The organism is Sinomicrobium halophytocola (genome assembly GCF_052983395.1).
On the sequence record NZ_JBRKIT010000027.1, the window covers coordinates 1 to 57671 of the forward strand.

A 57671-nucleotide genomic window follows, 5' to 3' on the forward strand; every position below is an offset into this window, starting at 1 on the left:
TCCCTTTAGCGGTCCACATAACCCGGTTAGCCGCTTAAGCAATTGTGTATGAATTCACAAGCAACCCGGTTAGCGGTCAACGTAACTGTGTATGCCGCTAACTGAACCCCTTCCGGTGTCAAAGGGATTGCTTTAATGGCCGTTTTCCAGGCTCTAAAGCGGAAAGAAACAGAGAGTTTTTCTATGGGTCCCGGTACAGGAGTGTATGAAAAAAAATACGCTTATCATGAGTACCCTGGTCTTCTGAAGATAAGCAGGGCTTTCAGAACCTATCTGTATTCGGAGAGGCCGGCAAGCGAAGTTCCATTCATACAATTCAAATCGTCACGTCCTAAAACAGCGTGTAAAGCTATGGGGTATAAGGAGTTCAAAGAGCGTAGATTCATTTTTAGCGGACATTAGTGAAATTAAAAAAGATATCAGAAGATATTTTGCGGTTTATCGTAATTGTGCCGGGAACACCCCCCTGGAGGTTATTAGTTACGACTTTTATCTTTGGAGTTACAATTTTCCTTTTCAAATTTCTCATCTTTATATTTTGGGAAAATCACAAACAGGGAATGTTATATACGAATTAAATGCGCTATAACTAAACATACTTAACTTCCTGCTTTGCATGCCCGGTAATTTAAAGGGTTCCAGGCTATTTAAAAATTGGTTTTGACAACAATAGATCTCCCTTTCTCAAATTTTTTTCAAATTTTTTTGGGACATACAACCTATTCCGGTGTATTACTTATAAAGCACATGGGAAAACCCTGAACAACACTAATTAGAATCTAAAACTTTGTTCTCATAAATTTGAATTAGCGGGATATTTTTCATGTGTCTGGCACGGGATGACCAAAGTCCCGTGCTTTTTTTAAAGAATTAAAAGGGCTTTTACTTGAGGTGTATCACCTTATCAATAGGGGAGTGTATCCGGAACGTTTTTTTAGATAAATCGTTGACAAAAAAACGTATGTTATTATTTATTGTGATTTATTATGCCTTACCGGATGCACTCCCTCTTTATTCCCTTATTTAACTACCGTATAAAGGTTTAAAGTGGAAGATGATAGTGTAGAAAAAATTATAGATATCGTAGCGCTTATACTTATCCTGTTAATTATTTATGTCCTGGCGACAAAACTCTCGGGGCAGTAAGGGAGCAGGGGGTGATTAAAGCGTGTAATAATAAAAAAAGCCGTGAGCCGAAAAAGGGATTATGATTATAGCTTACCTTACCTACTTAATCACGATATTTATTAAGTTAGTTTAGAATGGCTCACGGCTTTAGACACAACCAAAAAGAGTAAAATTTGTAATAAGAGACGAATATGCGTTCTAAATGGTTATGTTTTTTATAATAGCTATTTCTTTATAAAAGAAAAATCTTCCTGATTTAGGGGGGATTTCCTTGTCCTATAGGGTAACACACCTTTATCCTATAGGGTGAGACTCCTTTATGCTATAGGGTGCAACACTTTTACCCTATAGGGTATGGTTTTCCCGGATTTCTGACAGGTCTGTCAGACAATTAAGGTCATATTCAGGCTCCCGGAACGGATTTCCGAGATGTTTCCCGGTTTGTTCCTTACTTCTATGATGTATTCCCCGCTTTCCAAAGTGTCCGGGATCATAAAGATGAGGTTTGCGGGCTTGTTACGTACCAGGGTTTCAGCTTTGGTGGCCGTACCATCGGCAGCAATAAGAAAGATACCTTGTTCCGCATCTTCCGGGTCAATTTTCAGAAGACTGCCAAAGAGCTCTCCTACCGCTCCCGGGGTTAGAGTTTCGTTTATGGTATCGGAGGCCACGTCCTTGAATCGCTGTAATATAGGCTGCCGTTCGGTAGCCGGTACTTTTTCTACGGGGAGTTCTTCGGCGATCTGTCCGATACGGGGACCGGGATGGATGTTGAGGCGTACATGATGCCGCGAACGGTCAAAACGATCGTCTATACTGGTAAACACCCCGGGAACAGAAGCGCTGATACGGAATATGGGAGTACTTACATTATCGCCGTTTGCAAGAATTTGGGCAATAGCAGCCTCGTATTCTTCAATGACAGACAAAGCTTCGGCCTTGGTAACGGTACTTCCCCTGCCTATCATAATATTGATAATATCTTCTATAGTACGGGAGACCTGGTTCTGTACTACAGCCATATAGTCGTTGGGGTCTTCGGTGAGTTGATTGGGAAATAATGCATATCTCACAGGCATGATGATTAGGTTTTTTAGGGCTCCTTACTTGGTGAGAAACGGACCCCTCGGTTAACAAAACCTAAAATTATAGCATTAAACCCGCTATGGCTTATCCCTCGGGGAGAAATACTTATCTATCAGGAAGTATTTTTACTACAAGCTTTCTATTACAGCCCGTTCCTTATAGCTTTGAAGTAAGAAAAGCCGGGAAATCAGGCTCTCTTTAGGGTTGGGGTCAACCTGATTTCCCTTGATTTGCCCCTAAAGGGGAATGTCATTTAATTAATGTTATAGTGGCCCCGAAAAAGACAGGTGTTCTATGTTTTATAAACCTCTAAAGGCTCCTCCCTTGTGATGAAGGGAGGTACCCGAGCGTAGCGAAGGGGGGAGGGTTTTGAAAGCCCAAACCATCGGGATAACCCCAAACGTTAAGGTAAACACGCCAAAGTTTGGGCTTGTCAAAACTCCCCCTCCCGCAGGCAGGTTCATCTGAAGAGGGAGTCGAAAAAAGGTTATGATAATGGAATTTTTGTCATATACTAAAAAAAGAATATAAAAGTTCTTTGAATTCTTAATAAGAGTATAAAAGTTAAGACTCCGGGCAGGCTGAACTACATAGAATCAACCATATTAAAACCAACGGGTGAAAACCTTGTGAACCTCGCGTAATCCCTGGTGCCCGTTGCGGTTAATCCCTCAATTACGCATTCCCTATTTGGGACATTCATCCTCCTGCGGTGTACTATTTATAAACGGGGTAACTCCAGGCTCCTGAAAATAATACACGGAAGCCATCGATCACTCCCCGAATCCCGATAATTATCGGGACTAAAGGGCAATATTAACGTAAATTTTGTTAGTTGTTAGGGATCAATATCCCTTAAGAGAAGTGTACCCGGATGGATTTTTAAAAGTTTTGGTTTACAAAAGTCCGTTTATTGTGGCTAATATGATCCTGATTATGGGTTAGTTGCCGGGTGCACTCTTTTTAATATAGAAATAAGCTACAAATCATAATACCTCATATTTTGATACATTCTGTCACCCGTTTTTTTATTTTATGCTGTATGTCTATGGCATTTTTTACTCCCTCAGATCTTTATGCACAAAGGACGGGAACCCTTATCGGGAGTGTGTTGGATTCCCTGCACAAAGAACCGGTGCCCGGGGCTACGGTTATTGTAAGCCGCGTAGCTAACCAGGCCAGGGTAGGGGCGGTGGTTACGGACATGGAAGGGCAATTTACCGTAGAAAACCTTCCGCAACAGGATACGCTGTTGGTAGACATCCGCTATCTTGGCTATAAACCCTACCAGGGACTACTTTATTTAAAGGAACCTCGTTTTGTAATGGGCCCGGTACGGTTACAAGAAGGAGCTATAGCATTGGAAGACGTGGAAGTAAAGGGCGTACAATTGCCTATGATTATCCGTGGAGATACCCTGGAATATAATGTAAGTGCCTTTACCACCCGTCCCTATAGTGAAATCAAGGAACTGTTTAAAAAGCTGCCGGGCCTGGAAGTGAGTTCGGATGGGACGATGACCTATAACGGGCAACGGGTATCCAAAATATTGGTAGACGGGCGGGAATACTTTGGTACGGATGGCAAAATGGCATTAAGCACCCTGCCAGCAGATATTGTGGAAAAGATACAGTTGACGGATACTGAAGAAGCGGAAGATGTAAGAACAGGAAATACTACAGAAAGGAGCAAAACGCTGAATATACAGCTAAAAGAAGGGTTGAAAGACTTTGGGAATTTTACCGTAGGCGGGGGAACGGACGACCGTTATGAACTTATGGGGAAGTTTAACCGTTTCCGGGGCGAAAGCCGCCTTACCGTACTCGGCATGCTGAATAATGTCAATGCTGTGGATTATGCCGAAGAAGAGGTAATTACCGTACTCAATGCCGGTAATGGTATCACAAAAACCCTGAGAGGGGGCATCAATTACAGCGATCGCTGGAAAAGTGGGGTGGAACTTTCTGCGGGTTATAATTACACCCATCCGAATACATTCCAGGAATCCCTGAAAGAACGGGTACAGTTTATCGTCCCGGATTCTTCTTTCGCTACTACCTCCAATTCCACAGCGACCCGGAGTAGCGATGAACACCAGGTAAATGTCAATACATCCATACCGCTGGATTCCACATCTACGTTACAAATACAAATACCGCAACTTTCGTATAGCAAGATTGATAATCAAACCATAACCCATACCACGACTGCGGATGGAGCGGAAAACCCGGTTAACGAACAGCAAAATACCTATTATAGCAATGGGAAAAACACTTCGATCCCTTTAATGTTGGGGTGGCAAAAACACTATTCCAAAGAAGCATATCTTAATATTACACTTTCCGGTATGTTTTCCCACCAGAACAACGAAGACCTGAACCTGGGGGAAACCACTTTTTACAGGGAAGGGACGGATTCTATTGCCCGGTTCAGGCAACAGATCCTTACAGACAATCGCTCGGATAATTATACGGCTAGTATAAGCCACAGGTTTCCCATATCCGGGAACTTTAGTGGTTCATGGTATAGTACCGCCTCTTATACCAGGGCTACCAACGACCGGGAAACCTGGCTGCTGGACGAAAACAACCAAAGAGAAACCCTGGATAGCCTGTCTACCAATGCCTTTCGTTCGGAGACACTAAACAATAACACTAATGTTTCCTTGCGTTATAAATTAAAAAAGGTGGAGTTTTCTGCCGGGCTTACCTTAAATTACAACTGGCTGAGTCCCTATAACAAAACCTTGCAAACCGGGATTACACGTGATTTTGTGAATGTTACGCCTTCACTACATGTTGACTATAGGGTAACAGATAAAAAACGATTGACTTTTTCCTATAATGCCTATACTTCCCCGCCATCGGCAGAGCAGTTGCAACCTGTGGCAGACAATACCAACCCCTTGTTTATCCGGGAAGGTAACCCGGACCTGGAGCCTATGCTTTACCAAATGTATAATCTAAGTTATAACACTTTAAACAATAAGGGAAATTCCTTTTTTGCCAATATCACCTATTCGCCGATAAGTGATCAGATCATCAACACGATTATGTACGACAACCTTGGTAGGCAGGTATCTTCCTATATCAATATAGACGGGGTACGTCGTTTATATGGGTATTTCGGTTTTTCTGCCCGCAAACCTTTAAAGACCGGGACACTGGATATAAAGTTGTCAGGGAATACGGGCTATAACCGGGACAGGAATTTTATTAACCAGGAACTGGTAAGCAGTGATCGTTGGACCCTGGCTCCCGGTATCCAATTAGGATATACCATAGAAAAAATACTGGATGTAGATATTTTCTATACCCCACAATATAACAAAATACAATACGACAAAGCCTCCGGGCAGGACCAGGATTTTACCATACACAATCTCAGCGGCTCCCTGGACCTCTACCCAGTTAAAAACCTGATATGGGGCAATAAAGTGGGCTTTATCCGCAACAACAGCTTCCCCGATGGTTTTGAAAAGACTTCGCTGTTATGGAACATGGACATCTCCTGGTTGTTCCTGGAAGACAGACGCGCGGAACTAAAATTCCGCGTATTCGATCTCCTCAAACAAAACCGCAACATCAACCGCATTGCCACCCAGAACTACATAGAAGACACTCAAAGCAACAACCTGCAGCAATACTTTATGCTGAGTTTCGGGTATCATATCCGGTAGAGAAGGGTTGCCACGGATACACGGATATTTTTTGGCTGCCCTTTCGCAGTTCATTGGCAATAACCCCTTCACGTCCCTTTCAAGGGACACCCAAACAATTGTCCCCTTGAGGCGGTGTACTGAGCTAAGTCGAAGTGGGACTTTAGGGGTGATGAGCCTTACCCTTTAATTCTATCACCAGTCCACACCCTTAAAAAACAATCCCTTTGCGGTTAATCCCCTTTTCCTAAATATTCCTCTCCCGTTCCCTCAAATAATACCTATATACACTTTTCCTCACCTCTATGCCCGATACAGGATATAATATATAATCCAGGAATCCATATTTAATAGCCTGATACGCCAAATCCTTAGTCCCGGACAATGCAATAAAACCCGGCAGGGTATCAAGATGCCGGTATAATTCCAAAACCACCCCAAAAGGATCTTCTATAACATCGTCCATACCTATAAGAACCAAGTCCGGTTGTTCCATGAGTAGCATATCCAAAGCAGCCTCCCTATCAGTTGTACACCCCAAAAACTGAAATCCTCCCACCTCCTGTAAAGTGTCTTTTATGGTCCGGATAGATCGGTTATCCTTTTCTATGATAAAATAATTTCTCAACATGAGTTCTGTTTATTACAATAAAAATAGCGTTGGTTTTTAAAAGACCAGTATACCTTTTGCATAAAAAAAGTATGGTTTTCCTTTACCCGAAATTCAATATTTCTATTAAAGTCAAAACAGGGGTGGCTTCGATACAACAACCTTCGGCTGTCACTCAGCCACCTCGTTTTGGCTGAGCGGCAACTGTAACTTGAAACTTGTAACCTGTAACCAAAAAAATCCGTGTATCCGTGGCTGGTTAATAATTATATATAACCAACCCCTTGCAGTTAAAAATTTTCAACATCATAAAAGTCACAATGACAGTACATTAAATGTCAAACTCTCAAAAACCCCAAAATATTTAAAATTCCTTTTGGGACATACGCCGTCTTATGGTGTATTACTTATAAAGGATTATGAATAATAAGGAGGAAAAAAGCCCCTGCTTAAAAATGAACAATAATGGAAAAGGATTTATATCTGAAAGCGTTGCTTGAAAAATTCCGAGAAGGGAGTATGACCAGGCATGAATATGATCTACTGACCAGGTATATGGGAAAACCGGGAACGGAAGAAAAGGTAAAGCAATTTATGGAAACACACTGGGAAGAATTGGACGAAACCGGCATATGCCAAAACCCCGGTGAATATCAAGACGATGAATTCGATAAAATATGGGAAGCCATAAAAAGAACACCAGGTAAAACGGTACACCAAGGCAGGGTACGCGGAATAGAGGGAACCCGCGTCAAGGCCGGTCCGGGCTGGTATAAAATAGCGGCGGTTATTGTAGTGCTCCTGGCTTCGGCCGCAATACTGTACTACAGCAATCCAAACATGGAACAAGCCCCCGTTATTGCCCAGCAGGTAGCTTCCGGACAAAAAGCCACTATTACCCTGCCTGATGGTACCGTGGTAAAACTGAATTCTGATAGTAAACTATCGTTTCCCGAAGAATTCCGGGGCGATACCAGGGAGGTCACCCTGGAAGGGGAAGCTTTTTTTGAAGTACAACGGAACGAAAAAATGCCTTTCCTGGTAAAGACAGGAGCGTTGACCACCAGGGTTCTGGGAACGTCCTTTAATATCAAAGCTTATAAAGACGAAGGAGAAATAGCGGTTTCTGTGGCTACCGGGAAAGTGGAAGTAAGCCGTAAAGAAGCCGGGAAAAAAGAAAAGGATCTATTGGTATTAACGCCTAATGAACAGGCATTATACAAAGCAAAAGAAAAAAGCCTGGTAAAACAGGAAGTGAATACCGCGGATATTGCCGGCTGGAAAGACGGGGTACTGTTCTTTGAAAGACCCCTCGGTGAAGTAGTGAAGATACTGGAACGCTGGTACGGCGTAGAGATACAGATCAATAACCCGGAACTGGCAAACTGTATCATACGCGGCAAGCATAAAAAGGAAACCTTGCTCAATGTATTGAAAACATACCATTACTCTCTGGGGATCACCTATAAAATAAATCCTAGTGGTGACGTAGAGATAGATGGTAAAGGATGTAAGGATTAGTAATAGAAAGTTCTTTTAAAAATGAGTAAAACTTTGCGCCCCTTGCGCCTTCTTAGCGCCCTTTGCGGTTAAAATTTTTACCACAAGGGATGCAAAGCATGTAAAACTGAAACACTATGCTAAAACCGGTATGCGTGTATATGCTCAGATGTTCGGACGACACCTATTATACCAGTGTCTCCGCTGAAATAGAAAACAGGCTCCAGGAACACCAGGAAGGATTATACAGAGACTGTTACACATACCCCCGGAGACCGGTGGAACTGGTATTCTGTTGTGAGTTTACCGACCCGATAGAGGCCGATAAGCGGATGAAGCAACTCAAAAAATGGCCCGGCCCCCAAAAAGAAGCCGCCATAGAAAACGAGGTTGATGGTTTAAAAAACATGTTAAAATAAGTGCCCACACTTATACAAGCCACGGATTCACGAATAATTTTTTAGCTGCCTGCTTCTACGGCGAAAATAGAGCAGGCAGGTCCGTGGCAAATCTTAGACACCTGGAACTTGTAACCCGGTGGCTTCGGTACATTCCGGCGGAGCCGGAACACTCAGCCACCTCGTTTTAGCTGAGTAATAAACCAAACCTAGAACCTGTAACCAAAGAAATCCGTGTATCCGTGGCACCTTTAAAAACACATATCCATCGGAACAAAAAAAGAAACTAACACAATACTCAATTATACAATAATCATTAATACACACATGCCTATGACAAAATCACCGCACTTACCTTAAAAATACGATCCCAAAGTAGCTATGAGCTTTTTCTTCTGGTAAGTCTCTGCCTGCTCCCCGGAACATGCAGGCTACCCGGTACGCCCTGTCTATGCGCAAACCGCAGGGAGAGCGATTTATTGTCCCAAATAAACCCTGCATAACATAAACAGGGCTCCGGGTATTATCTCCCCAGGACAATAAAATCCCCTCTTGAGGGGGGCGTAGGGGGGTGACCCTAACCAACTAAAATCTCAAGACTAAAACAATAACTACATGAAAACATAGCTACTATAAAAAAAAGAAATAAAAAAGCCTCCTAAGTATAATGTTTGACCGCATCACTCAGAAGGCCTGGAGTCTAAATAAAAAATTTAAACATTGCAAAATTATGAAAAATAATTGGGTTAAAGCATGTATTATCATGACAGCGCGTAGCCTTATCCTCGCCATCTGGATGTTTTCTGTAGCCGCTTTTGCTTCCAAAAGTTCCGGCCAGAGTATCCACGAGGTCTATATCTCCGTAGACCTTAAAGAGGTTACCGTGGCTGCATCCCTGGAAGAGATAGAAAACAAAACTGATTTCACCTTCTTTTATAAAAAAGAACAAATTAACGATATAGCACAGAAGATCACCGTTACCGCCAATAACCAAAGTGTGGCGGACATCCTGGAACAGATCACCAAAACTACCGGCCTTATCTTCCGGCAGATCAATGGGACTATAGCGGTTAAAAAGGAAGATCCTCCCAAACCTAAGGAGCAACCAAAGAAAGAAACTCCCAAAGAAGTACAACAATACGAAGTAAGCGGTACGGTAACCGGTAAAGACGGGAACCCGCTTGCCGGAGTAAATATTGTGATAAAAGGGAGGAGTAACGGTACGATTTCAGACCCGGATGGGCGGTATACGATTACAGTAGAAGATACGGATATCCTGGTCTTTTCGCATATCGGTTATAAAACTGCGGAAGAAACTGTAAGTAGACGTTCTTTTATAAATATTCAATTGCTGGAAGGGTTTATGGAACTATTGGAGGTGGAGGTGCAGGCCGGGTATTGGACGGTAAAAGAAAGAGAGCGTACAGGAAATATCAGCAGGATTACTGCGGAGGAAATAGAAAAACAACCTGTAGTCAATCCTTTACAAGCTATGCAAGGGAGAATGGCAGGAGTAGAAATTGTACAAGAAAGTGGAGTTCCTGGAGCAGGAATGCAGATTCAAATAAGAGGACAAAATAGTTTAAGGCCAGACGGGAACTATCCTTTGTATATTATAGATGGTGTACCCGTTTCTTCAACACCATTAAGCTCGCAAGGAGGTCTTTTCGTAGATATAGGAGTTGATCCACTTAATAATTTTAATCTGGCCAATATAGAGAGCATAGAAGTCTTAAAAGATGCGGATGCTACGGCAATCTATGGTTCTCGTGGTGCTAATGGGGTTGTATTGATTACCACCAAAAGAGGAAAGGAAGGAAAGGTTAGTTATGAAATTAATATACAATCAGGGATAGGAAAGGTGTCTAATACCATGAAATTGCTGAATACAGAACAGTATCTGGAAATGCGTAATGAAGCCTTTATTAATGATGGAGTGATTCCGACTATGGCCAATGCAACTGATCTTTTATTCTGGGACCAAAATCGTTATACGGATTGGCAAAAGGAACTGATAGGGAAGTCGGCCTATATTACAGATTTACAAACTGCGGTATCTGGGGGGAATGCTCAAACCTCTTTTCGTATTGGAGGGGGCTTTAGGGACGAAACTACAGTTTTCCCGGGAGATTTCGGATATAAGAAGATCATGGGAAATTTTAATTTAAACCATACTTCTTTAGACAAGAGATTTCAAATGCAGCTTTCGGTAAATTATGGTGTGGATAAAAATCATTCGTTCGATGCCTCCAATATTGTATCAAATGCTTTACGATTATCTCCTAACGCCCCCGCTCTTTATGACGGAGAAGGAAATTTGAATTGGGAATTAGATATCAATGGAAATCCTACATTTGATAACCCTGTAGCTTCATTGAAAAACACACAGGACATCAAAAGTCATAACCTGGTAAGTAATGCGGTTATAAGCTATGAATTAGTCCAGGGATTAAACCTAAAAACGAGTTTTGGATATACAGATTTTCGGCAAGAAGAAACCGTAATTACTCCTAAGAGTGCTGCTAATCCTAGTAGGAGGCCTTTTACCCGTTCAAGTAATAGGTTTTTAGAGCACAAAAATAATTCCTGGATTATAGAACCGCAATTAATGTATGCTCAAAGCTTTGGAAACTCCAAATTAAATGCTTTAATAGGGATGACCTGGCAAAGTAATACTAGTACTATATTGGGAATTAATGGCGTAGGGTATCTTAGTGAAGAGTTATTAGGGAACCTTAATGCAGCAGCACAGACTTCAATTTTTCAAGACACTAAAAATGAGTATAAATACAATGCTATTTTTGGCCGTATAGGATATAGTTGGAAAGAGAAATATTTTTTAAACTTGACCGGTCGAAGAGATGGATCCTCACGATTTGGGCTGGGTAATCAGTTTGCCAATTTTGGTGCCATTGGAGGAGCCTGGATATTTTCGGAAGAGCCTTTTATAAGGAATGAAATCTCCTTTTTAAGTTTTGGCAAATTACGTGCCAGTTATGGTACCACAGGAAATGACCAGATTGGAGACTATGGTTATCTGGCGACCTATGGCCCTATTACTGATCCTATTGATTATCGGGGTGAAGGAGGATTATTTCCTACTGGATTGGCAAACCCGGACTATAAGTGGGAAGTCAATAAAAAATTGGAAGCTGCTATAGATCTAGGTTTTCTTAGAGACCGTTTGCTGTTTTCTGCAAGTTGGTATCATAACCGGTCTTCCAACCAGTTAGTAGGATTTCCTTTGCCATTTATAACAGGGTTTAATTCAGTACAGGCCAATCTACCGGCCACCGTACAAAATACAGGTTGGGAACTGGAAATGACGACAAGGAATATACAGTCTAATAATTTTAACTGGACTACTTCAATGAATTTGACCATTCCCAAGAATAAATTAGTGGAATATCCTAATATTGAAGGCTCTCCTTATGCCAATTTATATATAGTAGGGGAGCCGCTTTCAATCAGGAGATTCTATCAATTTGAGGGAGTGAACCCTGATACAGGGCTCTATCAGGTACTGGATGTTAATGAGGATGGTTTTTTTAACCAGGAGGATAGGATTGCAATCGAAAACTTAGGACGGCAATATTACGGAGGACTTCAAAATTCCTTTAAGTACAAGGGCTGGGATTTAGATTTTTTGCTGGAATTTGTTAAACAAAAAGGGAGAGACTACAATAATATAGGTGCATTTGGGATACCTGGCTTTAATCCGAACGGTGGATTTGGAGGGAATCAGCCTGTGGAAGTAATGGATCGTTGGCAAGAGACTGGAGATATTACAAATATTCAGAAATTTACACAATCCTTTTCCGGTTTAACACCATATTTTTTGATGGGGGATAGCGATTTAAATATCACAGATGCATCGTTTATCCGGTTAAAAAATATCTCCCTATCCTACCAATTCCCCCATGAATGGTTGGAAAAAACAAAACTTAAGGGGTGTAGATTATATCTCCAGGCGCAAAACCTGTTTACATGGACCAATTATATAGGCTTAGATCCTCAATCTCCAGGAACAGTAGGAAACTTGCCGGCTTTAAGAATGGTTACAGGTGGTGTACAACTTAACTTCTAAATAAAGAATTATGAAAAAAGCGGATATAGACATATTTAATCAATCAACAGAAAAAAACTCTTTTTATAAAGTATCAATACTGTTTTTGACTATAACTACTAGTTTAATGATATCCTGTAAGGATTTTGTAGAAATAGATCCCCCGGATTCAGAACTCGTTCAGGAAACGGTCTTTAAGAATGATGAAACAGCCATTGCAGCAATAACGGCTATTTATCACCAAATGCAATTAGGGGGATTTGCAAGCGGTAGTAACTCAAGTATCACAGTGTTAGGCGAAATATCAGCAGATATATTAACAGAATATTCTACAAATAATACAAGAATTGAGTTTTATCAAAACACTTTAATGGCTATAAATAATATAAACCAAGGTGTATGGAGTTCGTGCTATAATACCATTTATATGGCCAATGCAGTATTGGAAGGGATAGCCAATTCACCAGATATCTCTGTTGAAATTATAAGGCAATTGGAAGGAGAAGCAAAGTTTATCCGGGCTTTCTGTTATTTTTATTTGGTTAACTTCTATGGAGAAATACCGTTACTTACTACTACCGACTATAGACTAAATGCAGTAGCCCCCCGGGATCCAGCAGCAGACGTCTATCAACAGATACTGGTTGATTTGGAAGATGCTATAGAGTTATTAAAAGAGGATTACACCATCTCTGATGGAGAGAGAATCCGGCCGAACAAGGGGGCAGCCACAGCCGTATTATCCCGGGTATATTTATATATGGAAAACTGGGAAAATGCAGAAGCTAATGCAGCTACAGTAATTAATAATAGTTTATATAATCTTAAGGATATTGATCAAGTATTCCTTGCAAATAGTGAGGAAGCCATCTGGCAATTATTACCTGTACAACCTGACCGAAATACTTGGGAGGGGTTCTTTTTTATCCTTGAAAGTGACCCAACTGCTCCTTTTACGCAATCTTCCATGGCATTTACTAATGAATTAATAAATGCCTTTGAAACAGGAGATCAACGAAAGGATAAATGGGTAGAAAGTTTTGACAGTGGAAACGAAATATATTATTATCCTTTTAAGTATAAAATAAAAGCAGATACTGCTTTAACAGAATATTCAATGGTATTGCGCCTGGCAGAGCAATATTTGATTAGGGCAGAAGCCAGGACACATCAGGGTAATATTACCGGGGCCCAAGAAGATATAAATATTATTCGTAACCGTGCAGGTTTGGGAAATACTACAGCTACAACACAATCTGAACTATTGGACGTCATATTACAGGAAAGACAAGTGGAACTATTTACAGAATGGGGAAATCGTTGGCTGGATTTAAAACGAATGGAACGGATAAATATGGTCTTGGGAAATATCAAACCGAATTGGCAGCCTACAAGTGCTTTATTTCCCATTCCGGAACAGGAAATCCTGAATAATCCTAATTTGACGCAGAATGCGGGATATTAGAGCATTTTTTCTAGATCAAAATCCAAAGAAATAATATGGCAAGAACAAAGATAATTTTGTTGTTAAGTATCACCTGTATATTGATTTGTTGTCAATCGGGTAAGGAAATGATAAAAACATTTGACAAGAAGGATTCTACCCAAATTATAAGTTTCGAAACTTCTGAAATGACAGATCCTCATATAGATATTTCCCCAGATGGAAGTACTATTCTCTTTGATGTTTTAGGAGATTTATATACTGTGCCCATTCATGGAGGTAAAGCCGAACTATTAATCGGAGGAAAATCCTGGGATGTCCGGGGCAGATATTCTCCTGACGGAAAAAGAATCGCCTTTTTAAGTGATCGTGATGGAATGATCAATCTCTGGACTATTGATGCAGATGGAACTAACCCTATAAAATATGATGTGGGCCGGCATGACTGGGATTTTATCGTTCCGGCCTGGACTCCCAATGAAGGGCTGATAAATCTGTATAAAGATGATCTTGTAGCCATGGAATCGCCTGAACGGCAAATATCATTTGCAAGAAAGATAAACTCAAAAATGTACTCCAGTATTTATTACAACGGTTCATTCTCTGTAGATGATCGTTATGCTTATATTGGGGGTGCTGGGCTTAACCGTATAGACATGAGCACGGGAGAAACTATGGAACTGCCCACAAATATGGAGTTTGGATCCATAAAACTTCCACGAGTAGCTCCTGATGGTAAGGGGATTGCCTATATTGTTCAAAAGTATGTACAGGGAAAAGGTGAATATTGTACTTTGCATATTAAGGATATAGAAACAGGAAAGAGTAAGGAATTAGCCGATTCATTGTCCTGTGATATGACCCCGGATTATGCTTTCACTCCGGATGGTAATAACATTATCCTTGCCCGACTGGGTAAAATGGTACACGTGAATGTTGTCACCGGGGAGACTCATATCATTCCGGTAAAGGTCCCGATAAGGAAGGAAATAACTCCTCCTTTACATCATAAACAGAGAAAAATACCGGATAGTGGAGAAGTAAGAACAAAGATTATTCGATGGCCAACTTTTAATTCACAAAACAACCAATTGGTGTATAGCGCTTTTGGAAAACTTTATACAACAAATACCAGAAATAAAGATACACGCCGTCTAACTACGGATACTATTTTTGAATATGCCCCAGCCATATCTCCTGATGGTAAATGGATAGCCTATACTACATGGGGAGATGTTGCAATGGGACATATAATGATTGTTTCTGCCAAAGGAGGCATACCAAGGCAACTGACAAAGGTTGCTGGAAGATACACCAATCCTGTCTGGTCTTCTGATGGCACTAAGTTGGCATTTATTTCTGATGAAACAGAAGCCCGGATGGGCTTGCAAAGCCAGCACAGCGGGCCTAATTATACCGGTTGGAAGCTTTCCCTAAATTGGATCCCTGTCTTTGAAGGAGGTAAGTTATACGAAATGATAAATCATAACTTTGTGATGGAAATAACTCCCATAGATGTGCGTCCAGAGAGGTTTTATGCTATACCTACTTTTTCCCAAAATGGTAAACGGATTTTCATAAGTACTTATAAAGCTTCACAGGATGATCAGGAATTCGGTCCGGTACTGCTTTCGGTAAATTTGGATGGTAGTGGCATAAAATATCATGTACAATTGCCTCATGCAGATGAAGTGGTGATTTCTCCTGATAACCATCATGTAGCTATTGTAAAAGAAGACCAATTATGGGTTGCCGATATCTCTACCCGTTTTGATAAAGATAGCATATCACCGATAGATTTGACTTCGGACAATTTAGTTACTAAAGAGGCTCCTGTATATGTTTCCTGGCAAGATAAAGAAACTTTGATTTGGGCAAATACCAACAAAATATATCAGCAGAATATTATTGAAAAGGAAACCAAGTATCTCACAGATATTGATATCCGTAAACCAAGGAATATTCCTAAAGGAAGTTATGCTTTGGTAAATGCACGAATTATTACCATGAATAGCAATGAAATTATCGAATGTGGTATAATAATAATACGCGACAATCGTATTTCCAAGGTTGGGGAGGTAAAAGATATAGTAATTCCGAAAGATATTGATAGCATAATAAATCTTGATGGGAAAACGATAATTCCAGGACTAATAGATGTACATGCACATTTTCATCTCGCTAATTATGAACTATGGCCAAAACAGAACCGAAATTATGTAGGTAATCTTACATATGGAGTAACAACAATATATGACCCTTCAACTCCTACTTTAGATGTGTTCGGACAAGCCGAAATGACAACAATAGGAGAGATATTGGCCCCTCGGATTTATTCTTCAGGTACGCCTATTGAGGCACAGATCGGGTCTACAACATTCAGGGATATTAAATCTCAAGAAGATGCCCATAGAGTTATCCAACATAGTGCAAAATATGGTGCGACTCCTTTAAAGGAATATATTCAACCACATAGAAAACAACGACAATGGTTAAGGAATGCAGCTCAAAAATCAGGAGTATTATTAACTTCGCATTATACCGGTTCAGGTATTATTTATAATGGGCTGACTAGGGTAGCGGATGGTTTTACGGCTATCGAACACGAATTAAGGAAAGGATCTATATATGGAGATGTAATACAGTTTATAGCGACTAGCAGGATAAATTACACCCCGACTTTAATGGTTAGTCCGGGAATTGGGGGACGATATAGCAATCAGATAAATGTAAATGATAGTAAATTAAATCGTTTCACCCCCCCTTTTTTGATAGAGAAGGAGAAATCACGTTTTATGATGCCTGGACAAAAGCAAATGAAAGATTATTATAATAATGAATTAATACGGGCGAGTAAAACCCTTGCAAATATAGTTAAGTATGATGGTTTAATCAGTGTCGGAGGACATGGTAACGGCTTTCCTGGCCTAGGAACCCACTGGGAGATGTGGGCATTTACATTGGGAGGAATGCCTATACATGAAGCATTACGTGCAGCCACTCTCAATGGAGCAAAAAAAATGGATTTGGATACAGAATTAGGTTCTATAGAACCAGGTAAATTGGCAGATATAGTAGTATTAAATAGCAATCCTATAGAGGATATTTATAATTCAAAAGACGTTCTTTATGTGATAAAAAATGGGTTCATTTATGATAGTTCTACTATGACACAAATATGGCCTATGAGAAAAAGGAAAATAAATCCCTGGCCTTGGGAAGAGGCCAATTAGATCATGTCTGGTATAAAGTAATTATGAGAAATAGTTCAAAATTTATCACAATGTTAAAAGGGCGTCTTGAAATTAATTTCAAGACGCCCTTTATTATATACCTTCCTATTGAGGCAATAAAATATCAGATGTAGAATGCTGTTGTACTTGGACACAACCAGCATTCTTCCAAACAAATCTTACTCCCACAGGAGAAGCAACCCTACACTGTTGTATAGGAATATTATCACAAGCAACATTGATGGTTGTACAGCTGTTTGGATCGGCTTCAACTGTACGATAGTGTTTGCTATTTTGTAATGAAAAAGCATATACTCCAACAATTGCAAGGACAAAAGCGGATAGACTTAAAATTAAACGTTTTGTTTTCATGATTATCAAGATTTATATTAAACTAATTGTTATAGAAATTCTTTTTATTAGATATTAGCTCTTTATTGAGGTAATAAGATATCGTCAGTAGAATGTCTTGTTATTGAGCTACATTGAGAATTTTTATAAACAAGTCTCACCCCTTCGGGAGAAGCAACTCGACACTGAAAATTAGGCATATCATTACAACCGACTGAAATAGTTGTACAACTTTGCGGATCATTTTCGACTGTTCGATACCTAAAATTGTTTTGCAACGAAAAAGCATATACTCCAACAACGGCAAGAGCAAAAGCAGAAAGACTTAAAATTAAGCGTTTTGTTTTCATGGTGTTAAAATTTAAATTAATAATTATGCCTACTTTTTATACAGGTGTTCGGCTTTCTTTCCTGATTCATCCGGATAAATATTTTTATACAATGTTGTACTTTTACAATTCAAATTGGGATTAAAATGGAAGCAAAGCTTCTCCCGATGAATGAAAGGCAAAACGAGTTGTAGCTGTATCATTCCAAACTTTTCTTACGCCTATTTCGGTTATAACTCTGCATTGATAAGTCGGTATTTGATCACAGTCAACAGCAATTGGTTTGTTCATGGATGGGTTACTTTCAATAACCCGGTACCAATAACTATTATTTGATGAGTATGCAAAGGCCCCGCCAATTGCTATTGAAAAGACTAAGAGATTTAATATTTGATATTTAATTATCATAGCTTAAACAATTTTTTTGAACAGTTCGCTATTACCTTGGTAATAAAATCTCAGCTGTAGAATGCCATTTAATTATGGTACAAGTGGTATTGCTATAGACAAATCTTACTCCAAGAGGAGATGCTACTCGACAATGAAAGTTAGGAACACGATCGCAATTAACCGAAATTGCTGTACAACTACTTGGGTTTGTTTCATTTGTTCGATAGTAGCAAGTCTGTTGCAATGAATATGCATATATTCCAATGGAGGCTACCGCGAAAAGAAAAAGGGTTAGGATTAAACGTTTTGTTTTCATGATGACTAGAGTTTAGATTAGGCAGGTTTGTGTTTTTTTGTTCAATGCACTTCTAAAAGATGAAGTTGTAATTAATTGCTTTACTTCGGTAGTAAAATTTCAGCACCAGAATGGCCAACGAATTGGCTGCAAGTTGCATTATTCCAAACGAATCTTATTCCATATGATGTGGCAACTCTACATTGAAAAGCGGGAATCTGGTCACATTTAACATTTATAGGTGTGCAGCTAAATGGATTACTTTCCACTACGCGAAACCAATAATTAAAAGGTGACGACGAATACGCATATACTCCTGCAATTGTAATTGCAAATACCGCGAGACTTAAAATTAGACGTTTTGTTTTCATAATTGTTATTTATATAGTTTTTTGTTAAGGGGGGGGTGACGGCTTATTCAGGTAACAAAATATCCCTGGCGGTTTACTGAGGTAATAAAATATCCCATGATGAATGTCCTACTATTTGAGTACATCCAGCATTTCGCCAAACCAACCTTACTCCAACAGGGGAAGCCACTCGACATTGAGCTAGAGGAACAAAATCACAGGCGACCGAAATTTTTGTACAGCTAGCAGGATTGGCTTCAACCGTTCTATAGAAAAGACTTGTTTGTAACGAGAGAGCAAACGCACTTAATGTTGCTATAATAAAAAAAGTGGTACTAATAATTATTTGTTTCGTTTTCATGGTTGTTAGTTTAACTTAGATGGTATTTTATTTTGTTCTTCTGAATTTAATCCTTACATTTTTCTTTTAATTGCAATGAAAAAGCTGAAAGCCATAAAATTATACGTTTAGTTTTCATGATTGGTATGCTTTGTTTTGGATTGGATTTTTATTTTGATACGGTTTTTTATGTCCCCTTTTATTGTGGTTATAAAATCTCGTCAGTAGAATGCCAAACGGGAATAGAACAACTTGTGTTTAACCATACAAATCTTACTCCTTCCGGGGCCGCTACTCTGCATTGAAAATTCATTACATTGTCACAGTTAACTGAAATGGAAGTACATGTGTTCGGGTTTGTTTCAACTGTTCGATAATAAAGATTAGTTTGCACTGAAAATGCAAACGCTCCTAATGTTGCTATAGTAAAAATAGAGACACTAAGAATTATTCGTTTTGTTTTCATAGTTTTTGGATTTAGTTTTATTAGTGATTGTGTAAACCAGTTTTATATCTTCACCTTCTATATCCTGTACTGGAAAATATTCAGGATTTAGTTTATAACTTATGATATGCTGGTCATATAAAACAAGAAGGTAATTATCTATAATACACAATTCTCTTACCGCTTTCCTGTTATGTCCAGGGAGATAAAAACTAAATTGGTAACTTCGACCTTTTAAATTGTATACATCAATTACAGATGACCTTAGGTATAAATATTCATCATCATTTTTTCCCATAATATTGGAGTGTACCAATAAAAGATTACCTTTAGTACAACTAGCTTTGTTGACCAGTTTTGGTGGGGAAGCAAGTATTTTTGTATTTCCCTTACCGGTAGTAATACTAGCTGGTTTTATACGTACATGGCTAAAAGTGTCGATGGTATTACTCCGGTAGTGCAGATTTAGATCCGTATCCGCTACGAGATATTGATTACGATAATAATAGACATATATTAATTTATCTAGTTCTTTATTGTAATGTAACTTACCATCGACACAAAAGACGCCATCCAGTTGTTTTTCCAATAAAGGGGTAAGGGTAAGATATGGAGGTTCGGGTTCAATTTTCCCAAGCACATACTCTCCATTATCTGCTTGCATGGCTCTTATCACAAATTTAGAAGGAGAAACAGCTTCTGCATTTATAAAGAAGGCACTGTCTTTCATAAAACGATCGGCATGCCATTCTCCTATTTTCCCCCGGAAAAGGCCAGGCATCACCCCATCTGTCATATAAAAGTATGGGGCATTTATTTTAACATAAGGCGATTTAAATTCCAGTTGATCAAAGTCTTTTATCTTTAGTAATATATTGGAAGTATCGGTCAGCGTTGGATTTACTTTTAATAAACGAAGATAACCTCTTACATTACCCAAGTATAGTTGATCTTTAGTGGTTCCTGCCATATAATAAGAATTATATTCTATGTCCAGGGTATTACCCTTTTCAATAGGATCCTGTGGAAATATTCTGGAAAAGCTATTATTTCGTTCAGGAAGTCCGTCATCCGAAAAGCCATGTAAAGTAGCTATCAGGGCAATACTGAATAATAATATACCGGTTAATATGATGGTGGTTCTTTTCATTTTATTTCTTATTCTTTTGGTTAAGTCGCGGGTATTAGCTCATTGGATGTTTCCTGTTTGGGAGTTTCTTTTCTGGTCAATAGTATAATTCCTATTACAGCTAATATTATGAAGGCCATATTAAAGAAAATGTGTTCCGTCCATCCCATCTTTTCCAGTACACCGCCACATGAGCAAGGCACATGATAACTGAAATTCAATACAGTAATAATATAGGTGGTGAACAGCACCATGAGGGTATAGGAAGCATACAAAGCTATGAGTCGGAAACGTGGAATGGTCAGTAGAATTGAAATCAATAGTTCCGAAATAGGGACTATCCACGCAATCCATGCTGCAAAAGCTGTAAGCATAGGAGATTGGCCGAGTTGAGCTTTAAATGTTTCATGATCTACAAACTTACTCACGGATGCATACACAAAGAGAATGACAAAGAGGTAACAGATGATTTCTATAATAGTGTGTCTGTTTTTTTGTACTATATAGTTTAATGTGGAGACTATACGTTTCATGGTTATTTATAGTTCTTAGTTGTTTAGTTTTGTGGTTCTGAGTCCTGGAGTTTTTAGTTTTGGAGTTGATTAGTTGTTAGTTTTTTTGGTTATTTAATGATGTAAAATTAAGAAGCTAAAATTATAAGTACTTATCTATGAGGGAGAAAGAATTATCTTTTAGGAAGTTTTTTGGATAGTTCTTAGTTTTTTAGTTGGGGAGTTGTTAGTTGTAGAGGTTGCAGGTTTGCCACGGATACACGGATTTTTTTGTTATGGGTGTTGCAGTATACGGGTTGTGGGTATTTTGTTGTGGTTATTGGAATGGTGGGGTATAAAGTTTAAATGTTTGGGGTTTCTAACCTTCCGTTACACCGGAGGTGTGACACCTTCCTCCTCCTTTGATGGACAAGACTCATTGCATGGGAGAGCCTTTTATGTTTTATGTAGAAGGTTATATCTTTTATTGGAGTGTATCTCTAAAATGGTATGTTTTGTTTTTCTAGAGGTCTCTTAAAATAGCACACGAACATCAAAATTATTACAACATTGCGAGCCTAGCGCCCACTTTTGCGTCCCGATAATATCGGGATTGTGGTTAAACCATAAAAAATGCCCCGTGGCAAGAGGCAAGAAGTTGTTCACGGGGCACACACGGGCAATAGAGGTATTATAGATATTTTTGTTAGCACTGCCATGTTTCTGTATAAAGGATTTCCTTCTGTGGTAAATTCCAAATAGCAAAAGGTTCCTGGGTATTAAAGAAAGCCGCGAGCGCTATTGGAAAGCCTGGCTGCAAATCTACCCAGATACAGCGGGCTGCTCACGGCTTTGTATAAAATGGCTGAGAGAAAGGAAATATTTCTGTATTCCGGGGATGCTTCTAAAGAAAGCAAAAGGGATATGTAAATGGTATCGTTCATGGGGGTGGTTTTATAACGATAATTTATGGTCGTTTGTTCTGTTTAATACCCTGTAAAAGTAGCTATTACATTTTAAGATGGCTTATCTCTCGGGGAGAAATGCTTATCCGTTAGGAATTTTCCGAGGGGCGAAAGATGCCTAAAAAGAGATAACCGCAAAGTACGCAAAGGAGTGCGCTAGGGGCGCAAGGTATTTGCTTTTATGTTGCCTGGCGTTATTATTGTTCTTCTTCACGGGCACTTTGTTCTCTTAGCTCCGAGGGGGTATAGCCTAGTTTTTTCTTAAAGACCTTGGTAAAATGCGGGGCGGTTTTAAAGCCGGTCATTTCCGCAATTACCTTAATGGGTATTTGGGTATGCCGGAGCAGGGTTTGTGCGGTACGGAGGCGTTCGCGGATGAGGTAGCTAAACATGGTGGTGCCGTAGAGTTGTTTAAAACCTATTTTGAGTTTTTGCTGGTTGGTCCCCAGGGTGTGGCCCAGGTTCTTAAGAGAAAACGAGGGCTGGTCGATTTGGCGGGTAATATAGTCACGGGCCTCCTGGATGATCTCTATATCTGCACCGGAGAGTGTGGCATGCCCTTTTTTACCGGACTTCTTCTTTTTGTTGCTGTTCTTTATGGCATGCAGTAGTTTTCTTTCGGTTTCTTCGCTTTGCAGTACGGTTTCTATGGCGGTGACCAGTACAATGCCCCGGTTGTCGGCATTGAGGAGGGTGGAGACGGAACAGGTAACGGGGACAATGAAGAACTGCTGAGCTTTAAAGGAAAGGTCTACCGTATGGTGATATTCTTTATCCCCGAACATTTGAGGTTTTAATTTGTTCCATTCGGCCCTGGACTCTTCGGTGAGGAAACGGGCGAAAGGGCGGCCCACTATATCGTGATGTTTAAACAGCAGGATGTCGTAAACCTGGGGTGTAACGCCGCATATGTTGAGGTTTTCATCCAGGGTAAAGGTAAGTTGGGCAATGTGCTTGTAGGAGTCGGTGGGGTTTACATAGCCATAATGATGGAAAAACTCGCGGAGTTCTTCGGCCATCATGTTCAACAGCATGCCTGCCGTTTCCAGGTCGTCATTGCAGCTTATTCTCGGGATCTTATAGGCAAAATTCCCGTTGGCTATTTCTATAAGCATCTGGTTGATGCTCTTTATTCGTTCTTTGTTGGATTCGTTACTAAACATAATAGGTTGGTTTGAAAGTTAACAGCGTTATACAAAAACCTCTTGTGCCCTTTGCGGATTATTTGCGAACCTGGTGGATTTTACCACAAGGCTCGCAACGATTTCGCCGGTGAGTGCAGGGCATTGATACCTTTTGCCTGGTATGGCTGAAAATATTATGTATAACTCAAAAAATTAAATGTTCTCTGGCAATGATGGAGGGAACATATTGCCTTTGCTAATAAAACTTTTGTTTTATTTCAGATCTGTATGCCGGAATTACACGGCAGCGTCTAAAAGGTAAGTAGCTATGTTGCTAAGTTACATAATAATTGTTATTTAGACAATAAGGAGCTTTTGTTTTGGTATATGATAAGATCCAATTTAGATGGATTTTCCTTGATTTGCTCCCTTTAGAGAGCAATGTCATTTAGTTAAGTATTTGTCTATTTCCTTTTCAGTATTTCAAGGCTCCTCCTTTCATCCCGATAACCATCGGGATGAAAGGAGGAGCCCTTTGGACTTTAAATAAGATACAGAACATATGTTTTTTGAGGCTACTATAGCACTAAAAACCTATATCAAAGAAATCCCTGTAGAAATTCGAGTACTTTATCTTTCTCCGTAAACACACCGGTGGGAACGCGAGGTTTGCTTTTCCGGACGTAAAAGTCCACCATGGCTTTGGTAAGTGGTGGTTCGGTAAGTACGCCTACGGCTTTGGCCAGGGCAGAACCTTCCCAGGCGAGAAAGTCCCTGGCCTGTTTATCCACATCACCCACATACCGGATATCGCAAAACACCGGGTATGCTTTTTCCTGTTGAAATGTAATGCGGTCTCTTACAATCTTTTTTGCCGCTTCCAGGTGTATCACGGCATCACTCTTATAAATAAAAAATAGGATGTTGTCCTGTATCCACAGCCGGGCAAATTCGTTTTCCACAAAACGTGGATCATGTTCGTAATCTTGGTATGTTATCATAATTTTATTGGGGCATTTTTCACAGCAATTTAACAAACTTCTATATATAAAACCACAGGTTGAAATAACATTAACATGTATAGTAAGCGCAATCTTACATTCTCTTATCCATGGGGAAGTATTGCTTATCTATTAGGGAGAATTTTACATATGTAAGTAAAACCTGTAGCATTTACCGTGTGAATTTTTTTAGCTTGCCTTAGCTAAGCAGCACCAGAGAAGAAAACCGGGACGGTCGTTTGACCTTAGAAGTCCCGGTTTTTAGAGCTTTAATTATGCGCTTTTAGTGCAGGACTTTGAATTATTAACCATTCGGTTATAGAATTGTGGCCAAATAACTCAATCAACTTAATAACCCGGCAATTTCATTGCCTTTCTAAACCTCTGGTTGCTTATTTCGTTCTTTAAAATTTCCCGGTTTGTGGCGATGTTACTTATCTTGCGCTCCTCCGTGTTTGCGAAATTCACTTGGCGATTGGCCGTATTTTTCTTTGAACGCCCTGGAAAAGTGAGGAGCAGTTTTAAACCCTGTCATCTCCATAATGTTTTTTAGTGGTAGTTTGGAATGCTCAACAAGGAGACGTGCCTTACGCAGTCGCTCATTCTGTAAATAACGGAATATAGTAGTGTCATAGAGCTGTTTAAAACCATATTTCAGCTTAAATTCATTGGTGCCTAGTGTACGGGCCAGTTCCTTAATGGAAAAATCAGCGTTTTTCAGGTTATTGGCAATATATTCACGGACCTTCCCTATTTTTTGGAAGTCCGATTCGCTGAGAGAAATACGAAGCGTATTCCCGGAAACCTGGTCGTTGGCGTTTTTGTCTTGTTCAGCTTTGCGGCGAAGTTCATTTTCGGTCTCCTCACTCCTCAATATAGTTTCTATGGCCGTAACAAGTATACAACCCTTGTTGTTTGGATTGAGCAGTGTGGATATGGAACAGATAGCCGGAACAATAAAGAATTCTTTTGCTTTGAAAGAAAGTTCAAGGATATGGCTGCACTTTTCGTCTTGGGTTAAAGAAGACCGGAAATCTGCCCAGACAGGCTTGGATTCTTCCGTAAGAAAGCTGTCGAGGGGCCTGCCTTGCATTTCGCCCTGGTCAAACAGGAGAATATCTGATGCCAGGGGATTAAGACTGAAGATATGAAAATCACTGTCCAGCACAAAAGCCATTTGCGCGATGTGGTTATAGGACTCATTGTAGTTCATAAAGGATTGGTGGCGTACAGATTCGCGGAGTTCTTCGGTCATCATATTAGCCTGTACAACCAGTGCCTCCAGTTCGTCGTTGTGGTTAGACCTTTCAATGTGGTAGGAAAAATTACCACCGGCTACTTCAAGAAGCATCCGGTTAATGCGTTGTATTCTCTCTTTATGGTGATCCTCATGTATCATTAGGGGTGGGTTTAAAAAGTTATGAGAACGATAAGTCCGATAACTATGTCGGAAGCGTTACATAGTATCCCGGTATTTTCTATAGGTGATAATGGGCTATATCGTGTGATAGCCGGGTGATGAAGAAAGGGGTGAATTATAAATTGTATACTATAGGTTGTTTATGCAATTTTATCTCTCCTCTGTCCGCCGGGATCATGGCGATATAAAAGATTCCAGGAACTGCAGCGCCTTATCCTTATCGGTAAATGTTTTTGTTGGGACAAGGGGCCTGCTTACCTTGATATAGAATACAGATATGACACGGCTGACATACCAAGGCGCTAATATGGAAACCGCGTTGGCGAGTGCAGATCCTTCCTGGGCGAGGAAATCCCTGGCAGCTTTTCGGACCTCTTTGAGGCCGCTGGTGTCACAAAATACGGGGAAACTCTTCTCTTTTTGGAGTTTCAGCCTGTCTGCGACAATGGTTATAGCCGCATCCAGGTCGATTACAGTGTTGGGCTTATACACAAAATAAAGAATGTTCCGGTCTATCCAGTACCAGGCATACTTGTTTTCGAACCAGGGCACGCCCGGGTTATAATCTTTAAAATACATCATAATTGGTAGGGTATATTATTTGGCAATTTAACAAATTTTATCTATAGGGTGCAATTTACAAGTACCCGGGTTATTATAAACGGTGAATTATGAAACGATACTTATCTGAGAGGGATTTTTTATTATCTGAGAGGGATTATTTTAAGATATAGGCAAACAGGGTATGCTAAATAGGGGTAATTTTTATGGTTTGGAAATATGTGAGAAACGGACAGCCGGGATATCATTTTATGATGTTCCGGCAGAAAGGGAAAAGGGATGGCAAAAATAAAACATAATAACTTTTTGGATACGGTGGACGAGATATTCTCGGATGGCATCAAAGCAGGTGTGCTGCACCTTTATGCCCAGGGCGAGAGCTTTAACGGCAGGAACATTAAGGTAAACAACAGGGATTTGCTGCATTTTGGTACTACCGGGTATCTTGGCCTGGAACAGGATTCCCGTCTTAAGAATGCTGCTGCCCGGGCCATTTTTAAATTCGGCACACAGTTTCCCCTTTCCAAGACCTATATTTCCCACCCGCTGTACAGGGAGCTGGAAGACAAAGTCCGGGCCATGTACGGGTATCTGGCGATCATCACCAAAAACAGTACCCTGGGGCATATTGGGGTAATACCAACGGCAGTGAGAGATGAAGATGGCGTGATCCTGGACCACCAGGTGCACTGGAGTGTGCAGAATGCTACCCAACTTCTCAAAGTGCGCGGCGTGCCCGTAGAAATGATACGGCACAACAACCTGGATATGCTGGAAGATAAGATAAAGGAATTGTCCTCAAAATGCCGGAGAATATGGTATATGGCAGATGGGGTTTACTCTATGTACGGGGATTATGCACCGGTTACCGAACTCATGGTCCTTTGTAATAAATACCCGCAGTTGCACCTCTATTTTGACGATGTCCACGGAATGAGTTGGACAGGAAGGAATGGTACGGGCTATGTTTTGCATACGCTGGGTGAACTTCCGGAGAATGTCCTGTTATTTGGTACCCTCAGTAAAACTTTTGGAGCGAGTGGCGCCGTACTGGTCTGTCCGGATAAGAAAATGTATGAGAAAATAAGGAATTTTGGTGGACCTCTTACTTTTTCGGCACAGCTTGAACCGGCCTCTGTGGCTGCTGCTTCTGCGTCTGCAGATATTCATCTCTCCCCGGAAATTTACAGGTTACAGGATGAATTGTATCACAAGATCAGCTATTTTAATCAGCTCCTGGAAAAAACGGAACTTCCGTTAATAAAACATAATGATTCCCCGGTATTCTATATAGGTACCGGGATGCCTGTAACCGGTTATACAATGGTAAGGCGATTGATGGAGGAGGGGCTTTTTGTAAACCTGGGAATATTTCCGGCGGTGCCGGTAAAAAATACCGGGTTGCGGATCACCATATCCAGGCATAATAAAAAAGAAGATATGGAACGGCTTGTGGAAGCGATGGTATACCATTATCCCAAAGCCCTGGAGGAAACCCATACTACGATCGACAGGGTGAGAAGAGCATTTCGGATGCCGGTAACAAAGGCCATACCGGAAGAGGTGGAAACCGGACCCCTGACCTTACAAATGGAAAGTACCGTCCACCGGATAGATAGAGAAGAATGGAATACATGGTTTGGCGGTCACGGGGTCTTTGACTGGTATGGTCTTAAATTCCTGGAAAAAGCCTTTTGCGGTAATACGAGGCCAGAGCACAACTGGTCCTTCTATTATTTTGTAATCAGGGATAAAGACGGAATCCCTGTACTGGCCACCTTTTTTACCTTGGCGTTGTGGAAAGACGATATGCTGGCCCCCGCTTCGGTTTCCGTAAAGCTGGAAGAAAAGAGACAACAGGATCCGTATTACCTCACTTCCCTTGTGCTGGGTATGGGATCCCCGTTTACGGAGGGGCGGCATTGCTACCTGGACAGCACACATCTGCAATGGCGGGAAGCCGTAAGGATTCTTTTGGAAAAACTGGAAACCCTAGATGAAAAGAAGGACACCTCTATGACAGTATTACGGGATTTTGCGGATGAGGAGCATCTGACCCGTGTATTCCACAACCAGGGTTTTATAAAAATGGCAATGCCCGATTCCTGCGTGGTCGAAAACCTGTCCTGGCAGGGAGCTGAAAAGTATGTGGCATCGTTGTCTTCCCGCTCCAGGAAGCATTTCCGAAAAGAAGTTAAGCCTTACGAAAAGTTTTTTAACGTGGCTTTCAAAGAGACCGTTACTACCGAAGAAGCGGGAGTCTATATGCGGCTCTTCGAAAATGTGCGACATAATAATTATGCTCTGAATATGTTCTCCTTCCCGGAAAAATTGTTAAAGATCATGTCTGAGCATCCTTTTTGGGAATTCATGGAACTTTCCCTGAAGGAGGAATATAATGGGCCAGAAAATAACATACCCGTAGGGGTTATGTTTTGTTATAAGAACGGAAACCAAACCTATGTTCCCGCCTTTATTGGAATGGATTATAGGTATGCCCGGGAATACCAGCTATACCGCCAAATGTTGTACCAGACGGTAATAAGAGCGGGTAGCCTGGGGTTCCGGAGGGTAGATTTCGGACTGTCGGCCTCTTTTGAAAAAAAGAAAATAGGGGCGAAGGTCATCTCCAAAGTGGCTTATGTCCAGGCCATGGATAATTTTTCCATGGAACTGATGGGAGCCATAAGGGAAGGGTAAAAAGAGGAGTGTATTATTTGATTTTTAGAGAGGCACACATTTAAAATCCATTACTTACTACTTTGCAAAGGCTGCAGATTCTTAGCGTCTTTGCGGAAAAACTTAACCAAATCTAACTGCTGAGTCTGCGGGGCTGCCTGGTATACTAGGTTTTCGTAATGGGCTCTAGGTACAAGAAGTTGGTAGTTTTTTGGTGTACCCGGGAAAAATCAAATGGTAATCACTAAAGGTGAAGAAAGTAAATATAATAACATAATTGGTATAACCCATTGGGTTAAAAATTTCACGGGGAAATGAGAGAAGATGCAAGTAAACATTGGAGGCTGGAAAAATTGCTGAAAAAATTTCGAGAAAATACTATAACCCGCAATGAGTTTGAGCAACTGGCGAAAATGATAAACGATCCCAACCTGGAAGGAGAAGTAAAATACTGGATGGAAGAGCACTGGGAAGATATGGATCTGTCGTGTGATCGATCCCCGTCAGAAAATATGAAAAGTAAGGAACAGTTTGACGAACTTCGGAAAAAACTGGAAGACAGAGAGCGGAATTCGTAGAGAGAAACAGATAGTTTTAAACGGGCTTTATGACTTAGGGGTTCCTTTTTTACTGTTACCTCTACCTATGAGATCTAATGAAAAAACCGATGTTACTATCCATATTTCAACAATTTCACCTGAGGCCATCTCCAACTCAGTAAAGGTGTTTTTAGGCTCATTGTCTCTGCTGAGATGAATGATCTCCGGGGTTGATGCATCTTTTTGAACCCGGGATATATAGATTCCTTTTACTGAACTTACCAATACATAAATGCTACCGTTTTTAAGTGCGGAAGTATCTGCGTCCACAAATTCTCCGACTACGTAGTCACCTTCTTTTAAGACAGGGTGCATTGAGGAACCCACAACCTGGAAGGCCCTGATGTTTTGCCCGGAGATAAAAGGGAAGGAGAATTTGGGCAGGGAGTCTATATAGTCTTTTTTGCCCGACTCCGCAACATATTGGAAATGGTCGTCTGCAGTAACTATGCTGAAGGCATTTTTATCGCCAGTCATTCCGGCAGATGCCTCACTCTTTTGCTTATTAAAGAATATTTTATCTATGTCAATACTATATGTCTGGCATACGGACAATATACGAGGATAATCCAGGGTATTTCTTTTTTTCCAGGTAGAGATCGTATTAGGCTTTACCTCTAATATATCCGATAATTCCGTATTGGTCCGGATGTCCAGGTATTCTTTAAGCCTGTCCAGGACTTCCGGTACTTCAAAGGGGATACCTTCTCCTTCCGGAACTTTGGTCCGCGGTGTTCTTTTCATAGGGTAGTTTTATGTTAATATATTTAATTCAGCAGGCAAGAGATGTTACCTCTTTTATACTGCTGTGTAAGTTTCGGACTTTATAGCTTACCAGAGAAGATCCAAACAGTCTCAAATTTAATTATTTTTTAGCAAAGCAAGGATAATATAATGAATTTTGTGGCTGATTTAAGAAAATCATAAGTATTTTTTACTAAAGGAGCGGGTTAATGGAATATTGTACATCGATCTGGTCTCATGGACTCATGCCCCAGAAACATATTTACCCCATGGGCAGTAGAACAAGTTCTAGACGTGTTTCGAACTTGTTCTACTTCGGTTTTATTTCTAAAATCAGAATATGATCTAACTTCGCTTCATCTTTTGAAAGGTACCGGAAATAGTTTGCAAATTATAAGAATACTATGAAAACAGAGATTCTTCCCGGCGGAATAGAAAAGGATAATTCCGGAAAAACAAGAGAAAAACTGGTCATGCGCAAACGCAGAAATAAAAGATTACTTGCCGGTATACTGGCAATTCTTTTAGGAGCTTTTGGAGTACATAAATTTGTTTTAGGTTATATAAAGGAAGGAATCGTTCAATTGGTATTTACTATGATCACCTTCGGGTTCGGAGGTTTGATAAGTCTTGTAGAAGGGATACTTTACCTGGCTATGTCCGACGAAGAATTTTACAGGACTTACCAGGAGGATAAAAGGAGTTGGTTTTGAGTTTTTTGGCATCTCTATTCCCTTGAATTGTAGTACAAGGAATCGGATTTTTCCCGATTTAAAAAAATATGACGATTCTTTAGCCTTTCAGTCGGCCCCGGTTGGTTGTCGGAACAGGGTTGTAGCGGTATTTCCCTTGTTCCGCGCCTGTGGGGTTGATACGAAAAAAGAGATACTGCCTTGCAAAGATTGTTTTCTGTTCTTCCTGTCGAAAGAAGGGCGGGTGAAGGCAAGGCAGGAGATGTGAGTTTTGGATTAGCTTGCCAGTTTTCCGGAACATATAAACATGTCAAATTTGCCCAACCCCTTCTTTAACGTGTTCAGTGAACGTTTTTTTTAAGTATTTTATGATCTTCCGGAGGCGGGTATCTGTGGTGTTGTGTGACCCGCCCTGGAGATCTTTATAATGGCTTTCCCGGCTCCTTACTATCATATAATTTTAGTACATGACAAAATTAGATTTTGGCACTATTTGTCGGAAAATCAGTTTTACCCTGGCCCTAAAGGGAACCCGATTTTCCTCGATTTCTCCCTTTAGGGACGGGGTCAAAAATTGAGGTAAATCTTGCGGAATTGAATTTTGTCATGTACTAATGGCATTTTCAAACCCGATTTTTGAGGTCTGATCTCTAAGTTATGGACCAATATGAGGGTTACTAAAAGAATTTTATCTGCACAATTCCGAAGTTAAATATCCTTAACCTCCAATCTCGATATATTTTGAGAGTAATGATAGTATACTTGTATGTCTATGTAAATAAGTGTTTTATGTGAGTAATTAGAATAAGTTCTACAAACAACCTAGAATAAGTTCTACACTCTGTTAGAAGTAATTCTATATGAATTCCAGTGTAAACCTCAGGGGCTACCAATACTTTTACATCTGCCAAAAGACAACATGTTTCATCAGTTGTATTTTGTAGTAATAAGGGTTAATCAAGTTGTTGGTAACTTGCCCCGGTAGGTTCTTGTGTTGCTTTGGTTTACAGGTATGAATTTTCCAGACATAATAGGCCTACCGGGTTTTTTTCTCTTATTACATATGCGGACGGAGTGTGGTTTTGTTTACAGGGATGTGACAAAACATGCTGTCCGGAACAACCCAAATGATGCCTATGGATAAAAAATTACCACACCTTGTCAAAAAATACATGCTGTTTTTGTTGCTCTTCGTAGCCGGGGGGTGGTGTTTTTCATATGCACAGACCCTTTATAAGCCCGAGCCACAATTTGAAACTCCTTGCGCTTCTGCTGGTTTTAATACATACAGCGTGTCATTTTCCTGGGATCCGCCATTAGTGGATTCTTCGAACGAATTTATCCTGGAATTATCCGATGCCAACGGAGATTTTGCAAGTAGTACGGAATTAGCCAGGGTAAGTGATATGAATACTACATTTGATTTTGATTTTGAATTCGGTTTTCCGGACACCACTGCAGGAGATGAGTACCGTGTAAGGGTGCGAAGTACAAGTCCGCAAAAATTCAGTTCTTCAAGTGATAAGTTCCCTGCTTACTATAGGGAAGTAAATCAGTCTCTTACCATCAACGTCATAAACGGGTCCGTAGTCGGTGATGTGGAATTGTGTGACGGGGGAGCCTATGAACTTTCCGCCTATAATTACCCGGATGAAAGTTCTTATATATGGTACCGTAGTGGAATGGAGATTCCCGGAGAAAAAGGATCTTCTTTAATGGTATCTCAGGAAGGAACATATTATGCGATGGTAGATTATGGTGAGTACTGCTCTTCCGATACGGCCTCTAACATAGTTAACGTATCGGTTGGCGGCGCACTGGAAGTATCCATTAATAACGGAGAACCTACACTGGATATATGCCCGGAAGACGATGCTGTACTCGTTACGGATATCGATAACCCAAGCTATACTTACACCTGGTTTAAAGACGGGCAACAAGTTGGAAGCCCCGGATACTTACCGGAACTTTCCCTGGGCGGGCCTGACCCGTCAGGAGAATATCGGTTACGTCTGGAAAACCAGAGTGGGTGTGTGACAGAATCCAATACGGTACAGGTAACAGTTCCGTCCGTATCCGTAAGTACCGATGCTGCGAGTAATGTATTGTTATTCCCCGGAGAAAACATTATGATAACGGCATCTACTACGGCAATTAGTCCGGAGTATACCTGGTATAAGGATAACGTTCCGATATCCGGGAGTACTGCTGCTTCTATAACTATAGACGAAACGGGGATTTATAAAGTAAGAGTGAAACAAACTTCCGGGTGTGCCATAGAAGCGTTTTCACAAGAGATTAAAGTTGCTCATCCGCAGGGTTTTACAATTATTATAGCGCCGGATGGCAATTATGACCCCTGTATGGATGCTGAAGCTACACTCAGGTTGAGTGGCATTTTTGCAGAGACAGAAGACGGTGCCTCCCTTGATGTGTATGATACGTATAAAGATGTATTCAACTATCAATGGTACCGAAACGGCAGTTACCTCGACGGCAGGACCGGAACGGCGTTAACTGTAAATCAACCTTCGGATAACGGAGTCTATACGTTAAAAGCCACATTCGAAGATGACGATATTATATCCAATGCCGTAGACCTGAAACTGAGACTGGAGGAAACTGTGTCCATCGAAGCTTCTGACGATATCCTTTGTGGAGGATCAATAACCATTAATATTACTACAGGTACCGGAAATACCGATTATACCTACGCCTGGTATAAAGACGGGGAAAAAATATCCGAAAATACTACGGCACTCGATATAGAGGAAGAAGGGACCTACAGGCTCGGTATATCCGCTTACGGATGTACGGTATTCTCCAACGAATTGGTGATACATCCTTTTGACGAGTCGGTTATAGAAGTTGATGCTCCCGAAAGGATCATTATCCCCGAAGGTACTTCAAAGACCATTACCGCATCCGGGGGAGACGCTTATGCCTGGTACAATGGAGATGACGAGCTTCTGTCCGATACCGATTCCTTAACAATAGACCAGGAAGATGAAGTATTACTTTTCGCCTACCTGGGCAATTGCGAGGTGGTCCGTGAATTTACCGTAGAATACCAGGACAGTTATATCATACCCAATATAGTGAGCCCTAATAATGACGGAATAAATGACCATTGGGTATTACCTAATATATATGCATTTAACCCGGATGTAGAAGTCACCATTTATAGTCCCGAAGGAACGCTATTGCTTCAGACCACGGAATACCAGAATAACTGGCCGGAATCTACCATGACCTACCCCAGTAATAAACCGGTTTTCTACTACAGGATATTGAAAGAGGAAAAAGAAGTGGTTCGACAGGGGACCATAACTTTAATACACTGAAAATATGCTTAAAAAACTACCCCTTATATTTTTAGTGTTATTAAGTGTTCCCTGTTGTTTCAGCCAGGAGAACGAGCAGACCGGTCCCGTACTTTCTTTTGAGATCCCGTCTCAAAACCTGTTAAGGTATAATCGCTACCTGGTACATCCGGCCTTCTCCGCTCTTGGTCCCGTAAATACGTATATAGGTTTTCATCATCGAAACCAATGGGCGGAATACGATAATTCCCCCGAAGTATACCTGGCAAATTTCTCCGGAAAAATAAACGAGCGTACAGGCTTCGGGCTTGGCTTGTTTCAGCAGGGGCTGGGAGTTATAGATAATTTCGGTCTTCTGGCCAATTATGCTTATGGCATTCAGGTTGCGGACTACAGTACGCTTACTTTTGGTGTCAATGTCGCATATTACCGGAGCGGAATTAATTGGGGAAGTGTTTTTGCTTCCGACAACCAGGATCCGGCATTGCAAAATATGGAGAATAGTTCTCTTATAGCATTTCATCCCGGATTAAACCTCTCTTTCCACAGTTTTGATGTGGGGGTATATGCAGAAAATATAGTAAACTTCAATCTCACCAATTATGAGTCCTATATAAGTGGTAATTCCGGTAAAATATTTTCTGCACATGTGATGCATACCCTCAAAATGGAGACGCTTAGCGGTGTATTTGAGGATGGAGAAATGACTACGATGCTCAGGGGAAGAAAGACGGGAGAAGACTTTTTCCCCGGAGCAAGCCTTATTGTAAACTTCCCCCGGTTGGGATGGCTTCAGGCAGGATATGATGACCTCTACGGAGCTGCGGCAGGTGTAGGGTTTAATCTTACAAGCCATTTATCGCTGGGATATACGGTCGAAAAAGGGCTGAGCGAAAATATTGCGAATTTCGGCACCACCCACGAATTCAGTTTGTCCTATGCATTTAAGCCTTCCGAGACTCCACCCCGTCACATATATACAAAAAGGAAACGTCCCGCGGTCAGGCCCAGACTACAAAAGCCTGTGGTTTCCACAACGGCCGGAACTCCGGAAGAAAAGCGTGAAGAAAAAACTAAAAATCCATCCGGGGAAACTATAAGCCAAACAAAGGAGATCTCTGAAAAAGCTGTGGCCTCAACAGCACAACCGCCGGCGGTTCCGCAGGTTGTACAAACACAGGAAAAAGACAGTGTAAAACTACAGGAGCAGAAGAAAAGTGGTCTCGGACATCAGCAACTGGGAGACACCCGTCTTACGGCGGAACGCAGAAGGCAGATAAAGGACTCCATAGACCAGGCAGAAAAAGCGGAAGAGATACGTCTGGCCCTGGCCAAAGAAGAAGAGCCTGTAAAAGACACGTTGACAGAATCCAAGACTGTTGTGACCATGTCTGCCATACAAAATCAGGGACCGGATATCGAAGACCTTCTTTTCGAAGCAGCCGCAAAACAGGAGAATATCCGTACGCAAACCGCAACACTTATGGATGTGGAAGACGGGTATTACATCATAGCCAATGTATTTAAAAGTGAATCCAATCTTAATAAATATATCAATACCCTGAGAAATAAGGGATGGAAAGCCGGTTCCTTCAAAAATCCGGAAAACGATCTCAATTATGTATATGTGAAGCAATATGATACCTGGGAAGAGGCGATAAACCAGCGTAAAAAACATGCCCGGGAATTGAATAACAGCGGGGTGTGGGTCTTTCGCGTAAAAAATGCGAAGACCGTACTGGCTAAAATGGAAAGTCAGAAAATATTCGGTGAAATGTTGATGGACAGTATTAAAGTAGCGCAGATAACCCCGCAAATAAAAGGCAATACGAAAGATAGTGATGAAAAATCAGTCTTGAATTTACCTCTGGCTGGCGGAGAGATCAGGTCTGCCGTAAAGAATACTTATATACCGGTAGATATCATAGAATCTGTACCTGTTTTCCCCGGATGTGAAGACCTTAGAAATAACGAGGAGCGAAAAGCCTGTCTGGCAAATGGTATAGACAAAGTGATCCAGAGAAGGTTCAGGGCGTCTGTGGCTACAGGGCTTGGCTTGTCCGGAATACAAGGTGTCTACGTGGAATTTAAGGTGGGAACTGACGGTGAAGTTTCCGTGTTACGTATCCGTGCGCCCCACAAACGGTTAGAAGAAGAAGCGAGAAGAGTCATAAGCCACATCCCGAAAATGAGACCCGGCAGACAAGGCAATACACCTGTTGACGTGATGTATTCAAAAGCAATAATTATAAAAATAGAATAATACATGAAGCCCCGTACATCCATTGGAACAACTAACAGATGCTATATTTCAGATCTCTGTAAAAACAGTCCTGTCAGAAACAGAAAAAACCTGCTTATAATCCGGATAAATGAAAGCTAATGATTTCCGCACGTAGGTTTTCCATCAGAAAAAGAAACAGATTAAACTCAAATAATAAAAGTTATATGATGAAAAATAGTACAGCTTTCAGGTCATTAGTCCTTGTTGTGTATGTGCTGTTTGCCCCGATCATTGCAGTACATGCCCAGGTTTTTGAACCCTTTGGTGTGCGCTATGAACAAAGGGTAAGGGGAAACATGACCATGATCTCCAACAATATACTGAACAGGGATGATGGCCCGGGTGAGCGGCCTAATAATCCATACAATTATGATGGAGGAAATTGTGGTCGGAGGTGTAGTTGGGATGATGATGAGTATAATGACCGTTATGACATGCAATATATAAACATAGACGGAGATCCTTCTACGTTTAGTTCCAGTAGTGCTTCCCTGTCTATCACAGATAGTAACGGTTGTTATAAAATTATCTATGCTGCCCTGTACTGGTCGGGTACTTACCCTTATAATGGTAAAACCGATAATGGCAGAGAAGATATACGTGAGGTGAAATTAAAATTGCCGGGAGAAAGTGCTTATACGGATATCACCGGAGAAGTGGTATATGACGGGCTCGGCAATAGCGACAATGCTCCCTATGCCTGTTATGCCGATATCACCGAATATATAACGACTCTGAATAATGCCGAAGGGGAGTATACAGTTGCTAACGTCCGGGCGGCTGAAGGAACTTATGGAGGTACCGGCACCAATAATTTTACCGGGGGAAGTTCGGCAGGCTGGACGATTTTTTTGGTTTATGAGGATCTGGCACTTTCGGCTAAGTTTATCACGTCTTTTGACGGTTTTGCTGATGTCAGGGGAAATCAGAGTGTAGATGTACCTGTTTCCGGGTTCAGAACCCCTCCCACAATCCCTGTACGTGCTAACCTGATGACCCTGGCCCTGGAAGGAGACCGGGGATTGGATGGTGATCGCTTCCGGATGAGAGCCGGAAGTAATGGTAATTTTAATGCGATAGGAGATGCGTTGAATGGGAATGATAATTTCTTTAACAGCAGGATATCAATAAACAATACGGAATTTACGGATAGAGTGCCCAATAGTCGGAACACCCTGGGATATGATGCCACTATCATCAATATTACCGGTGAGCTTCCACCCGATGAAACACAGGCCACCATGCGTTTTGAAACATCGGGAGATGCATATTATCCGTTTTTCTGTGCTTTTAGTACTGAAGTCGTTGCACCAGATATACGGTTGGTAAAATATATTAGGGACGTCGAGGGAAATGATATATCCGATCAGGAGGTTGAGCTTGGCGAAACCATAATATACCGGATAGAATTTGAAAATATAGGTAATGATAATGCCCGTGATTTTACGATACGGGACCTGTTGCCTTTAAATGCAAGGGCTAACGTGAATATCGATGCCAGCACGGGGGTAGGATGGACCCATGATGTAGATGAAGGCGAAATACTTTTTACTATTCCCGATAATATGGTGGAAGCCGGCGATCCGAAGGGCTGGATAGATATACAGGTAAGTGTGGCCACGGATTGTGAGAGCTTCACAGCAGCCTGTTCTAATGTTATACGGAACCAGGCCTATGCCACTTATACAGGAGAAGAAAGTGGTGAAGTGATCACCGAAGACCCCAGTCTTGCCGGGGTGGACGATTGTTATGTCGGTGAGCAGGTGCCAGTGAATATCCTGGCCAATACGGCGACCTGTACTTTTGAAAGAAATGAAGTTCTTTGCTCCGGAGAGCTAACCCTTACTGCGGGTGGAGGTTTTGATACCTATACCTGGACAAATAGCGATGGAATCGAGGTAGGAAATACACAAAGTATTACCGTAAATTCTCCGGGAACATACACTGTTTTCAAGGAAACGGCAGACGGATCTACCTGCCCGGACCTCAATGAAGTGATCCATGTGGTACTTCACGGAGACATACAGAACAATCCGCTCCTCTCCGAAGCCGATGTGGTAGAAACCTGTACGGACGATGGAAGTAGTTTGCCTAAATTCTTTCTTTGCGGCGTTGGGGACAGAAGGCTTATAAACACGGGAATTGTGGACGTGGATGAGGTGCGTTGGGAAAAGCTGGATGAAAATGGCACTTGCGGCCCGGCCGACCGTGATGCGGTATGTGCCAACAAGAGTTCTGCCTGCACATGGAATACGATAGCCACAGGGTCTCAGTATGAAATAGGCTCCGACGGTAGCGGGCAATATCGTATGGTAATTTCCTATCAGGGAGGATGTTTTTCCCGCTTTTACTTTAATGTATACACTAACGATCTCGATCCGCAGGCCGTTCTGGAAAATATTATCTGTGGAAACCCGGGTAGTATTACTGTTGATAATGTACCTGCGGGATATGAATACAGATGGTTACGTGACGGAACAGAAATAGAGGCGTGGCAAAACGGGAATAATAGTATAGATGCCGATGTAGCCGGGATCTACGAAGTGGAGATCCGCCAGGCCGATGTAGTGGGAGGATGTGTGTTTAATCTTGACAATCTGGTAATTCAGCAACGGGACCTTACCGTTAACGTAGAAACAAAACCTGTTTCCGCCTGTGGCCCTGGAACGATAGATATTACGGTAGAAGAAGTAGGGCCCCAGTATTATTACCGGATTACCAACCAGGCAGGAAGTACGGTTTTTGCAACATACGGGCCTACAAACGATACCCGGTTTACCTATGACGAAATTAATGATCCTAATACCTATCATATAGAAGTGACTGCCGAAGACGGGAGTTGTTCTCTGGATTGGGACGACGGTTTTGTTACCATAGATAAGGTTGACGCGCTCGAGCTGACGGCTTCTGTTCAGCAACACATATTTTGTGATGATACCGGGATAATAGAAATGAATTCTGCTGGGGGCAGCACGCCGCACAGGTATGCTATACACAGGATAAACGGTACAGCGCAAAATCCTGTTTATCCTGACGATTATCAGACAGATCAGGAATTTCAAATTGATGCCGGGGGAAATTACATTTTTGTGATGATGGATGCGGACGGATGCCAGGCGTATTCCGGGACAGTGATTCTCGAAGACTACCCACCGCTGGATTATGAAGTTTCCGGAGAAAACATATCCTGTTTCGGAGAAAATGACGGAAGGATTATTGTGGATTATATTCCTGTCAACGGTTTCACTTTTACATATCTGCTGGAGGACGCCAATGGTAACGATATTACGGCAACGTACCAGGCAGGAGATAATTTTGAAAACCTGCCTCCCGGAAATTATACATTAACAGTTACGCAATCCCGCGGAAATAATACTTGTGAGGGAGAAACTCATGAAATAACCATTACACAACCAGATAGTCCGCTGACCGCAACATCCGGGGTAAGCGAAACTGTAGAATGTGATGTGAATGCCGGAGGACAAACCAGGGTAGTGAATGCCGAAGGAGGAACACCTCCCTATGAATACAGTTTTGACGGAGGAATAACCTATGGCAGTAATAATACCGGTTATCTTCCTTCGGGAGATCACAATGTTTATATAAGAGATGCCAACGGATGTACATTTACCATGACGGTAGAAGTGCCCGAACCACTCACCCCGCCAACTGCAACAGTAGATATAGGAGATTATGATTGCGAAGGTAACGCGGAGGCGACGATAAACCTGGACAATCAGAATCCGGGATACAATTATTGGTATGAGATAGACGGCATAGTAAACGCACCCGACAGTACTTCCGGTATATTCACCGGGATCCCCCCGGGTAATCATACGATCACGGTAAACTATGTAACACAAGATCCGCCCCCTCCAAGTACACTGATGGTAGAAACTTTTGGTTCGGGGTTAACCGTGTCAACACCTTATATAAGCAGTGCCTATTGTTTTGAACCCCAAACGGGGGCAGGCATCCATTGTCCGACCAATTCAAATCCGGAGATAAATGACGGGGAATATTCTGTCACCAATCATATAGAACATCCTTTCGGAACATGGCTTTCACCGACAGACCATACCGGAGATCCGGATGGGCGGATGCTGGTCATCAATGTGGGAGATGCCGTTGGTGTAGGTGGAATAGTGTACAGGAGAACGGCAAGGGATATCATCCCGAATAGGGATGTAACGGTCTCTCTGTGGGGGCTCAATCTTTTACGTGCCGGAACGGATACGAGCCTCGGGGACCCCAATGTTGTCATACAACTCGTAGATGACAGTGATAATGTTGTGGCAGAACATGTTACCGCAGATATCCCGAGGGACGATGACTGGCATAATTTTGAAATTCCTCTGAACCCGGGAAATAATATGGAACTGGATATTGTGGTCCGCACCAATTCTGCCATAATTAATGGTAATGATCTTGCCATAGATGATATTATAGTATACCAGGTGCCCCGACAATGTCCCGGTACTGTGGATATACCGGTTAATATTGAAAATGGCAGGGCTTTTGACGCCCGTGTCACTAATGTGGCCGATCTTTTCTGTAGTGATGAGAATCAAACAACCATTGCTTTTGCCGCGGAAAATTACAATACGGCTTACGGTTTTGATTATAGCCTTGACGGGGGGACAAGCTGGATAAATAGCACAACCTCTCCTGTATCGGTAACAGCACCGGTAGATCCGGTTACGCATGAAGTTACTTTAATGGTGCGTTATGCCGAAGACGAATGTGAAATGACTTTTGTGAGAAATGTGAATGTTCCGTCCCCTGTGACTGTTTCGGCTGTCCTTGGAGAAGAAGCTACATGTAGTACCGGAGCAGAGATCATTGTAGAAGGCGATGGGGGAGTACCCCCTTACCAGTTCAGTATAGACGGGGGGACAACCTGGAGCGATGAGGGAACAACTGCGGAATTTCACGATCTCGGTTCGGGGACCCATAATATAGAGGTACGCGATAGTAATCATTGTACTTCGGATACAAGTATAGATATAGAAGCCCCTACCCCCCTGGAATTTACAGCGGAATCTTCCAATTGTTATAACGGGGATAATAACGGTCAGATCATCGTTGACGTCAATAGCGGAAACGGAGAGTATCAATTCCGTATAAACGGTGGGGTGTGGCAGACTCCCAACCCACCAACAGCCGAGGGCTATTATTTTACACAACTGACTTCCGGTACTTATATTATTGAAGTAAAAGACTCCGCAGGTTGCACCGGAGACCCTCTGACCATAGTGATCCGCGAAGAACTGACAGCAGTTGTAACTCCTACGGATATCAGTTGCGAGTCAGGCACCATTGAAGTTGAGTCTTCAGGAGGCGCAGGAGATTATATTTATGCGTTTGTTCCGGCAGGATCAACCGTAACGCCTGTAGATTTTTCAGCTACGTCGACTTTTGAAGTAACCCCCGGGAATGAGGGTGATTACGATGTCCATGTCAGGGATAATGACGGAGATACGGGATATTGCGAATATCTCGAGACAGTGACCATTGACCAGGCCCCCGATCTGAATGTGGCAGTTACTCCCGAATCTCCACAATGTCATGGCGAAACCGGATCGGTTTCCGTAAATATAACTTCGGGAGAAGGGTTGTTTACAATTGAGATTGCTGATAACAACGGAGATGTTATTGATTCCGTTACAAATTTTGCAGGAACTGCAAAAGTGTTCACCAATCTGCAGGGAGGCTCGTATACTGTGACAGTCACCGATAGGTACGGATGCGAAGAAGAACATCCCCTGGATATAGAAGAACCGGCTGAACTTACGGCCGACCTCGAAGCCATACTCCCCGTGGATTGTGATGTTGTAGATCCTGCCGAATACGGAGTGTTGTTTACCAATTATCCCGCCTATCCGGGATTGACGGTAGAATTCAGTGTGGATAATGGTGTAACCTGGACGACAGACCCTGAGTTCAGGGGCTATCCGTCGGGAACACGCTTGTACCCGTCCATGCGTACCGTGGATACCAATGGTGACAGGGTATGTCGTATGGATTTCGAAAATCCCTTTGATGTGCCTTATCCCCCGGTCAGTCTTGTTGTTGATGCGGTGGCGGAAGCCGTAGGATGTGATTTTCAGGTAACAGTAGAAGGAACAGACGGCATACCACCATATAGTTTTGCCGTAGTAGAAGGTACCGGGAGTCCTGCACCCGGAGATTGGCTAAGCCCGAACACTCCTCCTGATACGCATGTGTTCACCGGGCTTTTGCCAGGAAGGACCTATTCCTTTTATGTAAGGGACGATACGGGGTGTGTGCGTGTGAATGATGTGGATATTTATGACGAATTCGATATTGTAGACACGGAAGTTGCCTATCAAAGTATACCCGCGTGTTTCGGGGAAGCTAACGGGGAAATCACGTTTACCGTAAGTGACAAGGACGGTATTTATGAAAACCAGGTCCGATGGGAGCTGATGGACAGTGACGATAACCCGGTGCAGGATAGTGGTGGAACAGTGGCCTATAATCCTCCGATGGATATACAGGTGGGCAATCTCGCTCCGGGAGAATATTATCTTGTAGTTACACAGGTAGATGCGGGAGGAACAGATGCATGTTATGGCGCCAGTCAGGATGTACTCATACAGGAAGCACGTCCTATTACCATTACAGGTACTGATGTTCAGGATATAACCTGTAATTCTCCCGGGTTTGTGCAGGTAATAGGCACCAGCGGCGGATGGGGAGGTTATACCTATACCCTTTCAGGGACTAATCTTACCGAAGATATAGTCAGTACGGAGAATCCGGTCCGGGTACCTTACGACAAGGTGGTCGATCCTGCTATACCCGTAGGGGTAAATATATCCGTAACAGACCAATATGGCTGCTCTGCGGATGTAGGATCGGAAGTACTGAATGTTTCACAGGCTCCCGAAATAACAGCAATAAATATAGACAACTGTTCTTCTCCTTTCTCCTTGGAAGTGATTGCCTCCGGAGGTTCCGGAACATATAGTTATTCCCTCAATGGCGGAGCTAATTATACCGATAACGGCGGATCATTCAATAATATCGTACCTGGAACCTATGAGATTATGGTCATGGACGATAACGGATGTACTGCCGGCCCGGAAACCGTAGAAGTATATCCGCTGTTTGAAGCTGGTGTACAGGTTACCAAATTGCTGGATTGTTCCCCCGTGTCTTCCGATGCCGAAATTACAATAATGGCCAGCGGAGGTTCCGGAAACTATGAATACGAAGTATCCGGAGATGTTACCGTACCGAGAGATACCATGAATGCCAATCCGTTTACATTTTCGGTTGCTGACGCGGGAGATTATACGGTTACCGTATATGATGTGGTGACCGGTAATGCCATATGGACCGGTTCGGAATGCGAAGTAGAAGCAACAGTGATAATTGAAGATCCCGTTGCACCTTCCTTTACGGTAAATACTGCAGATGTCAGTTGTAATGGCGCCAGTGACGGTATTATCAGGATGACCGGGGTAGATAACGGGATTCATCCGCTTACGTATACTTTGACCCCCATGCCGGCAGGAGTAACTTTAATGCCTGACGGCAACGGTTTTGAGAACCTCCCTCCCGGAAGCTATACCGTTACCGCTACCGGAACAAATTACTGTACTGCCGAAATTGAAGATATCATCATACAACAACCTAATGCTATTGCGGTACCTGTAGCTGCCATAACCGTTACGCAATTCGGTTGTACTACGGGGAATAGTCCGGATGAAGCTTCTGTAGTCATTGATCCTTCATTAATAACCGGAGGTTCCGGTACTTATGTTACTTATGAGTTTATAGAAAATACGTCCGGAACTGTTGTTCAGACCGGTTCATCTCCCGAATTGGTATGGGCAGATCCCAACGGGGGTGATTTTACCATAAATGTATATGATAATGAAGGATGCGAAGGAACTGCTTCGGCCCGGATCGACCCGTTTGACGCACTTCTGGAAGCGGAAGTAACGGCAACTGATGCAACCTGTGTAACCGGGGCAACTGCATCTGTCAGGGTAACCACAACTACGGGAAATACCAACAGAATACGATGGAGCCTGGATAATGGCGACGGAGATCCCGATACCAACAACTGGCAGCCTTATGGCACTACCATAGATGATCTGTCTCCCGGCTCATATGTGTTCCTGGTAAGGCATTTGGATACCGGATGTATGATTCCGGTAACATATACTGTTCCGGAACCTGAAAGTTTCAACATAACTGTAAATGTTCTGAATGACGTGATCTGTCCCGGTACGGAATCGGGAGCGGTAACGTTTGAAATGATAGCTACTTCATACGCCGGAATATTCGAATGGGAAATATTTAATGCGGCCGACAGTACTTCAACAGGAAGGACAGGGACACACAATGCTGTCAATGGTCCGACACCTGCAGTCAATCTCGGTGGAGGAAGTTACTATGTACAGATCCGCCAGATAGATATACCTGGTTGTACCCGTACGAGGGCCTTTGGTATAGCAGAACCGATAGGGGGAGATATAGAAGATGAAACGGAAGTCACAGTTACTCCCATTACATGCGAACAGGATACCGGAAGTATATATATCCTTGCATCCGGCGGATGGGGAGGTCATAAGTACTGTGTAGCTCCCATAACAGCACCTGCGCCTGCAGAAGATGACTTTATAGATACACGGAATTTTACCGGGCTTGCTCCGAATCTGTACCAGGTCTGGGTAAGCGATGCCCGAGGTTGTATGGTGCAACTGGATAATGTAAACCTGCAGGAACCGGACCCTATAAACGCGGCCATAGCTGCTGATCCCGGAACAGACCTGCAATGTATTGGGGATAACGATGTAGAGATATCCGCACAAAATGTTACCGGAGGTTCCGGCGATTACCAATACAGGCTTAACCGCTATGCGGCAGACGGTACAACAATAGAAAACACTACGGATACCTATAGTACACCGGCTTTCGGTGGTTTGGGAAAAGGAATTTATTCCATCACAATAGAGGATGACTGGGGTTGTACATTCACTACGGCTACAATAACCATTACGGAACCCGATCCTATAGTGCCCACACTGGAAATAGCAGATAACATAAGCTGTGAAGAAGATGCGGTTATCCGGATCTCGGCAATCGGCGGCACCGGCGGACCTTATACTTACAGTGCGGATATAAACGGACCTTACACGGGTACGGATACCTTCGATGTAGGGCCTGGTACATATTCTTTCTATGTAAAGGATGCCAATGACTGTGAACCGGTACTAAGCAATGAAGTAACGGTAAATGAAATAGAAGATATTGCCATAACCCTGGACCTTTCCGCTGCAAGTGTTAATTGTAGCGGTGACGCCACGGCCACCATAAGGGCTACGGCTACAGGCGGATTGGGAGATTATATCTATATCCTCCTTGATGAGAACCAGGACCCCATAGCCGGACGACAAAATGCTTCCGGCACATTTACGGGGCTTCTTGTAGGAACCTATTATGTCAGGGTGGAAAGTGAAGATTGCGAACAGGTATCTGCAGCCATACCTGTAACAGAACCCGACCCCCTGGTCATAGATGTGGAAACTATAGATGTTTTATGTCATGGAGACAGCAACGGAAGGATAACCCTTTCCGCAAGCGGGGGTACGGGGACAGTGAAGTATGCTATTTCACCCAATCTGAACCAGTTTCACGAAGAAGCGGAGTTTGATAATTTGACCGCAGGCATTTATACGATCGTTGCCCAGGATAGTGCCGGATGTTTTGAGCAATTTGAAGTTACGATCACCGAACCCGATGCCATTACTATTGATCTAAGCTATACGGAAGAGTTATGTAAAGAGGATGGCAACGCTACCGTTACCGCGGTCATTACCGGGGGGACAGCCCCGTATTCTACCAGTCTGGGCAACAGGAATGATTACCAGGAAGACAGGTTGGAGTTTACAGGCCTTACAGGAGGGGAAACCTATGTGGTTTTTGTAAAGGACAGTAATGATTGTGAAACCTACCAGACCATAACCGTTCCGGAAGGGGTTGACATTGTCCCGGAGGTAGAAATTATATATGGTTTTTGCCGTGATAGTTCTTTCGAAAACGAAGTTACCGTACAGATTGCAGATCCGGGAGAAGTTACCAGGGTCACCTATTCTCTTGACGGAGGTACCCCCCGTACCAGCAGGACCTTTGCAAATCTCACGCCGGGAACTCATACCATAGAAGCAATTCATACCAACGGATGTACAAAGAGCATATCTTTTGCTATCGAAGAGAAAGATCCGCTGGATCGGGTAGAGGCAACGAGTGTGGCCGATGTGGATTGTTATGGCGAAGAAACGGGCAGTATTACTGTTCAGGCTACAGGAGGAGAAGGTGCTATAACATATGCTATTCTCGGTATAGATGTTTACCAGTCTTCAGGAGTGTTTGATGATCTGGTTGCAGGGAACTATACAATTATAGCAAGGGATGAAGCAGGATGTACGGTAACCACATCGGTGGACATCGAAGAACCTTCACAACCCTTAAACGCACAGGTGGTAAACTTACAGGAAGAAGTATGTGAAGGTGACCGGGATGCTTATGTGGAAATAAGTGTGTCCGGGGGTACAGCGCCTTATGCTACCAGCCTGAACAACATGAACAATTTTGTGAATGACCGGTTCCTGTTTACAGATCTTCCCGGAGGAAGAACACATACGATCTATGTGAGGGATGCCAGGGGATGTGAATATATAGCTACCGTAGACTTCGATGATCCGGTGACCATTCAGCCGGAAGCGGAGATCGATTACGGATGTGAGGGAGCATTCTCTACAAATACAGCAACCATTAATGTCAATGAAAATGTAGCTGGGAATGTCATCTACAGATTGGATAGTGCAGCCGGACAAATAAGCAATATCTTCAGTGACCTTAGTCCGGGATTACATACAGTAGAAGTGATACATGCCAACGGTTGCTCCCGAAGTGTGTCCTTCACCGTGGATGATGTAGACCCGCTGGAATTGCGATTGGAAGTAAACAATCTGAACGAGATTACAGCCATAGCATCCGGAGGCGCCGGAGGATACCAATACTACATTGACGATATAAGTCTTAATGATAAAAATACCTTTTACATAAATCATACTGCGGTTTATACGGTGCGTGTAGTAGATGCCAATGGCTGTGTTGCAACAGCTTCCATAAGTATGGAATTCATAGATATAGAGATTCCCAATGTATTTACCCCCAACGGAGACGGACATGAAGACACCTGGAATATACGCAATTCCGAAGGATATCCGGACATGATAGTGATTATCTATGACCGTTACGGAAGGGAACTGGCCAAATTACCCCAGGGAATGGGCTGGGACGGAATTTATAAGGGAAGATTGTTGCCTACCGGAGATTACTGGTATACACTGAAACTCAACGGAGAAAATGATACCCGGGAGTTTGTAGGACATTTTACCCTTTACAGGTAAAACGGATATAGGAAAAAGTTGCCCGCTTACCGGAGATGACACCTCCTTTTCGCGCAGTTTTGGGAAGTCGGTTCCGGAAGCGGAGCAGCTTAAAAAGAAACGGAAAAGCGGCTTCGGGCCTAAAAATATGAGCAAATGAGAAAAAAACTATGTATACTGGCTGTTCTTTTTGTTGTGAAAATCTATGCCCAGGAACTTACCCTGCCCGTATATACGCAATATCTTGCAGACAGTGAATTTGTTATTTCCCCGACCTATGCAGGTATTGGCGAATACATAAGGATACGGGCCAATGGGGTCACCCAGTGGGTAGGCATCAAAGATTCACCGAATACACAATCCATTGCAGGCGATGTACGCCTGGGAATGCGGTCCGGCGTAGGGATTACCTTTTTTAACGATAAGAATGGTTATACCGGGCAATACGGGGGAAGACTGTCTTATGCCCATCACCTCACCATAGACGCCTATGAGAATAATTTTCTGTCTTTCGGAATTTCCTATAACTTCAACCAGTTCAAAATAGATGTTTCCGAGTTTCCCGCCGGGGACCCGGGAATAACGGATAACCGCCTGGTGAACAACCATAATTTCGACGTGGGGGTATTGTATCGCTACAGGAGGTTTTATATCAGCCTTAATGCAGCCAATCTCCTGAATAAACGCACGGACGATTTTACGGTGACGGAACCCAATATACTACGGAATTATTATGTCTATGCCGGGTACAGGTTCCGGAAACACAAAAGGAGTGAATTTGAGATCGAACCCTCCGTGTATTTCCAGATATTCGAAAGTGACGGACGTTCGAGTACCGACTTTAACATTAAATTCAGAAAGTACGATTTCGAAGATTATTACTGGGCCGGAATATCCTATCGTTTTCTCAATGACCAGATACTGGACCCGCTCAATATAGGACCTATGGCCGGTATCAAGATCAGTAATTTTTACGCCGCGTATTCCTATCAGGTGTCCCTCAATTCCATTTTCGGGTATAATAGCGGAACACATATGCTTACCCTGGGACTGGATATCTTCCAGGGAATAGGTGAATGTAAGTGTACGCTCAATACGGGAGGGTGGTAATGTTCTGAAAAATTATCCTGTAATCATCCGGGTTTGTTTTAATCGGTCAAACCTTACACTGTTTACAATACATTTTAAGCTCTAAACCCTAAAACTTATAATTTCCATGAAAAATATACTGTGTTTTGTTTTTATGATGTTTTCTGTCTTCGCTTTCGCGGACTGTTCCTCCCTGTATTCTGCGGTAACCTATGCCTTTTCACATAGCGGAAAATCGCTCAAGGCGAACAATTTCGATCATCAGCGGTATTATGCGAAAAGGTCTATGGAAGCGATCGAAAAAGCAGAAGAACAGCTGGGGAGTTGCGGGTGCACCAAAGCAGGCAACATCATCTATGATATCAAGGAAAACCTGGAAAAGGCTATGGACCCGGAAGACTGGGATATGGGAAGGTTCTATGTAAAAAAAGCCCGCACTTTTATCGACGAACTGATCACCACTCTGGATTTATGTACGGCCGATACGGACCCTGTTCCTGCCACAGTGCCGGATACGGCAAAAGAAGACGATTATAAAGATAAGAAAGTAAGGGGAGAGGACACAGCAACTCTGGCGGAAAAGCAAATGGCTTTAAAAAAAGAACAGGAAGCCCTTATTACCAGGCAAAAAGAACTGGAAAGACAGCTTAAAGAGCAGCGTTTACTCGAACAGCGACTGAAGGAAGAGAGAGAACTGGAGCTGGATACACAGAAAGAACTTATGGTAAAAGCGGAAATAGAGTTGTATAAAATGGAAAGTGCCGCAGTAGAACTCATCCGGACTTTTTCCTGTGAAAAGGAATTTTCTGCAGCCGGCGCATACAAAAGAAATGAAGAAGTACTGGAAAATGAAAGCCTGAAGGAAACAAGGGATTTTTATAAAGAAAAGTTCAGGGAAATAGCGGGAAAAATGTTGAAGGAACTCAATGCATGTACCAATAAATGATAACGTTCTTTAGAGGAGAATAACCAATAGGAGAGAACACTGAAGACCGCCTTGGAGAAAATCCGCGGCGGTTTTGTTTTTGGCATTCTACCAGCCCATATCTTTCTTTATATTGAATATTCTTTCCTGGACCATATCTTTGGTCAGAAAATCAATTTCCTTCATCAGGAAGGCTTTTTCGTAGGTCCTGAGGGCTTTCTTGGGATTACCGCTCTTTTCATAAAAATCGGCTTCGAAAAAATAACCCAGCATGGAATCTGAAAATTCTTTTTTTCCAAGCTTTCCGAGACTTTCGAGGGAGGCTAGGTCTTCTTTGGCAATACTGGCCGCGTAGATGGCCATAATGTCATTCAACCGGATCTTTTTTTGTATATGATAGGTTTCCCGGATACCATTGTACTTGTTCTCTAGGTATTCATACATGGGCCCTTTATCATAGGTAAGCACTTGCTGCTTGTATTGTTCGGGATCAATGGGACGGTAGAGATCAAAAATACGGTAGAGCGAGCGGGGAATGGCATAAGCGGCAACGGTATAACTATCCGAATCTTTAACAGTGTAGAAATGATATCGAAGCTTTTCATTTTCTACTGTTTCCAGTAGATGATGAAGTTCTGTGATACGTGAAGCAGTTTCTTCGTCGCGGTTTTTATCTGCAGCGATAAGATGATAGAATTTTTGTGAGGTAAGGGTAGATAACCTGCTGGAGAGGTAATTCTCCACATTGGGGGCAAAAGCAGGCTCTATATTGATATATGCGTCAAACAGGGGGTCGTCTTTAAACAAGTAATAATTTGTAAAATTGGCCGTAAGCCCATGACCTATAATGATGCTGAAATCGGCCAGATTGTATTTTTCTGCAAGGGAAGGGATAAGTTCCATACCTATAAATTCAAAGAAATCATTGCCCTTGTCTTTAGGGAATCCCGTATCGTCATTGTAATTACAGTCGCTGTTGCGATGCCCTTCCTGGCGTATGCCTACAATAATGCTTTCCGGCATTTCATCATTATAACGAAAAAAACGGGAAGCGGCCATAACAACATCAAAGAGGTAATCGGCGTCGAGTACTACAATAAGGGGGTATTTTTTCTTAGTATCATAGTTTTCGGGGATGTGAAATATCACATCTCTCGTCTCTCTTAGTTTTTTTGACGGATAAGACGTTTCCTTATATTGTGCTGACAAACTATAAGCGGCGAGGAGCAGGCCTGCACAGGTTAATATCAAACTTTTCATTCGGGTAAAAATTAAAATTAGGTGGTTTGTGTTTTATTGTTTGCCTACGGGGAGCTTGTTGATACATGGTTTTAGGAAGCTATAACCCGGAACCGGGATATCTTCTTCGCACTCTCTTCACCCCTTTAATACATAAAACAAGCACTACAAAAAGAGTAAATGCTTGTTTTATATTGTTACGGAAATCCCGGCCAGGGGTGAAAATAATCCCTTTGTGTTAATCAGTCTTCTATAATCCTATCGCGTTTCCCGTCTTTGTAAAGCGCGACGAAGACATCGTTGAATCCCATGTTAATAAGTTCCTTTTTCAGGATGCGAGCCTCATCGGGAGTGTCAAATATACCGATACAGAAAGCATAGAAAAGGTTTGGGTTTTGAGTGTAAATGAAATTGGTATTGGACTGAAGCGGGATCTGATCTGTCTCAAAAGCCTTTATCTGTACGGTATAGATAGAGTCTTTTGAAACAGGAAGCGGTGCGGTGTTCGCGTTGTCCAGATCCTTCCTTAGATTGCTGTTTTCACTTTCCAAACCGGATATTCTTTCCTTTAATACAGAAGTGCTGTCAATGCTCTGGAGCAATAGCGAATTCTTTTCATAGCAAGAAGCATAAGACGCTTCCATGACCGTGAGTTCCGAATTGAAATAATATGCAAAGCCGATTACGGCAAGGCAGAGTAAGGAAGTAATAACCCAGGCTGTGTTTCGCATTTTTATACTTTTGTCATAACTCTGGTTTTTTTCGCTGATCTGGTCCATCAGTTTTTTGTTACTTTCCTGTTCTCTTTCAATTTTACTGTGTAGTGCTACTAGGTCTTCTTCTTCTATATAAGGCATATTCAGTATGGTTTGGTTATATGGAAATATTATTTCTTTTGGCAATCTTTCGGAGATTTGTCAGGGCATAGCGCATTCTTCCCAGGGAAGTGTTGATGTTTACACCCATCTCTTCTGATATTTCCTTAAAGGTCATATCTCTGTATATACGCATGATAATGACATCTTGCTGATCCGGCGGAAGTTCCTGGATAAGCTTTTTTACCCTGGTCTCGGTTTGTTGTTTGATGAGATATTTTTCCGCATCAAGCGATCCGTCCTCTATGCCGGACAGAAAACTGAAGTCCTCGAAATTCCTGAAAATACGCTTTCTCTGGTTTTGCCTGAAATGATCTATAATGAGGTTATGCGCAATACGCATTACCCAGGACAAGAATTTCCCTTCCTCACTGTAATCTCCTTTTTTTAAAGTTTTGACAACTTTTATAAAGGTATCCTGGAAAATATCTTCGGTAATGTTCTTATCCAGGACTTTGGAGAAAATAAAATTGTATATTTTCTGAGAATGCCGGGTTATAAATGTTTCAATGATCTTATCGTTTTCAGATAGTACACTTTTTACTTCCATGCTGGGGCAATTTTCTGTCATTGGGGATCACAATAATTATTAATGGTCTCTTTTTACGATGTCAAGGGACAAGGTGCTGGTTACGCGCCATGCCTCGGTAATCTCTTCTACGGGCATAACAATATTGTTGGAAAAATTTTCATTGTCATTCAGGAGGTTCAGTATATATGGGTTATTAGCGTCTTTCATTACCCGGTTAATGTGAATCCCGCGAAGTTTGCTCACCAGTATGCATACACTATTATCCTCTATCTGGTTGCGGTCTTCGATTTTTTCTCCGATAACAAAAGCGCCTTCCCGTAGTGTGGGAGACATGGATATGCCGGCCATTTGAAAAGCCCTGGTATTAGCGTTCGTAAAAGAGAAAGGAAGGTTGCATTTGGGCATTTTGTCCAGGAATTCCTCTTTTTGATAATTAGATACATACTGGTAATGCGCCTCAATCGGAATGGTCAGAATGCTGTTGGATGATCTGTTTCTGGTGTATTCGTTAGAAAATAGGGTATTGAGATCTATGTCCAGCATGTTGCATATGGAAATGATCAGTTCGTAGTCCAGGCTGTTTCTCCTCTTCCATGTAGATATGGTATTGGGCTTTACATCCAGTACCCGGGACAGCTCGATGTTGGTCTGTATTCCAAGGTGGTTCTTTAATTTTTTCAGTAGAAGTGTTACATCTACATTGTAATCTCTCTTCAGGGTGATTGCGGGATTACACTCATTGGTTGTTTCGATAGTATTAAATTTCATAATAAAGAATTTTTCAGTATGTTATAGGTGTTATGGTTTTACTCTTGCAAGTTCTGAAACCACACCGTTGGCAAAGTGAGAGTTACCCTGCTGGCGACATCCGGAATGCCATTACCAGGTCCGACAACTATAAACGGGCAGCGCACGAATTCAATGGAGTGGTTTTTTATGGTCCAGAACTTTTTATTGGGGGAGGCATATAAGCTGTAATCCCTTATGCTCAAAAATATAATGTAGGGGTGGTTTTCCGGCCCGGAAGCGTATAGTATTTGTTCGTTCCGAATGTAGAACTTGTTCTAATGAAGGATAGGAAATACCGTGCGGCGAGATTATTTTTTTGAAGGGCAAAATGCGCCGATCCATAAAAATATGGCGCATAAAGAGCAAAGGATGCTTCAAAATGCGCCATAGGTATTATGGCAATAACAATATGCCGGAACCAGGTTTCGGGATTTACCCGGTGTTTTTGTCAGATGGCAAAAACAGGGGCATCATAGTGGTTGAAGATCTCGATAAGTTCCGTGACATTGCTGATGTTCAATTTTTTGAATATCCGCATTTTGTGTGTGCTTACGGTAGATTTTTTCAGGTCCAGTATGTTTACGATCTCAAGGTTACCATTTCCCTTAGCAATAAGTCTGGCAATTTCCAGTTCACGGTTAGAGAGGCTGTTTAACGGATTCTTCAATGGTTTTCCGTGTTGCAGGGAGGACTCCTGCAAAAAGTGCTTGGTTACCGACCGGCTTACATATGTGTCGCCATTAATTACCTCCGTTATTGCTTCTTCGATCTCTTCTTTGGAACTGTGTTTGTGCAGATATCCGTTAGCACCGGCATGAATAAACCTCATGGCGTACCTTTTTTCGCTAAGGGCGGAAAACATCAGGATTTTTACGTCCGGGGATATCGAACGAATGACACTTATCATTTCCGTTCCTATACCATTGGGTATATCAATGTCCAGGATAATCAACTCAAAATATTCCTTTTTCAGAATATCAATGGTCTGCGAGAAATCTTCAATAGAGGTAATTTTTGCGCCAGGAAGGAAATCTTCAATTATCCGGGCGATAGCAAACTGTATGACAATGTGGTCGTCAACTAGTAGAATGGGGTATTTTTCACTCATGGATACATCGTTTTGGTTTAACATTATGGGGTTATCTGTCTATACGTTACGAAAGGCGATCCACTATTTTCAATGCCAATATAGTAATTTTTTAATTATAGCATACTGTCAGGTAAAGAATTAGAAAAATATGTAGAATATAGCTTTTAAATCTCTTTTTGAGATTATTTTTGCATGTCGTATGTTTCGAAGTGAAAATATTTTCCGGATTAAAGAACATTGTGCACAATAATATTTATTTTGCGGAGTTAATGTTCGTAAATAGTGTATAGTTCTACATTCTGTAAAAGGAGTAATTGTGATTTTTTTACGGTGTAAAATACTGTTTACTAAGTGTTTGGTGTCTTGATGTTAAAATTTCGAATAATCTGGTTACAGATACGGTAATAAACTAAAAAAAGATAAGCTTATGTTTTGGAAGGGTGTTTTATCTACTGTTGTGATGGTGCTGATTGCCTGGAATACAAGTGGACAGGCCAACGTACTCAACGCTAAAAGGCCCGAGGATATAGGGAAAAAAACCGAAGCGCAAGAAAACGCAGGGCCGGATGTACCATTGGAATACGGTTATGTGGAAGACCGGGATATTCTGTGGTCTAAGGTGGTTTGGGAGGTGATAGACCTTAATGAAAGGGTTAATTTTCCGCTTTATTATCCTATTAACGGTGTTGGAGGAAATGCTGGCAGAGAGTCGCTTTATGATGTCTTGGTAACCAATATCAAGAATGGAAATATAAAAGATATATATTCGGATTCATATTTTTCAGAAAACAGAAATTTCGGTGAGCTGGAAACGACCTTGTCCAAAGTTGACACCACTGATCTTGGATACGAACAGATTAATGCCGGAGAGCAGGTCTCGGAAATGTATATTGACAGACGCGACCTTTCCTCTGCCGATATTGTAGAGTACCATATTAAAGGTATGTGGTATTTTGACAAGCGTCAGGGAGAACTGAAATATCGTTTGTTGGGTATAGCTCCGGTAGCTCCGGATGTCAATTTTATGGATGAAGGAATAGACGATGGTTCTAATCTTGTGGAACTGTTTTGGGTATGGTATCCGGGAGCAAGACAGGTGCTGCACGATGCAAAAGTGTTTAATGTAACTAATTCGGGAGTTCCCATATCTTTTGATCACTTGCTTAATGCCCGAAGATTTAACGGAGTAGTATATAAAGAAGAAAACGTATATGGAGATCGGGAGATCCGGGACTATATCCCGGATAATGCGATGTTCCAGCTCATGGAAGCCCAGCGGATCGAAGAAGAGATAAGGAATTTTGAACAGGATGTCTGGAAAAATGAGTAAACTTAACCCTCATTCATAATTCGGATATAAAAAATCCGAAAATCCCTGTAAAACGCCTGCATAGTCCGGGCGTTTTCTATTTTTGTGCTATGATAACAGATTACATTATAGTAGGACTTGGCCTGGCCGGGATATCCTTTTGTGAACAACTCCGGGAGAAAGGTAGGGACTTCGTGGTTTTTGACGGGGGCTCTCAACAGTCTTCCACGGTTGCCGGAGGTGTTTATAACCCTGTGGTGTTGAAGCGTTTTACAGCAGCGTGGAGATCAGAAGAGCAGCTCGGCATAGCTGTGCCCCTCTATCGTAAGCTGGAAGAAAGACTCTCCCGGAAATTGGTCTACCCGATGCCGGTATACCGTAAATTTGCCTCCGTTGAAGAGCAGAACCTGTGGTTTGAGGCTGCCGATAAACCGGCATTATCTCCTTTTCTCTCGCCACGGATAATACATAACGATAATCCTTGTGTACACGCGCCTCATGGTTTCGGCGAAGTATGGCATACGGGAAGAATAGGAGTAAGGGAACTCCAGGAAGAATATACTGCCGACCTGTTGATGCAGCACAAGTTGCGGAAGGAAGATCTGGACTACGCAGCGCTGGAATTTATCAAAGATGGTGTCCGGTATAAAGAGATCGTGGCAAAGCATATCGTATTTGCAGAAGGTTTCGGCATGATGTCGAATCCTTTTTTTAACTATTTGCCGTTGCGTGGGGCAAAAGGGGAGTTGCTGACCATAAAAGCACCCCGGCTGCGTATGAATACCATACTGAAATCATCTGTTTTTCTCATTCCCTTGGGAGATGATCTCTATAAAGTAGGAGCAACCTATAATTGGCAGGATAAAACGAATACCATAACTTCCAGGGCAAAGGAAGAATTGTCAGGCAAACTCAAACCTATTCTGGACTGTGAATACGAAGTTATAGGACAGGAAGCAGGGATACGGCCTACAGTTACGGATCGGAGGCCCATGGCAGGCAGGCATCCTCGTTATAAAAATATGTATATACTGAATGGTCTGGGTACTCGTGGTACACTAACCGGTCCTTATGTTGCCGGGCAGTTATATCGATTCATAGAAGAAAAGATTTCATTGAACGAAGAGATCGATATTGAGCGGTTCCGGGCAAAATATCCCTGGTAATGAATCATACAATAGCGTATTATAGATTATTCCTTGTGTTTTGAGAAGCCTTTAGGTCTTTCTGTTGTTTGCCGGCGGCAGGATCGTATTTGATGAAGAAATTAATCCAGATGTTTCTGGATAATCGCATGATCACGGGCATAAATACAATGAGTGTCCCCATGATGGCAAAGAAAGCAGTCTTTAGTCCCGTGCCAATAAATAAAAAGGAGATGACAAAAGCCGCAACGGCAAAAGCTGTTCCTACGGCATAACTCACATACATAGCGCCGTAAAAAAAGGAAGGCTCTATCTTGTAACGGATGCCGCAATGCGAACACTTTTCGTTCATTTTTAGTGTTTTGTACGGGTTGTACAGGTTTTTATCGGTGTACATGCTCTCCTGTTGGCATTTGGGACAGCTTCCCGTTAAAATACTGTACTGGCGGGTTCCTTTTTTAAACATTAGGAAATTGAATTTATAGAAATTGCATCAAAATTACTAAATAATAGGTTAATATTGGAAGCTGTCTGATGCCTGAACTTCGCGAGCCCGAAAAAAATACGTTTATTTGCACCGGTTTTTGGAAAATACGGAGTAAAATACCGGG

The 57671-nt window shown here is 42.1% G+C and carries 37 protein-coding genes; 16 read left to right on the top strand and 21 right to left on the bottom strand.

From position 1 onward, the window contains the following. Positions 1-1511 precede the first annotated feature (1511 nt). The gene (locus tag ACVBDY_RS10290; RefSeq protein ID WP_447175394.1) at positions 1512-2207 is read right to left on the bottom strand and encodes a DNA-binding domain-containing protein; all 696 of its coding nucleotides are present in this window, start codon (positions 2205-2207) and stop codon (positions 1512-1514) included. Positions 2208-3262: 1055 nt separating this feature from the next. On the opposite strand from ACVBDY_RS10290, the gene ACVBDY_RS10295 reads away from it, so the two are divergent. Beyond that, positions 3263-5893: an outer membrane beta-barrel protein gene (locus ACVBDY_RS10295; RefSeq protein WP_447175395.1), complete on the top strand. Its 2631-nt coding sequence runs from the start codon at positions 3263-3265 to the stop codon at positions 5891-5893. A gap of 226 nt (positions 5894-6119) precedes the next feature. Here ACVBDY_RS10295 and ACVBDY_RS10300 read toward each other — a convergent pair whose 3' ends face one another. Beyond that, on the bottom strand, positions 6120-6503 hold the full coding sequence (locus ACVBDY_RS10300; RefSeq protein ID WP_447175396.1) for a response regulator: 384 nt from the start codon (positions 6501-6503) through the stop codon (positions 6120-6122). Between the two features lie 444 nt (positions 6504-6947). Between ACVBDY_RS10300 and ACVBDY_RS10305 the strand changes: the two genes are divergently transcribed. The 5 genes from ACVBDY_RS10305 to ACVBDY_RS10325 all read left to right on the top strand — a co-directional run bounded on the left by ACVBDY_RS10305 (position 6948) and on the right by ACVBDY_RS10325 (position 17123). Further along, positions 6948-8003 carry a FecR family protein gene (locus tag ACVBDY_RS10305; RefSeq protein WP_447175397.1) on the top strand — a complete coding sequence of 352 codons (1056 nt, stop codon included), beginning with the start codon at positions 6948-6950 and terminating at the stop codon, positions 8001-8003. 116 nt (positions 8004-8119) lie between these two features. Further along, the gene (locus tag ACVBDY_RS10310) at positions 8120-8401 is read left to right on the top strand and encodes a GIY-YIG nuclease family protein (RefSeq protein ID WP_447175398.1); all 282 of its coding nucleotides are present in this window, start codon (positions 8120-8122) and stop codon (positions 8399-8401) included. 709 nt (positions 8402-9110) lie between these two features. After that, positions 9111-12467, top strand: coding sequence for a TonB-dependent receptor (locus tag ACVBDY_RS10315; RefSeq protein ID WP_447175399.1), 3357 nt, complete (start codon positions 9111-9113; stop codon positions 12465-12467). A gap of 10 nt (positions 12468-12477) precedes the next feature. Further along, positions 12478-13911 (top strand): RagB/SusD family nutrient uptake outer membrane protein, encoded by a 1434-nt coding sequence (locus tag ACVBDY_RS10320; RefSeq protein WP_447175400.1) that lies wholly within the window; start codon positions 12478-12480, stop codon positions 13909-13911. 35 nt (positions 13912-13946) lie between these two features. Further along, on the top strand, positions 13947-17123 hold the full coding sequence (locus ACVBDY_RS10325) for an amidohydrolase family protein (RefSeq protein WP_447175401.1): 3177 nt from the start codon (positions 13947-13949) through the stop codon (positions 17121-17123). Between the two features lie 105 nt (positions 17124-17228). On the opposite strand, the gene ACVBDY_RS10330 is transcribed toward ACVBDY_RS10325, so the two are convergent. The 12 genes from ACVBDY_RS10330 to ACVBDY_RS10385 form a co-directional block, all read right to left on the bottom strand. Next, a complete protein-coding gene (locus tag ACVBDY_RS10330; protein WP_447175402.1) occupies positions 17229-17495 on the bottom strand; it encodes a DUF6520 family protein in 267 nt (88 codons plus the stop codon). 62 nt (positions 17496-17557) lie between these two features. Continuing rightward, complete coding sequence (locus ACVBDY_RS10335) at positions 17558-17824, bottom strand: DUF6520 family protein (RefSeq protein ID WP_447175403.1); 267 nt, start codon at positions 17822-17824, stop codon at positions 17558-17560. Between the two features lie 120 nt (positions 17825-17944). Beyond that, a complete protein-coding gene (locus ACVBDY_RS10340) occupies positions 17945-18211 on the bottom strand; it encodes a DUF6520 family protein (protein WP_447175404.1) in 267 nt (88 codons plus the stop codon). 721 nt (positions 18212-18932) lie between these two features. Further along, positions 18933-19199 carry a hypothetical protein gene (locus ACVBDY_RS10345; protein ID WP_447175405.1) on the bottom strand — a complete coding sequence of 89 codons (267 nt, stop codon included), beginning with the start codon at positions 19197-19199 and terminating at the stop codon, positions 18933-18935. 187 nt (positions 19200-19386) lie between these two features. Further along, positions 19387-19644: a DUF6520 family protein gene (locus ACVBDY_RS10350; protein ID WP_447175406.1), complete on the bottom strand. Its 258-nt coding sequence runs from the start codon at positions 19642-19644 to the stop codon at positions 19387-19389. Beyond that, a complete protein-coding gene (locus ACVBDY_RS10355) occupies positions 19619-20773 on the bottom strand; it encodes a hypothetical protein (RefSeq protein ID WP_447175407.1) in 1155 nt (384 codons plus the stop codon). The genes ACVBDY_RS10350 and ACVBDY_RS10355 overlap by 26 nt, the downstream gene beginning before the upstream one ends. Before the next feature lie 20 nt (positions 20774-20793). Beyond that, positions 20794-21285 carry a MauE/DoxX family redox-associated membrane protein gene (locus tag ACVBDY_RS10360; RefSeq protein WP_447175408.1) on the bottom strand — a complete coding sequence of 164 codons (492 nt, stop codon included), beginning with the start codon at positions 21283-21285 and terminating at the stop codon, positions 20794-20796. 737 nt (positions 21286-22022) lie between these two features. After that, positions 22023-22187: a hypothetical protein gene (locus ACVBDY_RS10365; RefSeq protein WP_447175409.1), complete on the bottom strand. Its 165-nt coding sequence runs from the start codon at positions 22185-22187 to the stop codon at positions 22023-22025. A 218-nt stretch (positions 22188-22405) separates the two neighbouring features. Further along, complete coding sequence (locus ACVBDY_RS10370; RefSeq protein ID WP_447175410.1) at positions 22406-23371, bottom strand: helix-turn-helix transcriptional regulator; 966 nt, start codon at positions 23369-23371, stop codon at positions 22406-22408. 560 nt (positions 23372-23931) lie between these two features. After that, on the bottom strand, positions 23932-24333 hold the full coding sequence (locus tag ACVBDY_RS10375) for a DUF7793 family protein (protein WP_447175411.1): 402 nt from the start codon (positions 24331-24333) through the stop codon (positions 23932-23934). Positions 24334-24763: 430 nt separating this feature from the next. Beyond that, on the bottom strand, positions 24764-25732 hold the full coding sequence (locus ACVBDY_RS10380) for a helix-turn-helix transcriptional regulator (protein WP_447175412.1): 969 nt from the start codon (positions 25730-25732) through the stop codon (positions 24764-24766). A gap of 195 nt (positions 25733-25927) precedes the next feature. Then, on the bottom strand, positions 25928-26335 hold the full coding sequence (locus ACVBDY_RS10385) for a DUF7793 family protein (RefSeq protein ID WP_447175413.1): 408 nt from the start codon (positions 26333-26335) through the stop codon (positions 25928-25930). 258 nt (positions 26336-26593) lie between these two features. Between ACVBDY_RS10385 and ACVBDY_RS10390 the strand changes: the two genes are divergently transcribed. Then, on the top strand, positions 26594-29014 hold the full coding sequence (locus ACVBDY_RS10390) for an aminotransferase class I/II-fold pyridoxal phosphate-dependent enzyme (protein WP_447175414.1): 2421 nt from the start codon (positions 26594-26596) through the stop codon (positions 29012-29014). Positions 29015-29307: 293 nt separating this feature from the next. Further along, positions 29308-29571 carry a hypothetical protein gene (locus tag ACVBDY_RS10395; RefSeq protein WP_447175415.1) on the top strand — a complete coding sequence of 88 codons (264 nt, stop codon included), beginning with the start codon at positions 29308-29310 and terminating at the stop codon, positions 29569-29571. Positions 29572-29598: 27 nt separating this feature from the next. Here ACVBDY_RS10395 and ACVBDY_RS10400 read toward each other — a convergent pair whose 3' ends face one another. Beyond that, on the bottom strand, positions 29599-30336 hold the full coding sequence (locus tag ACVBDY_RS10400) for a LexA family transcriptional regulator (RefSeq protein WP_447175416.1): 738 nt from the start codon (positions 30334-30336) through the stop codon (positions 29599-29601). 404 nt (positions 30337-30740) lie between these two features. Here ACVBDY_RS10400 and ACVBDY_RS10405 point away from each other — a divergent pair, with 404 nt between their 5' ends. The 6 genes from ACVBDY_RS10405 to ACVBDY_RS10430 all read left to right on the top strand — a co-directional run bounded on the left by ACVBDY_RS10405 (position 30741) and on the right by ACVBDY_RS10430 (position 50102). After that, complete coding sequence (locus ACVBDY_RS10405; RefSeq protein ID WP_447175417.1) at positions 30741-31049, top strand: TM2 domain-containing protein; 309 nt, start codon at positions 30741-30743, stop codon at positions 31047-31049. Positions 31050-32164: 1115 nt separating this feature from the next. Then, positions 32165-34372, top strand: coding sequence for a T9SS type B sorting domain-containing protein (locus tag ACVBDY_RS10410; protein WP_447175418.1), 2208 nt, complete (start codon positions 32165-32167; stop codon positions 34370-34372). 4 nt (positions 34373-34376) lie between these two features. Next, positions 34377-36614, top strand: a complete 2238-nt coding sequence (locus ACVBDY_RS10415) for a PorP/SprF family type IX secretion system membrane protein (RefSeq protein WP_447175419.1) — start codon at positions 34377-34379, stop codon at positions 36612-36614. Between the two features lie 185 nt (positions 36615-36799). Further along, the gene (locus tag ACVBDY_RS10420; RefSeq protein ID WP_447175420.1) at positions 36800-48088 is read left to right on the top strand and encodes a T9SS type B sorting domain-containing protein; all 11289 of its coding nucleotides are present in this window, start codon (positions 36800-36802) and stop codon (positions 48086-48088) included. Positions 48089-48223: 135 nt separating this feature from the next. Further along, complete coding sequence (locus tag ACVBDY_RS10425; RefSeq protein WP_447175421.1) at positions 48224-49177, top strand: PorP/SprF family type IX secretion system membrane protein; 954 nt, start codon at positions 48224-48226, stop codon at positions 49175-49177. A 106-nt stretch (positions 49178-49283) separates the two neighbouring features. Then, positions 49284-50102, top strand: a complete 819-nt coding sequence (locus tag ACVBDY_RS10430) for a hypothetical protein (RefSeq protein ID WP_447175422.1) — start codon at positions 49284-49286, stop codon at positions 50100-50102. Positions 50103-50189: 87 nt separating this feature from the next. On the opposite strand, the gene ACVBDY_RS10435 is transcribed toward ACVBDY_RS10430, so the two are convergent. The 5 genes from ACVBDY_RS10435 to ACVBDY_RS10455 all read right to left on the bottom strand — a co-directional run bounded on the left by ACVBDY_RS10435 (position 50190) and on the right by ACVBDY_RS10455 (position 54624). Further along, complete coding sequence (locus tag ACVBDY_RS10435; RefSeq protein ID WP_447175423.1) at positions 50190-51341, bottom strand: alpha/beta hydrolase; 1152 nt, start codon at positions 51339-51341, stop codon at positions 50190-50192. A 221-nt stretch (positions 51342-51562) separates the two neighbouring features. After that, on the bottom strand, positions 51563-52177 hold the full coding sequence (locus ACVBDY_RS10440) for a hypothetical protein (protein ID WP_447175424.1): 615 nt from the start codon (positions 52175-52177) through the stop codon (positions 51563-51565). 16 nt (positions 52178-52193) lie between these two features. Further along, on the bottom strand, positions 52194-52745 hold the full coding sequence (locus tag ACVBDY_RS10445; RefSeq protein ID WP_447175425.1) for an RNA polymerase sigma factor: 552 nt from the start codon (positions 52743-52745) through the stop codon (positions 52194-52196). Between the two features lie 39 nt (positions 52746-52784). Then, a complete protein-coding gene (locus ACVBDY_RS10450; RefSeq protein WP_447175426.1) occupies positions 52785-53495 on the bottom strand; it encodes a helix-turn-helix domain-containing protein in 711 nt (236 codons plus the stop codon). A gap of 469 nt (positions 53496-53964) precedes the next feature. Beyond that, positions 53965-54624: a response regulator gene (locus ACVBDY_RS10455; RefSeq protein ID WP_447175427.1), complete on the bottom strand. Its 660-nt coding sequence runs from the start codon at positions 54622-54624 to the stop codon at positions 53965-53967. A gap of 409 nt (positions 54625-55033) precedes the next feature. Here ACVBDY_RS10455 and porN point away from each other — a divergent pair, with 409 nt between their 5' ends. Both porN and ACVBDY_RS10465 read left to right on the top strand, forming a co-directional pair. Continuing rightward, complete coding sequence (gene porN / locus ACVBDY_RS10460) at positions 55034-55936, top strand: type IX secretion system ring subunit PorN/GldN (protein WP_447175428.1); 903 nt, start codon at positions 55034-55036, stop codon at positions 55934-55936. A gap of 89 nt (positions 55937-56025) precedes the next feature. Continuing rightward, the gene (locus ACVBDY_RS10465; RefSeq protein WP_447175429.1) at positions 56026-57081 is read left to right on the top strand and encodes an NAD(P)/FAD-dependent oxidoreductase; all 1056 of its coding nucleotides are present in this window, start codon (positions 56026-56028) and stop codon (positions 57079-57081) included. A 19-nt stretch (positions 57082-57100) separates the two neighbouring features. Here the strand turns inward: ACVBDY_RS10465 and ACVBDY_RS10470 are convergent, their stop codons facing one another. Beyond that, the gene (locus ACVBDY_RS10470; RefSeq protein WP_447175430.1) at positions 57101-57526 is read right to left on the bottom strand and encodes a DUF983 domain-containing protein; all 426 of its coding nucleotides are present in this window, start codon (positions 57524-57526) and stop codon (positions 57101-57103) included. Positions 57527-57671: the final 145 nt, after the last annotated feature.

Coding starts and splice junctions, on each gene's coding strand:
- ACVBDY_RS10290 (WP_447175394.1), bottom strand. CDS start 2,207: ATGCCTGTGAGATATGCATTATTTCCCAATCAACTCACCGAAGACCCC.
- ACVBDY_RS10295 (WP_447175395.1), top strand. CDS start 3,263: ATGGCATTTTTTACTCCCTCAGATCTTTATGCACAAAGGACGGGAACC.
- ACVBDY_RS10300 (WP_447175396.1), bottom strand. CDS start 6,503: ATGTTGAGAAATTATTTTATCATAGAAAAGGATAACCGATCTATCCGG.
- ACVBDY_RS10305 (WP_447175397.1), top strand. CDS start 6,948: ATGGAAAAGGATTTATATCTGAAAGCGTTGCTTGAAAAATTCCGAGAA.
- ACVBDY_RS10310 (WP_447175398.1), top strand. CDS start 8,120: ATGCTAAAACCGGTATGCGTGTATATGCTCAGATGTTCGGACGACACC.
- ACVBDY_RS10315 (WP_447175399.1), top strand. CDS start 9,111: ATGAAAAATAATTGGGTTAAAGCATGTATTATCATGACAGCGCGTAGC.
- ACVBDY_RS10320 (WP_447175400.1), top strand. CDS start 12,478: ATGAAAAAAGCGGATATAGACATATTTAATCAATCAACAGAAAAAAAC.
- ACVBDY_RS10325 (WP_447175401.1), top strand. CDS start 13,947: ATGGCAAGAACAAAGATAATTTTGTTGTTAAGTATCACCTGTATATTG.
- ACVBDY_RS10330 (WP_447175402.1), bottom strand. CDS start 17,495: ATGAAAACAAAACGTTTAATTTTAAGTCTATCCGCTTTTGTCCTTGCA.
- ACVBDY_RS10335 (WP_447175403.1), bottom strand. CDS start 17,824: ATGAAAACAAAACGCTTAATTTTAAGTCTTTCTGCTTTTGCTCTTGCC.
- ACVBDY_RS10340 (WP_447175404.1), bottom strand. CDS start 18,211: ATGATAATTAAATATCAAATATTAAATCTCTTAGTCTTTTCAATAGCA.
- ACVBDY_RS10345 (WP_447175405.1), bottom strand. CDS start 19,199: ATGAAAACGAAACAAATAATTATTAGTACCACTTTTTTTATTATAGCA.
- ACVBDY_RS10350 (WP_447175406.1), bottom strand. CDS start 19,644: ATGAAAACAAAACGAATAATTCTTAGTGTCTCTATTTTTACTATAGCA.
- ACVBDY_RS10355 (WP_447175407.1), bottom strand. CDS start 20,773: ATGAAAAGAACCACCATCATATTAACCGGTATATTATTATTCAGTATT.
- ACVBDY_RS10360 (WP_447175408.1), bottom strand. CDS start 21,285: ATGAAACGTATAGTCTCCACATTAAACTATATAGTACAAAAAAACAGA.
- ACVBDY_RS10365 (WP_447175409.1), bottom strand. CDS start 22,187: ATGAACGATACCATTTACATATCCCTTTTGCTTTCTTTAGAAGCATCC.
- ACVBDY_RS10370 (WP_447175410.1), bottom strand. CDS start 23,371: ATGTTTAGTAACGAATCCAACAAAGAACGAATAAAGAGCATCAACCAG.
- ACVBDY_RS10375 (WP_447175411.1), bottom strand. CDS start 24,333: ATGATAACATACCAAGATTACGAACATGATCCACGTTTTGTGGAAAAC.
- ACVBDY_RS10380 (WP_447175412.1), bottom strand. CDS start 25,732: ATGATACATGAGGATCACCATAAAGAGAGAATACAACGCATTAACCGG.
- ACVBDY_RS10385 (WP_447175413.1), bottom strand. CDS start 26,335: ATGATGTATTTTAAAGATTATAACCCGGGCGTGCCCTGGTTCGAAAAC.
- ACVBDY_RS10390 (WP_447175414.1), top strand. CDS start 26,594: ATGGCAAAAATAAAACATAATAACTTTTTGGATACGGTGGACGAGATA.
- ACVBDY_RS10395 (WP_447175415.1), top strand. CDS start 29,308: ATGAGAGAAGATGCAAGTAAACATTGGAGGCTGGAAAAATTGCTGAAA.
- ACVBDY_RS10400 (WP_447175416.1), bottom strand. CDS start 30,336: ATGAAAAGAACACCGCGGACCAAAGTTCCGGAAGGAGAAGGTATCCCC.
- ACVBDY_RS10405 (WP_447175417.1), top strand. CDS start 30,741: ATGAAAACAGAGATTCTTCCCGGCGGAATAGAAAAGGATAATTCCGGA.
- ACVBDY_RS10410 (WP_447175418.1), top strand. CDS start 32,165: ATGGATAAAAAATTACCACACCTTGTCAAAAAATACATGCTGTTTTTG.
- ACVBDY_RS10415 (WP_447175419.1), top strand. CDS start 34,377: ATGCTTAAAAAACTACCCCTTATATTTTTAGTGTTATTAAGTGTTCCC.
- ACVBDY_RS10420 (WP_447175420.1), top strand. CDS start 36,800: ATGATGAAAAATAGTACAGCTTTCAGGTCATTAGTCCTTGTTGTGTAT.
- ACVBDY_RS10425 (WP_447175421.1), top strand. CDS start 48,224: ATGAGAAAAAAACTATGTATACTGGCTGTTCTTTTTGTTGTGAAAATC.
- ACVBDY_RS10430 (WP_447175422.1), top strand. CDS start 49,284: ATGAAAAATATACTGTGTTTTGTTTTTATGATGTTTTCTGTCTTCGCT.
- ACVBDY_RS10435 (WP_447175423.1), bottom strand. CDS start 51,341: ATGAAAAGTTTGATATTAACCTGTGCAGGCCTGCTCCTCGCCGCTTAT.
- ACVBDY_RS10440 (WP_447175424.1), bottom strand. CDS start 52,177: ATGCCTTATATAGAAGAAGAAGACCTAGTAGCACTACACAGTAAAATT.
- ACVBDY_RS10445 (WP_447175425.1), bottom strand. CDS start 52,745: ATGGAAGTAAAAAGTGTACTATCTGAAAACGATAAGATCATTGAAACA.
- ACVBDY_RS10450 (WP_447175426.1), bottom strand. CDS start 53,495: ATGAAATTTAATACTATCGAAACAACCAATGAGTGTAATCCCGCAATC.
- ACVBDY_RS10455 (WP_447175427.1), bottom strand. CDS start 54,624: ATGAGTGAAAAATACCCCATTCTACTAGTTGACGACCACATTGTCATA.
- porN (WP_447175428.1), top strand. CDS start 55,034: ATGTTTTGGAAGGGTGTTTTATCTACTGTTGTGATGGTGCTGATTGCC.
- ACVBDY_RS10465 (WP_447175429.1), top strand. CDS start 56,026: ATGATAACAGATTACATTATAGTAGGACTTGGCCTGGCCGGGATATCC.
- ACVBDY_RS10470 (WP_447175430.1), bottom strand. CDS start 57,526: ATGTTTAAAAAAGGAACCCGCCAGTACAGTATTTTAACGGGAAGCTGT.